This window comes from Methylobacter sp. (assembly GCF_036845245.1).
GTDB lineage: Bacteria > Pseudomonadota > Gammaproteobacteria > Methylococcales > Methylomonadaceae > Methylobacter_A.
Genome location: NZ_DAIUEH010000020.1, coordinates 1 through 57,671, shown reverse-complemented (window position 1 = coordinate 57,671; position 57,671 = coordinate 1). Strand labels below are relative to the sequence as shown.

Annotated in this window: 51 protein-coding genes and 2 pseudogenes (1 of these 53 running past the window's edge); 38 read left to right on the top strand and 15 right to left on the bottom strand. The window is 46.3% G+C overall.

The features are described from left to right. The 7 genes from fabF to V7051_RS10490 all read left to right on the top strand — a co-directional run. A protein-coding gene (gene fabF, locus V7051_RS10520) for a beta-ketoacyl-ACP synthase II (protein WP_333874894.1) crosses the window boundary here: on the top strand, nt 1-1,116 show its 3' portion. Its footprint begins 129 nt before the window's first position; the window shows 1,116 of its 1,245 coding nt (coding positions 130-1,245); its start codon lies beyond the left edge, outside the window; its stop codon occupies nt 1,114-1,116. A gap of 85 nt (nt 1,117-1,201) precedes the next feature. Next, nucleotides 1,202-2,041, top strand: a complete 840-nt coding sequence (pabC, locus tag V7051_RS10515; RefSeq protein ID WP_333874895.1) for an aminodeoxychorismate lyase — start codon at nt 1,202-1,204, stop codon at nt 2,039-2,041. Next, entirely contained in the window at nt 2,031-3,029 is a 999-nt protein-coding gene (gene mltG, locus V7051_RS10510) for an endolytic transglycosylase MltG (RefSeq protein WP_333874896.1), read from the top strand. Before pabC ends, mltG begins: the two co-directional genes overlap by 11 nt. Further along, nucleotides 3,026-3,697: a dTMP kinase gene (tmk, locus tag V7051_RS10505; RefSeq protein WP_333874897.1), complete on the top strand. Its 672-nt coding sequence runs from the start codon at nt 3,026-3,028 to the stop codon at nt 3,695-3,697. The genes mltG and tmk overlap by 4 nt, the downstream gene beginning before the upstream one ends. Next, the gene (locus tag V7051_RS10500; RefSeq protein WP_333874898.1) at nt 3,694-4,701 is read left to right on the top strand and encodes a DNA polymerase III subunit delta'; all 1,008 of its coding nucleotides are present in this window, start codon (nt 3,694-3,696) and stop codon (nt 4,699-4,701) included. The genes tmk and V7051_RS10500 overlap by 4 nt, the downstream gene beginning before the upstream one ends. Nucleotides 4,702-4,703: 2 nt before the next feature. Then, the gene (locus V7051_RS10495) at nt 4,704-5,054 is read left to right on the top strand and encodes a PilZ domain-containing protein (protein ID WP_333874899.1); all 351 of its coding nucleotides are present in this window, start codon (nt 4,704-4,706) and stop codon (nt 5,052-5,054) included. 81 nt (nt 5,055-5,135) lie between these two features. Further along, nucleotides 5,136-5,909: a TatD family hydrolase gene (locus V7051_RS10490; protein ID WP_333874900.1), complete on the top strand. Its 774-nt coding sequence runs from the start codon at nt 5,136-5,138 to the stop codon at nt 5,907-5,909. A gap of 88 nt (nt 5,910-5,997) precedes the next feature. On the opposite strand, the gene V7051_RS10485 is transcribed toward V7051_RS10490, so the two are convergent. Together V7051_RS10485 and V7051_RS10480 are read right to left on the bottom strand one after the other, a co-directional pair. After that, entirely contained in the window at nt 5,998-6,363 is a 366-nt protein-coding gene (locus V7051_RS10485; RefSeq protein ID WP_333874901.1) for a response regulator, read from the bottom strand. A gap of 19 nt (nt 6,364-6,382) precedes the next feature. Further along, nucleotides 6,383-6,655 carry a hypothetical protein gene (locus tag V7051_RS10480; RefSeq protein ID WP_333874902.1) on the bottom strand — a complete coding sequence of 91 codons (273 nt, stop codon included), beginning with the start codon at nt 6,653-6,655 and terminating at the stop codon, nt 6,383-6,385. Nucleotides 6,656-7,023: 368 nt separating this feature from the next. Here V7051_RS10480 and V7051_RS10475 point away from each other — a divergent pair, with 368 nt between their 5' ends. Then, the gene (locus V7051_RS10475; protein ID WP_333874903.1) at nt 7,024-7,380 is read left to right on the top strand and encodes a helix-turn-helix domain-containing protein; all 357 of its coding nucleotides are present in this window, start codon (nt 7,024-7,026) and stop codon (nt 7,378-7,380) included. A 174-nt stretch (nt 7,381-7,554) separates the two neighbouring features. Here the strand turns inward: V7051_RS10475 and V7051_RS10470 are convergent, their stop codons facing one another. The 6 genes from V7051_RS10470 to V7051_RS10445 form a co-directional block, all read right to left on the bottom strand. Then, nucleotides 7,555-11,016 carry a hypothetical protein gene (locus tag V7051_RS10470; RefSeq protein ID WP_333874904.1) on the bottom strand — a complete coding sequence of 1,154 codons (3,462 nt, stop codon included), beginning with the start codon at nt 11,014-11,016 and terminating at the stop codon, nt 7,555-7,557. Nucleotides 11,017-11,125: 109 nt separating this feature from the next. Continuing rightward, the gene (locus V7051_RS10465) at nt 11,126-12,082 is read right to left on the bottom strand and encodes a DHH family phosphoesterase (protein ID WP_333874905.1); all 957 of its coding nucleotides are present in this window, start codon (nt 12,080-12,082) and stop codon (nt 11,126-11,128) included. A 3-nt stretch (nt 12,083-12,085) separates the two neighbouring features. Further along, complete coding sequence (gene cysC / locus V7051_RS10460) at nt 12,086-12,706, bottom strand: adenylyl-sulfate kinase (RefSeq protein ID WP_333874906.1); 621 nt, start codon at nt 12,704-12,706, stop codon at nt 12,086-12,088. A 22-nt stretch (nt 12,707-12,728) separates the two neighbouring features. Continuing rightward, entirely contained in the window at nt 12,729-12,938 is a 210-nt protein-coding gene (locus tag V7051_RS10455; RefSeq protein WP_333874907.1) for a dodecin, read from the bottom strand. A 5-nt stretch (nt 12,939-12,943) separates the two neighbouring features. Next, nucleotides 12,944-13,615, bottom strand: coding sequence for an N-acetylmuramate alpha-1-phosphate uridylyltransferase MurU (murU, locus tag V7051_RS10450; protein WP_333874908.1), 672 nt, complete (start codon nt 13,613-13,615; stop codon nt 12,944-12,946). Then, nucleotides 13,612-14,721: an aminoglycoside phosphotransferase family protein gene (locus tag V7051_RS10445; RefSeq protein WP_333874909.1), complete on the bottom strand. Its 1,110-nt coding sequence runs from the start codon at nt 14,719-14,721 to the stop codon at nt 13,612-13,614. The genes murU and V7051_RS10445 overlap by 4 nt, the downstream gene beginning before the upstream one ends. Before the next feature lie 105 nt (nt 14,722-14,826). On the opposite strand from V7051_RS10445, the gene V7051_RS10440 reads away from it, so the two are divergent. Genes V7051_RS10440 through V7051_RS10430 form a run of 3 tightly spaced genes read left to right on the top strand, consistent with a single transcriptional unit; the run spans nt 14,827 to nt 19,616 of the window. Continuing rightward, complete coding sequence (locus V7051_RS10440) at nt 14,827-17,778, top strand: LPS-assembly protein LptD (protein ID WP_333874910.1); 2,952 nt, start codon at nt 14,827-14,829, stop codon at nt 17,776-17,778. Nucleotides 17,779-17,788: 10 nt separating this feature from the next. Further along, nucleotides 17,789-19,075 carry a peptidylprolyl isomerase gene (locus tag V7051_RS10435; protein WP_333874911.1) on the top strand — a complete coding sequence of 429 codons (1,287 nt, stop codon included), beginning with the start codon at nt 17,789-17,791 and terminating at the stop codon, nt 19,073-19,075. Nucleotides 19,076-19,109: 34 nt separating this feature from the next. Continuing rightward, nucleotides 19,110-19,616, top strand: coding sequence for a DbpA RNA binding domain-containing protein (locus tag V7051_RS10430; RefSeq protein ID WP_333874912.1), 507 nt, complete (start codon nt 19,110-19,112; stop codon nt 19,614-19,616). A gap of 23 nt (nt 19,617-19,639) precedes the next feature. Here the strand turns inward: V7051_RS10430 and V7051_RS10425 are convergent, their stop codons facing one another. Further along, nucleotides 19,640-20,272: an MBL fold metallo-hydrolase gene (locus V7051_RS10425; RefSeq protein WP_333874913.1), complete on the bottom strand. Its 633-nt coding sequence runs from the start codon at nt 20,270-20,272 to the stop codon at nt 19,640-19,642. Nucleotides 20,273-20,378: 106 nt separating this feature from the next. Between V7051_RS10425 and rnd the strand changes: the two genes are divergently transcribed. The 13 genes from rnd (at nt 20,379) to V7051_RS10365 (ending at nt 30,324) form a co-directional block, all read left to right on the top strand. After that, on the top strand, nt 20,379-21,545 hold the full coding sequence (gene rnd / locus V7051_RS10420) for a ribonuclease D (protein WP_333874914.1): 1,167 nt from the start codon (nt 20,379-20,381) through the stop codon (nt 21,543-21,545). A gap of 316 nt (nt 21,546-21,861) precedes the next feature. Further along, nucleotides 21,862-22,140 (top strand): hypothetical protein, encoded by a 279-nt coding sequence (locus tag V7051_RS10415; protein ID WP_333874915.1) that lies wholly within the window; start codon nt 21,862-21,864, stop codon nt 22,138-22,140. Nucleotides 22,141-22,205: 65 nt separating this feature from the next. Further along, entirely contained in the window at nt 22,206-22,439 is a 234-nt protein-coding gene (locus V7051_RS10410) for an OmpA family protein (protein WP_333874916.1), read from the top strand. Between the two features lie 251 nt (nt 22,440-22,690). Further along, complete coding sequence (locus V7051_RS10405) at nt 22,691-23,254, top strand: SRPBCC family protein (protein WP_333874917.1); 564 nt, start codon at nt 22,691-22,693, stop codon at nt 23,252-23,254. A gap of 10 nt (nt 23,255-23,264) precedes the next feature. Then, nucleotides 23,265-24,374 carry a YncE family protein gene (locus tag V7051_RS10400; RefSeq protein ID WP_333874918.1) on the top strand — a complete coding sequence of 370 codons (1,110 nt, stop codon included), beginning with the start codon at nt 23,265-23,267 and terminating at the stop codon, nt 24,372-24,374. A gap of 109 nt (nt 24,375-24,483) precedes the next feature. Continuing rightward, nucleotides 24,484-25,872 (top strand): aminodeoxychorismate synthase component I, encoded by a 1,389-nt coding sequence (gene pabB, locus V7051_RS10395; protein WP_333874919.1) that lies wholly within the window; start codon nt 24,484-24,486, stop codon nt 25,870-25,872. After that, nucleotides 25,872-26,462 carry an amino acid kinase family protein gene (locus V7051_RS10390; protein ID WP_333874920.1) on the top strand — a complete coding sequence of 197 codons (591 nt, stop codon included), beginning with the start codon at nt 25,872-25,874 and terminating at the stop codon, nt 26,460-26,462. Before pabB ends, V7051_RS10390 begins: the two co-directional genes overlap by 1 nt. 125 nt (nt 26,463-26,587) lie before the next feature. Continuing rightward, nucleotides 26,588-27,532 (top strand): bile acid:sodium symporter family protein, encoded by a 945-nt coding sequence (locus V7051_RS10385; protein WP_333874921.1) that lies wholly within the window; start codon nt 26,588-26,590, stop codon nt 27,530-27,532. Between the two features lie 144 nt (nt 27,533-27,676). Next, a complete protein-coding gene (locus tag V7051_RS24670) occupies nt 27,677-27,793 on the top strand; it encodes a hypothetical protein (protein WP_442919728.1) in 117 nt (38 codons plus the stop codon). Next, a complete protein-coding gene (locus V7051_RS10380; protein ID WP_333874922.1) occupies nt 27,759-28,160 on the top strand; it encodes a type II toxin-antitoxin system HicB family antitoxin in 402 nt (133 codons plus the stop codon). Before V7051_RS24670 ends, V7051_RS10380 begins: the two co-directional genes overlap by 35 nt. A gap of 230 nt (nt 28,161-28,390) precedes the next feature. Next, a complete protein-coding gene (locus V7051_RS10375) occupies nt 28,391-29,338 on the top strand; it encodes a putative phage abortive infection protein (protein WP_333874923.1) in 948 nt (315 codons plus the stop codon). 322 nt (nt 29,339-29,660) lie between these two features. After that, nucleotides 29,661-29,996 carry a type II toxin-antitoxin system RelE/ParE family toxin gene (locus tag V7051_RS10370; protein ID WP_333874924.1) on the top strand — a complete coding sequence of 112 codons (336 nt, stop codon included), beginning with the start codon at nt 29,661-29,663 and terminating at the stop codon, nt 29,994-29,996. Between the two features lie 7 nt (nt 29,997-30,003). Beyond that, nucleotides 30,004-30,324 carry a helix-turn-helix domain-containing transcriptional regulator gene (locus V7051_RS10365; protein WP_333874925.1) on the top strand — a complete coding sequence of 107 codons (321 nt, stop codon included), beginning with the start codon at nt 30,004-30,006 and terminating at the stop codon, nt 30,322-30,324. A 55-nt stretch (nt 30,325-30,379) separates the two neighbouring features. Here V7051_RS10365 and uvrA read toward each other — a convergent pair whose 3' ends face one another. Further along, entirely contained in the window at nt 30,380-33,196 is a 2,817-nt protein-coding gene (gene uvrA / locus V7051_RS10360; protein WP_333874926.1) for an excinuclease ABC subunit UvrA, read from the bottom strand. 88 nt (nt 33,197-33,284) lie between these two features. Here uvrA and V7051_RS10355 point away from each other — a divergent pair, with 88 nt between their 5' ends. The 9 genes from V7051_RS10355 (at nt 33,285) to V7051_RS10315 (ending at nt 45,474) form a co-directional block, all read left to right on the top strand. Beyond that, nucleotides 33,285-33,614, top strand: coding sequence for a hypothetical protein (locus V7051_RS10355; protein ID WP_333874927.1), 330 nt, complete (start codon nt 33,285-33,287; stop codon nt 33,612-33,614). 130 nt (nt 33,615-33,744) lie between these two features. Beyond that, nucleotides 33,745-36,603 (top strand): SNF2-related protein, encoded by a 2,859-nt coding sequence (locus tag V7051_RS10350; protein WP_333874928.1) that lies wholly within the window; start codon nt 33,745-33,747, stop codon nt 36,601-36,603. Continuing rightward, nucleotides 36,600-37,871 (top strand): RNA-binding domain-containing protein, encoded by a 1,272-nt coding sequence (locus tag V7051_RS10345; protein WP_333874929.1) that lies wholly within the window; start codon nt 36,600-36,602, stop codon nt 37,869-37,871. The genes V7051_RS10350 and V7051_RS10345 overlap by 4 nt, the downstream gene beginning before the upstream one ends. A gap of 10 nt (nt 37,872-37,881) precedes the next feature. Then, on the top strand, nt 37,882-38,175 hold the full coding sequence (locus V7051_RS10340) for a hypothetical protein (protein ID WP_333874930.1): 294 nt from the start codon (nt 37,882-37,884) through the stop codon (nt 38,173-38,175). A 34-nt stretch (nt 38,176-38,209) separates the two neighbouring features. Next, nucleotides 38,210-38,842: a hypothetical protein gene (locus V7051_RS10335; protein ID WP_333874931.1), complete on the top strand. Its 633-nt coding sequence runs from the start codon at nt 38,210-38,212 to the stop codon at nt 38,840-38,842. Nucleotides 38,843-38,855: 13 nt separating this feature from the next. Beyond that, nucleotides 38,856-40,562 carry a site-specific DNA-methyltransferase gene (locus V7051_RS10330; RefSeq protein WP_333874932.1) on the top strand — a complete coding sequence of 569 codons (1,707 nt, stop codon included), beginning with the start codon at nt 38,856-38,858 and terminating at the stop codon, nt 40,560-40,562. 18 nt (nt 40,563-40,580) lie between these two features. Further along, a complete protein-coding gene (locus tag V7051_RS10325; protein WP_333874933.1) occupies nt 40,581-43,379 on the top strand; it encodes a DEAD/DEAH box helicase in 2,799 nt (932 codons plus the stop codon). A 225-nt stretch (nt 43,380-43,604) separates the two neighbouring features. Beyond that, entirely contained in the window at nt 43,605-44,966 is a 1,362-nt protein-coding gene (locus tag V7051_RS10320; RefSeq protein ID WP_333874944.1) for an MFS transporter, read from the top strand. A gap of 25 nt (nt 44,967-44,991) precedes the next feature. After that, entirely contained in the window at nt 44,992-45,474 is a 483-nt protein-coding gene (locus tag V7051_RS10315; RefSeq protein WP_333874934.1) for a single-stranded DNA-binding protein, read from the top strand. 349 nt (nt 45,475-45,823) lie between these two features. Here the strand turns inward: V7051_RS10315 and V7051_RS10310 are convergent. Both V7051_RS10310 and V7051_RS10305 read right to left on the bottom strand, forming a co-directional pair. After that, a protein-coding gene (locus V7051_RS10310; RefSeq protein WP_333874935.1) for an IS630 family transposase occupies nt 45,824-46,953 on the bottom strand; the annotation gives its coding sequence in 2 pieces (ribosomal slippage) (nt 45,824-46,527 and nt 46,527-46,953; 1,131 coding nt in all). Nucleotides 46,954-47,061: 108 nt separating this feature from the next. Beyond that, entirely contained in the window at nt 47,062-47,748 is a 687-nt protein-coding gene (locus V7051_RS10305) for a LexA family transcriptional regulator (RefSeq protein ID WP_333874936.1), read from the bottom strand. A 608-nt stretch (nt 47,749-48,356) separates the two neighbouring features. On the opposite strand from V7051_RS10305, the gene V7051_RS10300 reads away from it, so the two are divergent. The 5 genes and pseudogenes from V7051_RS10300 to V7051_RS10275 all read left to right on the top strand — a co-directional run. After that, nucleotides 48,357-49,550 (top strand): tyrosine-type recombinase/integrase, encoded by a 1,194-nt coding sequence (locus tag V7051_RS10300; RefSeq protein WP_333874937.1) that lies wholly within the window; start codon nt 48,357-48,359, stop codon nt 49,548-49,550. Continuing rightward, nucleotides 49,547-51,079 (top strand): site-specific integrase, encoded by a 1,533-nt coding sequence (locus tag V7051_RS10295; protein WP_333874938.1) that lies wholly within the window; start codon nt 49,547-49,549, stop codon nt 51,077-51,079. The genes V7051_RS10300 and V7051_RS10295 overlap by 4 nt, the downstream gene beginning before the upstream one ends. Next, entirely contained in the window at nt 51,072-53,099 is a 2,028-nt protein-coding gene (locus V7051_RS10290; protein ID WP_333874939.1) for a hypothetical protein, read from the top strand. Before V7051_RS10295 ends, V7051_RS10290 begins: the two co-directional genes overlap by 8 nt. Next, entirely contained in the window at nt 53,092-53,499 is a 408-nt protein-coding gene (locus V7051_RS10285; protein ID WP_333874940.1) for a hypothetical protein, read from the top strand. Before V7051_RS10290 ends, V7051_RS10285 begins: the two co-directional genes overlap by 8 nt. A 325-nt stretch (nt 53,500-53,824) precedes the next feature. Further along, nucleotides 53,825-54,613, top strand: a pseudogene (locus V7051_RS10275) (IS3 family transposase); the annotation flags it as partial. A gap of 458 nt (nt 54,614-55,071) precedes the next feature. On the opposite strand, the gene V7051_RS10270 reads toward V7051_RS10275, so the two are convergent. The 3 genes and pseudogenes from V7051_RS10270 to V7051_RS10260 all read right to left on the bottom strand — a co-directional run. Next, the gene (locus V7051_RS10270; protein WP_333874941.1) at nt 55,072-55,680 is read right to left on the bottom strand and encodes an ATP-binding protein; all 609 of its coding nucleotides are present in this window, start codon (nt 55,678-55,680) and stop codon (nt 55,072-55,074) included. Then, entirely contained in the window at nt 55,670-57,193 is a 1,524-nt protein-coding gene (istA, locus tag V7051_RS10265; RefSeq protein WP_333874942.1) for an IS21 family transposase, read from the bottom strand. The genes V7051_RS10270 and istA overlap by 11 nt, the downstream gene beginning before the upstream one ends. Nucleotides 57,194-57,300: 107 nt before the next feature. After that, nucleotides 57,301-57,486, bottom strand: a pseudogene (locus V7051_RS10260) (IS256 family transposase); the annotation flags it as partial. Nucleotides 57,487-57,671 lie beyond the last annotated feature (185 nt).

The following is a 57,671-nucleotide window of genomic DNA, read 5'->3' as shown; positions in this document are numbered from 1 at the left end:
TCTTCTTTTGCAACCACATTTGGCGGCGTTATAAGAAATTTCGATATTAGCCAGTATATTCCCGAAAAAGATGCCAAACGTATGGATGGTTTTATTCATTATGGTATTGCCGCAGGTTGTCAGGCTATTGAAGATTCAGGTATTGAAGTAACCGAGGCTAATGCCGAACGTATCGGTGTTGCTATCGGATCGGGTATAGGTGGTATTACCGGTATTGAAGAATGTTACGCGCTTTATGATAAGAGCGGTCCACGCCGTATCTCTCCATTCTTTGTCCCTGGTAATATTATCAACATGATTTCAGGCAACCTTTCAATCAAATATGGATTAAAAGGTCCAAATTATGCCATTGTTACAGCGTGTTCAACAGGCACGCATAATATTGGCGATGCAGCACGATTAATTAAGTATGGCGATGCTGATGTAATGATTGCGGGTGGCGCTGAACGCTGTACCACATCACCGACGGCAATGGGCGGTTTTGCTTCGGCAAAAGCTTTGTCCCGCCGCAATGATAATCCGCAAGCCGCCAGTCGTCCTTGGGATAAAGACCGTGACGGCTTCGTACTAAGCGATGGCGCAGGTGTTGTGGTTCTAGAAGAACTGGAGCATGCTAAAGCGCGCGGTGCAAAAATTTATGCTGAATTGGTAGGCTTTGGCATGAGCGGTGACGCTTATCACATGACTACACCTTCAGTCGGTGGCGAAGGCGCTGCACGTTGCATGAAGAATGCGCTACGTGATGCCGGTTTAAATGTCGATGCTGTCGATTATATTAATGCACACGGCACATCAACGCCGGCTGGCGATGTGGGCGAAACTCAGGCGATGAAAGCGGCATTGGGCGACCACGCCTATAAAGTTGCCGTCAGCTCGACAAAGTCTATGATCGGTCATTTATTAGGTGCTGCGGGCGGTATTGAAGCAGTGCTGACCGCATTGAGTATCAAAAACCAAATCGCGCCACCGACCATCAATCTGGAAAATCAAGATCCGGAATGTGATTTGGATTTTGTGCCGAATACTGCAAGAAATATGAAGATCGATGTGGCTATGTCCAATTCGTTTGGTTTTGGTGGTACTAACGGCTCGTTAGTTTTTAAACGCTATGAGTAATTAGCCTTGTAGGTGGGCAATGCTTTTTTGCCCACCTTTGCCATAACGCCATTTATCCTGCATGGGTACTATCCGGCTAGAAAAAATGATTCTCATCAATGGTGAAAGCAGGGAGCATATTGAAATAGCTGATCGTGGTTTCCAGTACGGAGATGGATTATTCGAAACCATCGAAGTCAGAAACGGACAAGCTGTTTTTCTTGAGCGCCATTTGGAACGGCTCAATGCAGGCTGCCAACGGCTTTTCATACCTTTTCAGGATACAGAATTACTACGTTTTGAAGCTGGAGAGCTTTGCCGCCGATGGGCTTTGGGTATTCACTCCCGTCAGGCTGTGCTTAAAATCATAATCACACGCGGTTCGGGTGGCCGAGGTTATCGCCAACCCGATGTGATTCGACCTACCCGCGTATTAAGTCTTCATCCTTATCCCGATTATCCTGAAATATACCGAGAGCAGGGCATAGTTGCCCGTATTTGCGCAACCCGTTTAGGCTTGAATTCCACCCTGGCAGGTATTAAACACCTGAACCGGCTTGAGCAAGTCATGGCCAGAGCTGAATGGAATAACTCCGCGATTCAGGAAGGACTTATGCTCGATGTCAATGATCATGTCATTGAAGGAACAATGACTAATCTGTTCTATATTAAAAATAATAGCCTTTATACCGCAGTGCTGGCTCAATCAGGTGTGGCCGGTATTATGCGCGGCATGATAATGAGGATTTCAGCTGACCATGGCCTTTCGATAATTGAACATGTGTTTACGACAGATGAGCTGTTTTCGGCTGATGAAGTATTCGTCTGTAATTCAATTATTGGCATTTGGCCGGTCAAGCAAATCGATACTACGCACTTTTCAGTGGGTCCTATAACCAAAAGTATCCAAACGCAGATGGACAGGTTGATCAATAATGAAAAATAGAATCATTGGTTTAATCTTGTTGATCTTAATGTTTGTCGGCGGCTGGATGTGTATAGACTATCAAAATGCATTTCATAGTCCTGCGCTGGTTAATAAGACCGTTTATATAGAAATTGAAAAAGGCGACTCGCTTGACCTCATTAGCGATAAGCTTGTAGCCCAAAAATTATCTGTTAAGCCGTTCTGGTTTAAAGTCATCGCTTTTCAGGAAAATGCACTCAAAAAAATCAAAACAGGCGAGTACGAGTTAACTTCCGGTTTAACTATACCTCAAATATTAGCGTTATTCGTACAGGGAAAAACCAAGCAGCACATCATTACTTTTCCTGAAGGCTGGAGTTTTAAGGAAATACTGCATGAAATTGAGCAAGATCCTAATCTTGAGCATACTTTAAACGGTGTCGATTTTGGCAGTATCATGGCCAAATTCAAGTCTGACATGCCGTCGCCTGAAGGTTTGTTTTTTCCCGATACTTATTTTTTTGAAAAACATACCTCCGATGTGTCTTTATTAAAAAGAGCCTACGACAGAATGCAGCAGGTTTTGCAACAGGAATGGCACAATAAAACGGAAGGGCTGCCATTTAAAACACCCTATGAAGCCCTGATTCTTGCTTCGATCGTAGAAAAAGAAACCGCGGCAGTTACTGAAAGACCGGTCATAGCGGGTGTGTTTATTCGCAGGCTGGAACAGAATATGTTGTTGCAAACTGATCCTACCGTTATTTACGGCATGGGTGAAAGTTATCAGGGCGATATTAAATCTAAAGATTTGACCACAACTACACCGTACAATACCTATGTTATTAGCGGTTTGCCGCCAACGCCGATTGCGATGCCCGGACGCGATGCATTATATGCCGTTCTGCATCCCGATAAGGGTGACAGCCTTTATTTTGTGGCTCGTGGTGACGGAACGCATGTATTTTCTGCAACCTTAAAAGACCATATAACAGCTGTCGACAAATTTCAAAGGAACAAAAAATGATCCGAGGGAAGTTTATTACACTGGAAGGTGGGGAAGGCGTCGGTAAAACCACTAACTTGGCCTTTATAAAAGACTACTTAGAGCAACATAACATCACTGTCGTTGTTACGCGCGAGCCCGGCGGCACCAAGCTTGCTGAAAAAATACGTCAATTATTGTTGGACAACAAAAGCGAGGCTATTTCAGAACAGGCCGAGTTATTGATGATGTTTGCAGCCAGAGCCCAGCATATCAAACACGTTATTGAACCGGCTTTGGCGCAAGGGAAATGGGTGCTTTGCGATCGGTTCACCGATGCCACCTACGCCTATCAGGGCGGAGGGCGGAACATGAAAATCAGTACCATAAAATGGCTTGAGAACTTGGTGCAAGGCACATTAAGGCCTGATTTAACCCTGTTATTGGATGCGCCGGTTGAGATAGGCATAGAGCGTGTCAGAAAGCGCGGGGCTTTTGATCGTTTCGAGTCGGAAAAAGTCAGCTTTTTTGAAAGCGTCAGGCGGGCTTATTTATTACAGGCCGAACTGTATCCCGAGCGCATCAAGCTAATAAAAGCCAACCAGCCGTTAATTGATGTGCAAAGAGCTATTACAGATGTTATTCGGAGTTTGTTTGGTTTGTGCGCCTTGAATTGCCCTACGTCTTCCCGCCACGGCACCACAAAATGACTGTGCCAAACCGGTTGTTACCCTGGCACCAGCAAAGCTGGGATCATCTGTGCGGTTACATTGTGCAAAAACGCATTCCTCAAGCCTTGCTCATCACCGGCAATAAAGGTCTGGGGAAACAACAGCTGGCCAATCAGTTCGCGGTTGCCCTGTTTTGTGCTACACCGCAGACCAATGGTATGGCTTGCGGTCTTTGCAGCAGCTGCCTGCTGGTTAATGCCGAAACTCATCCCGATTTTATCCAGGTGCGGCCCGAAGAACCCGGCAAAGGTATTAATATCGGGCAGATACGCAGCCTGGTTACCCGGTTGACCTTAAAACCGCAGTTTGATACTTATCGCGTTGTTATCATTAATCCGGCCGACAATATGAATAATGCGGCGGCTAATGCATTCTTAAAATGCCTTGAAGAGCCGACAGAGCGTACTGTTATCATATTGATCAGCGAAAAACCGGCCAAATTACCGGCGACTATCATTAGCCGCTGCCAGAAATTGGCCTTAGCTTCGCCGGATAAAGAAACGGTAATCGATTGGCTGGCCAAGACATTGCAGTGCGATGCCGCAACGAATAAAACATTGTACTGCAACGTTTCTTTAGCGCAGGGGGCGCCTTTATTGGCACTGGATTATGCCAATGACGGCACACTCAAGTTACATAATGAATGTTTCAATGCGTGGTTGGCGATAGCAAAGCAGCTTAAATCTCCTGTGATTATTGCCGAAGACTGGCACAAGCTACCCGCATCGCCGTTAATATTCTGGATTACATCCTGGATTATCGACTTGATTAAGTGTTTTTATCAAACCAAGGTCGAGAATTTATATAACCCGGACTTAAATCAACAATTGCAAGAACTGTCCCAGCGGCTAGAATTAAAAGGTCTTTATAGATTGTATGATCTATTATTGGCAAGCCGGCAACGGCTAGATACGCAAATAAACAAGCAGCTCTTGTTTGAAGAAATTCTAATACAATGGCACGAACTTAACCGGAGTAAATGACCATGGCAGATGCAGGGCCCGGACAAGGCATATTGTCCCTTTCGATTAAAGATAAAAACGCTTTGTATGCAGCCTATATGCCTTTTGTGATTAACGGCGGGCTGTTCATTCCCACTAATCGTGAGTATGAAATGGGGCAGGAAGTTTTTATGCTGCTCAATTTAATGGACGAAACCGAGCGCTTACCGATAGCCGGTAAAATAATCTGGATAACTCCACCCGGTTCGGAAGGTTATAGAGCCAGTGGCGTTGGCGTACAATTTAGCGACCAAGATGGCGGCATGTCGCGTAACAAAATAGAAAACTATCTGGCCGGTTCTTTAGAAAATGATCGTTCGACGCATACTATGTGAATCATCATCCGTAAGGGCGAGTCAAAATTGCCCTTAGTCACCCCGTACTTGCCCTTTCTTTTTTAAACTTGACAACAAACCATGCTAATAGACTCTCACTGCCATCTGGATCGCATCGATTTGGCGCCGTATCAAAATGATTTTTCCTGTTTCATGCGCGAAGCGGCAAACAGCCAAATCGAACACCTGTTATGTATTTCGATAGATTTGGAATCCTATCCGGCAATGCTGGCTTTGGTAACGCCTTATCCGCAAATATCCGTGACCGTGGGTGTACATCCTAATGTTCAGGATGGTCAAGATCCCAGTGTCGAAGAGCTGATCGCTTTAGGCCAACCCGACAAAGTCATCGGCATAGGCGAGACCGGCCTGGATTATTTTCGCAGCGAAGGTGATTTAGGCTGGCAACATCAACGTTTCAGGAATCATATTAACGCGGCGAAAGCGTTGAAAAAGCCGTTGATTATCCATACCCGTGAAGCTAAATTCGATACTCTACGTATACTGGAAGAAGAGGGAGCTGGAGAAGTGGGGGGGATTATCCACTGTTTCACCGAAGATTGGGAATTTGCCAAAGCAGCGTTGGATTTGAATTTTTATATTTCCTTCTCCGGTATCGTCACCTTTAATAGTGCTAAGGAAATCCAGGAAGTTGCTAAAAAAGTACCCGAAGACCGATTCCTTATCGAAACCGACTCACCCTATCTAGCGCCAGTACCCTTTCGTGGCAGGCCGAACTATCCAATCTATGTGCGCTATGTTGCAGAACAATTGGCACAGTTGCGCGGCACGACGATGAATAAAATTGCAGAGTTATCGACTGAAAACTTTTATCGATTATTTAAGCTGGCATAGTCTTAAATTATCTTTGGCCGGATAAGACCTTCAAGCGCTTCTTTGGAATTCAGCTGGCATTCGTCTTGTTGCTATCGCCCGAACCGGTCTATTTCGACCTGAAAATTGATAGCTCATTGATTTTAGCGAATAGATCATCGGGAAGGTATGGTTTTAGTGCAAAATCATCCATTCCCGCATTAAGGCATGCTTTTTTGTAATTATTGTTGGTCGAGCATGCCACGATCGGAAAATAATTTGTGGTTCTTCTGATGATTTTTGTTGCCTCAATTCCATTCATCTTTGGCATTTCGACATCCATTAAGCAAAAACCATATTTGCCGTTATTTTTCTGAGCGAATTCAACAGCCTCTATACCATTTGATGCCATATCGAAGTCATAACCCCAGCTACTCATTAGCTCACTATAAAGCATTTGAATGATTTGATTATCTTCCGCAATTAATATATTCACTTTGTAAAAGGCAGTTCAATTAACGATCAATTTGGCGGCGACAACAAACCTGGAGGCTTCCTATTACACCCAGGCTGTCAAGCCATTCGTCTTTTTGCCGAAGACGCTCAGTATCCAGATTATTGAGCAAGGCAACATCCAGCTGAAAACCATTTTCAGACTCCGAAAAATTTTGTCTGGACCAGACGGAGTCTTTCTCCAGAAAACAATGACCGGCTTTACACTGGCAAAGAACCTTATTTTTAAGTTGTCTCACTTCGTAAGCCTTGGCTTGTGTCATTTCGGTGGGCAAAAGTGTTTCCTGCTTTTTATTACGCAGCTACATTTTTGCTATATGTCAGGATAAAAAAGATTAAAAGTCGGTAGATCAGCAGCGGATGTAAATCACTCCGCACAGTAAGTTTACTATAAGTAAACAAAAATTGTCAACAGATAGCAGCTAATAGGCAGAAGAGTAGGTTGATAGTAAACATTATGGTTTGGTCTTGAATATTTCTATAGCTCATATTTATGTAAATAAAACAATAACAAGCGTTTTATCAAGATGATATCTACAAGTTCGAAGACGTGTTTTTAAATAGAGATTTCTTACAATATACAGGAAAGCATCAGCCAATAGTGTCGTAGACCGCAAGGTAATCTGCCAGTAAACTTTTTTGCATGGAAACAACAGATATTTATTTTCGCATTAAACAGGCCCGGGAATATTCAGGACTGACACAATCCTCATTAGCCATCCTGGTAGGCGTTAAACGCTCTTCTGCCAATCAATGGGAATCACCTGCTCTTCGTAAAGAGCCTTCTACTGGAAATCTTATTAAAATTGCAGAAATTACCGGCGTTAGCTTTGAATGGCTGGCAACCGGGCGCGGTGAAATGGTATGGGGAAGCAGAATAAAAGAATCGGCTCCCGAATATGACTTACTGGCACCACGGGAAATCCTGCTATTGAAACTGTTTAAGAACCTGCCTGAACGCAAACAAAAGGCATTGATTGAGTTCCTTAGCGGTATTTAAAAGACGGACACAAAAGTTGAGTGGATTGTTAAAAGCCGTTTGGAAGCGCGCCGTGAAAGCGACAGAATTATTCCTACATTTTAACTAGGCGGCTTTAGTTGTATTGCTCGGGCTTACCTGTAAATTGGCCGGAAACGCCGGTTCTCGCTGTTGCTCGAACCGGCCTGGTCGGGTCTACTGATGATGCACCCAATCCGCTCCTAAAGTCCCTTGCAGCTGTTGCAGATAAGCCGGATCGTTGATTTCGGTCAGCATGTGTTCAGCTGATTCGAGTTTTTGGCTTAACTCTGCGTGACTGGCCGAATCATTATGTTCCGTTTTACTCAATTGCTGTTGGATATAAGCCTTGTGTTGTTGCCAAAGCTCATTGTCGCGTTGCTGCTTGATTTCAAGGCGCTGCTGATACCAGTCGCTTTGCAGTAAATAGTCGAGGGTGAACATCGCGCGAATCGCCGGATCGCTGATGGTTTTGCCTTCATACTGACCGTCGACCATAATATGCAGCAATGCTTTCAATGGAGGGCAGGCGTCATCAATGGAGCCGTCCTGAATATACAATTGCGCTACCCGTTGCTGAGCTTCATAGACATTGTCGATGCCGTCGACATAGCTGGCGAGATCCTGCGTTTCCGGCTTCAACATGGCTTCGTCGAATACCGCAGTCGGATAATCGAACATCTTGCCGAAATTAGTATGCACAAAGCGTTCGGTAATGCGGTATCCCAGCCGGCTTTGAAATACGGTACGGCCCTCGTATTCGAAATCTTCCAGTTTTTCCAATTGTCCTTTTGCGATTAAATACTCCGGATCGCGTTCGGCGACCGGCAACCGCGACCAGATCTCAGGAATCAGCAAACTGATATCATGGTCGATTCGGCGCTTGGAACCAATGTAACCGGCGGCCGTGGAAAAGCCGTCGTAGCCGCACAGGATAAAAGAAACCAACGCGGTATTCAGGTCGGCGGTGGCCGATACCGCATTGAATGGGCCTTTGGTCAATGCGCCTTCGGAACCGGCACCGGTTGTGGACGGCGACTTTCCGGTCAGGCTGCAAATAAAATCCATAAACAGCTCGGGCAGTTCCTGGTAATGGATCGGATTATAGATAGCCAGCGGTCTGATGCCCGATTCCAGGTCGGCAGGGTTGTTACGTCGTCCTGTCAATACTGCGTTAACCGGGAAATAGACCGTTTGAGCAGCGTCAAGATTTCGCGCCAAGCGGGTCGACAGTTCCGCGATATAACGCATTTTTGGGTTGGAGATATCGGGGCGAAGTTGCAGATAACGGACGTTGAGGCTGGGCTTTCCGTCAACCAGACGAGGATGCGCCGATGAGACGAAATATTCGCTGTCTTTGCCGTTAACCGCCTGAAGGATGACGTTTTGCATCGGTTCGCTGAATTCGTCGAAATGAATAACGTCTTCGATGAACTCGCGGGCGTCTTGCGCGGTCAGCGGCTGGAAATTGGAGATAAAATTGTCCGTACGTGAAAAATCCAGTTCGGTTTGTAAATCGGTGCCTCGATGAACGGCATCGTCAGGACGTTGAAAGAAGCTTTGCTCGCAATTATCAACCAGTTTGACGCTGGGGTTTTTATAATCGGGATTAAGTCCCGTTAAATAACGCACCGGCACGACAGTCGATGCGGAGATGTCGTCTTCCAGCTGGACTTTGGCTGAGGCGATAAAATCCTGACGCAGTTTGAACACCCGCCACGCGCCTTTTTCATCAAAACCTACGCGCAGATAGCTGGCAATCAGTTTTCGGCCCTGAAATTTCAGTTCGTTGCCGGGGTGACTGTTGACCATATCGACGGAAAAATGCTTCCTCCAGTCAGAGCCCCATTCCTCTTTATAAAAACGTTTGATCATCAGCGCCACGGCCAATATATGCCGGGGGATGGTTGCCAGCCACTGGTTATGGGCATCCGAATATTGGGTTACAGACGGGGTCAGTAGTTTGATGACCGAGCCCAGGGTGCGCTCATTGCTGAGCAAGCGGCGTTGGTCGACGCCATGCAGGGCGGGGTCGAGAAACCGGGTCGAATAATCGCGTTCGAATATCTCGGTGACGATATCCATGTCTTTTTCGAAATCATCGACAAAAACAGCGCCGGAAATAATAGCTCCGGACATCGATTTGGAAATTTCCGATTTACCGCCGCCGGATACGGTGCTTGGTTTATGGCAGAAAGTGCCTTCCTGGTGGGTGCCGATCAAACGCCAGCTGGGCGCATGAGGGTGGCGTTCCATATGGATTTTAAAGCCGTTCGGATAGACATAGGTATGGTTAAACAACAGTTTAAGCGTTTGCGTTTGTTTGTTATGCGTCCAGCTGATTTGTTGTTGCTGAATGTTGAACTTTGCCGTATTAGGGATATAAATGATGTCAGGAAAATTTCGGTCGACCGCGTAACCTTGCTCTTTAACTTCCAGTACAGAGGCCAGCCGCCGACAGACTGTATCGAAAGAATAATGTTCGTTGATATAAGAAGAGGCGTGTGGCAAAAAGATTTCGCCCAGAATAACTCTCGGGAAAGCCAGTGCGCCTCCTGAATGTTCTTCTTCAGCACCGCCATACAGGTTGGCTGAATAGCTGATATGGGATTTGATTTCTTTTTTGCTGTAGCCGAAATAGTTGTCGGCAATAATGGTGACAATGACGCCTTTCATGTTGCGGCACACCAGTTTAAAAGGCTGGCCGTTATTGTAGAGTTCGTCTTCTTGTTGCCAGCACATGCCGTCTTTGCGCTGGCGCTCGGTCGCTTCGTCAAAATGCGGCAGGCCGAGATCTTTTTTCCGGCAATGAACCAGATGCGAAGCGAGAATAATGCAGCCGGTATGACCGGTCCAATGGTCAATGTCCAATGCGGCATCGTTTTCGGGCAGGAACGGGTCGCCTGCATTGCCGAAAATGGACTCGACGAAATCCAGGTTGGCAACCAGTCCGCCGGGCGCAAAAAAACGGACTTCCATCGTTTTGGCAGGCATCGTGGCGGAAACTTCGGGGCATACAATAGGTCTCATCAGTGATGAAACCCAGAGTTTCGCTGTGTTGGCCTGCGCGCTGGTAAAAGGCAGGGACAAAAGGTCGTCGGGAGGCGTCAGGGCTGCGCGTAGCAGGGCGGCGTAAGCCGGTACCGGTACTTCGTTTTTGTCAGCCGGAACCGGAAGGCCGCCGGCGGCAATATGAAACACGCCTTTGGTCGTGCGCCTGTCGTTTTTCGGGTTATGCAGCACGCCTTGTTGAATCCGGTAAGAGTCGACATAAGGCGAATGAAATTCGTTGTGCTGGAAAGGCAGGGACAATTCTCTGGCCAGTCCTTTTTGTTCCAAAGTAAAGGTTTCTCCCGGCAAGCTGACTGTTTCGTTTATGCCGTTTTCAGCCAAGTAACTGTTAAGAAAATCCTGAATGCGTTGGTCTGCCGGGCAACGGTATTTGGCCAGTGCTAACAGGCGACGTTGTTGGGAATAGTTTTTTAACAAACCGCCGGCAATTTTGAGGTATTGCGGGTCGTTTTCGACTTCACAGGTTGGTTGCCCCAGCGCTGCAAGTTGCAGGTTGATGTGTTGTAATTCATCCAGTCGTTTTGGCGTGTATGCGTCTGGCTGGGGTTGATGGTTAAGTGAATTCATGCGTGTTGGTTCCTGCAATTTTGAGTGACGACTAGGCTGGGGCTTAGTTTAATTTAATTTAAAACGGAAATGTTCAGGCAAACCGTTTTCTCGCATTGTACCAGCTACTTTATGAATAAAAATCCTCAAATTTATTGATAAAACTATTTAGCTTATCGCCGGGCAGATGATTGATGCCTGCGGCCGTCTTGCGTCCGCCGCCGGTTGGAAAGGCGGAGCACAGTTCATCTGCGCCGGTTTTATTGGATAACGGCGCCCTGACGCCAACCTGGTAATCGTTGTCTTTATTGTGGGTGATTACGGCATGGGCTCGGTCCGGATTAAGGTTGGCCAGGAAATTCCCGAATACGCCGTTAACCCGCCTCGCCCAAATGGTATCGGGCAAGATGAACACGGCGACGGCATGGCTTTGGTATTCCGGGGTAATACGCTGGGCATTTGCCATGTCTTCTTGATAGCCTTGTTCCAGTTGCGTAAACATGTCATGGTTATCGTTGATAAAATCAAAAGGGGATTGGAACCCAGTCATTTCCCGATACAGTTTGTCGGGGGCAAAATGCAGGTCATCAATGCAGCTGCCGTAGCCGTTATAATTGATGTAGATGCCCAGGTTTTTTAGTGTTTCCAGCTCTGTTTGGCTTAACTTCAGCGTAGCGGCCAGTTGTTCGGCGCTGTGGTTTAAATTATCGCCAAAGGCAGCGGTTATTGCCCATAACGGATATTTTCCATTTAGGTACTGATTAACGAGCAGGCTGGTGCAGACCGCACTGTCGGTATTAATCAACGTTTTTAGATGGGGATGTTTGGGAATATCGCCGGGCTGGTGATGATCGACATAAAAAATATGAGCGCCCTGATTTAAAAACTGATTAACCCGAGCACTGTTTTTTTGCAGCGAAATATCCAGCACCGTGATCCGGTCGCCTGAGTTTACGTCAAATTTATCCAGTAATTGTATATCGCGTTTAATGCCGGTAATGAGCGTCGCTGCCAACGGTCGATTCAGGCGCAGTTGGATCAGAGCGCAAATGCCGTCGGCATCACCGTTAAAGACATCGAAATGCATGGCTTATCCTGTTGTAGGCAAGATGTTTCTGGCGTGTAATAGCGATATAACCAGCTGAGCGCTTTCTTCGAGTGTCAGTTGGCTGGTGTCGATTTTTAAATCCGGGTTTTCCGGTTCTTCGTAAGGTGAGGAGATGCCGGTAAAATCTTTGATTTCACCTAGCCGCGCTTTTTTATACAGGCCTTTGACATCCCGTTGTTCGCAAACGGTTAACGGGCAAAAACAGTAAATTTCAATAAAATCGCCATGCGGCATCAGGCTTCTTGCCGTAACGCGTTCCGCTTTAAACGGTGAGATAAATGCGGTAAGTGTAATTAAGCCGGCTTCAAGCAGTAGTTTTGCGGTTTCGCTGATGCGGCGGATGTTTTCCTTGCGGTCTTGATCGCTAAATCCCAGGTCGCTACATAAGCCGTGACGTACATTATCGCCGTCCAGAACAAAAGTATTCAAACCGCTTCGATGCAATTGTTCTTCTACGGCATGGGCCAATGTTGATTTGCCGGAACCGGATAAACCGGTAAACCAGAGGACTACCGATTTATGCGCATTTTTTTGTTCCCGGCGTTGCCGGGTAACGGTGGCGCGGTGCCATACGGTATTCGCGCTTTTGTCCGGCTTCTTCATCAGCGATTGCATGGCAATGCGTTTATTCAGTCAGTGCAAAACCTATTTTAACGGTGACTTGCCAGTGTGCGATTTTGCCGTTTTCTATATGACCGCGGGTTTCTATGACCTCAAACCAGCGCATGTTGTCGGTGGTTTCTGCTGCTTTACTGATCGCGTTTTCGATAGCTGCTTGCATGCCGACGGTTGATGAACCGGTCAGTTCTATTTTTTTATAAACATGGTCAGTCATGATCTTTACCTCTGTTGAGTGTAATAATAATCCAGTTCCAGCAAGCGTTCCGGTGTGCCTATGTCCATCCAGAAGCCGTCCATTTTTTGCCCTGAAACCCGGCCGGCTGCTATGGCCTGACGTAATAAAGGGCCGAGTTTGCTAGGGCCTTTAGGCATGTCGCTGAACAATTCAGGGCGATACAGTCCGATGCCGCTAAAGGTGAATTGTTCAGTGCTATTAGAAAGGACTAGCCCGAACTTATTCAGGCCGAAGTCGCCCTGTGCATTATGCACCGGATTATCGACCAGAACCAGATGAGCCAAATCGACAGTCCGTTTTTTGAGTTCGGCAAAAGGAAAGTCTGTGGCTATGTCGCCATTGACCACTAAAAACGCCTCGTCACCTAATAAATGCAGCGCGTTAATAATGCCGCCCGCCGTTTCCAGCGCTTGTTCGCCTTCGGGGGAATAGCTTATGTTGGCGCCAAGCCGGTGACCGTTGCCCAGCCGTTCCTCTATTTGCAATCCCAGATGGGCATGATTAATGACTATATCGCTAAAGCCTGCCTCAACCAGTTGTTTAATCGTATATTCAATCAGGGGTTTACCGGCAGCCGGAAGCAAGGGTTTGGGCGTATGGTCGGTTAACGGACGCATTCTTTCTCCGCGTCCGGCCGCTAAAATCATCGCCTTCATGCTATTAGGTCAGGCATCGAGTATTTGCGATGCGCAGGCAGTACATCATCGTGCAGGAAGTCATTGAATTCGGCAAGCTCAGGATAAGCTGCGCAAACGGTAGTGACATAATTCAGGGTGCGCGGTATATCGTCAAGATAGTTGGACTTACCGTCTCTTAAATGCAAGCGGGAAAATATACCGATGGCTTTTAGATGACGCTGTAGTCCCATCAGGTCAAACCAGCGTGTAAATTGGGCCGGGGTGCAATGAATCAGTCCAGCCTGCCGGAGTCGCTCAAAATAGCCATTCCGCCATCGCTCAACTCGTTGCTCAGGCCAGGCTATATAGCAATCGCGCAATAACGAGACCAGATCGTAGGTGATCGGGCCGATCACGGCATCCTGGAAATCGATAACGCCGGGTGAGTCGCTGTCTAAAACCATCAGGTTGCGGGAATGATAGTCCCGATGAACGCAGGTGCGAGGCTGTTCTAAAGCTGATGCCGTGAGTATGGCGCGGACTGGTTCCCAAATAGAGGGGGGCATTTGAATGTCCAGTAACTGGCCTAAAAACCATTCGTCAAAAATAGCCAGTTCTCTGTGCAGTAGAAGTTCGTCATAACAGGGCAATCCGGCGTTTTCTATAGATGTTCGAGTTTGCAAATTGAACAAGCTGTTGAATGCGCTTTGATATAAATCGGCGGCAGTGTCTTCATTAAGCTGATCCAGAAAACATTGGTTACCGAAATCCTCCAGCAGTAAAAATCCGTCAGCCAGGTTTTGTTGAAAAATTGTCGGGACGTTGACGTGAGACTGCGTTAACAACTTGGCTATTTTAATGAAAGGCTCAATGTTTTCTTTGGTCGGCGGGGCATCCATGACAATAAATTGCTGCTCGGCAACGACTCCCCGCGTTGCTCTCGGCAACGGCTCCCTGCGTTGCTCTACCTCCTGCGTCCGTGCAGCCGTACCTCCTGCATCAATGCAGCCCTCTGAAGTCAGGACTCTAAAGTAACGTCGAAAACTGGCATCGCTGGAAGCGGGGGCGCATGCGGTAACGGTGAGTAATAAATCGTTTTCGAGCCAGTCGAACATCAATATCGTTCTTAAGTCTTCAGGCATCATGATGTTTAGGATAGATTAGTATAATGTAGGGGTAGTGAGGTAAAATTAGCGTCCGGCATTTTATTCGATTTATGATCCACTACGCTACTAAACTTGATATTACCTATGCGCCGCCGTTTATTACTGCTTTTTTTACCTTCTATTTATGCGCCTATCAGCATTGCCAACGAAGCACTCTGGAATTGTGTACAAAACAAAGATAGCAATGAGTGGGTTTGTGTCGGTGAAAAAGAGCCTTTGAAAAAAGACAGTGCGGAAAAGATACCTGCCAGCACTGAATCCCTCGGTAATGCTCCGGTTCCGCAGAGCCCTGCTAAAGACGCGCAGTCGGCTCCTGCAAAAGCCGTTGAGAATGCTCAACCGATACCCACAAAGGCCGTGGAAAATGCTCAGCCGGTTGTAACAGAGCCTGAGCGCAGTCCCATTGAGACTGTCGAGTCCCCGTCTGCTCCTGTTGAAAAAACCAAGGCGGCGCTCGATTCACCCAAGCTTCCGGTTAACACTAAGACTGATAAAGGTACTCGGCAAGTTAAAGTGGAGTCTGAGTCTGCCGCTCAGTCAGCAACCGAATCCGGTAATAAAGAATTACTTCAAACTGAAGCTAATCTTCCAGGCTGGACCTGCGATACCAAGGGAGCCGATAAAAACTGGGATTGTAAGTTGGTCGGCGCCGATCCTAAGGGACAGGCCCGGACTATTGAAACAGCTGAATCAGGTGCGAGTTTCCTTACTCCGGCGTTCGATCATAATGAAGAGCTGACCTTTAGCAATCTTAAATCGCAACTGAAATACGATCCCTGGCAAAACTGCGTAGCGCCTAATGGCAAAAAGCCCGGCTTTGTGCCTAGAAAAGATTTGAGAGATGAAGCTCCTCTGGATATCGATTCCGATTACGCAGAAATATACGAGAATGAACTCTACAGTTATACCGGTAATGTTGAAATGACCCATGCTGATCAACGGTCAATCTCTAATAAAGCAAGTTATGACACGGTATCGGAGACCTTGGATTTACAAGGTAGTGTCTATTACAGCGAAGATGAATTAGCGTTGCACAGTGACTCAGCATCCCTTAACTTGGCGTCGGATCAGGCCCGTCTCCGGGAAGCCTTGTTTATTTCTCCGGCTACGCCGCTCAGAGGCCGGGCGAAAACGATTTATCGGGATAGCAATACCCTGTCTCGATATAAAGACGTTGCTTACACCAGTTGCCGTCCCGGCAATCAGGATTGGGTTGTGCATGCGAGTGAGCTGAAAATGAATAAAGTCAGCGGTCAAGGCTCTGCTAAAAATACCTGGCTTGAGTTTAAAGGTACGCCTGTATTCTATTCGCCTTATCTTTCTTTTCCGATAGATAACAGACGGCTTTCAGGTTTTCTTGCGCCTTCATTTGGTAATACTCAACGAGGCGGAGTCAGTCTGTCAACGCCTTATTATTGGAATATAGCCCCCAATTATGATGCAACTATACGTCCACGCTATCTTTCAAAAAGAGGCCCTATTCTGGGCGGGGATTTCAAATATCTGACAGAGATAACCAAGGGCTCGGCAGATGTGGAATTTATGCCGCATGACAGTCTTCTTGATAAGTCCCGTTATTTGCTGGGGCTTAAGAATACGACCCAATTAACTCCCCATATCTATTCAAATCTGGATGTGACTAAGGTGTCGGATAAAGATTATTTTGCCGATTTGGGTAATGCACTCAGCATGACTACTTACAGTAGTTTTCTTTTAAGCCAGGCTAATATTGGTTATGCAAACACAGGGGTTTCTTTACGAGGCCATGCTGATAGTTATCAATCGATAGATAAAGCGATATTAGATACCGGGATGCCGTATCGAAGGTTGCCGCAGGTTGATCTTAATTTGAATCACGCATTCCAATTTATGCCGTTGAATACGGCGATGGATGCTGAATATGTGTATTTCCAGCATGATGCATTAGTCAATGGACAGCGTACCAATGTTAAACCTTCAGTGAGTTTTCCATTGCAAACCGCCAGCGCATTTTTAACGCCCAAGCTTTCCTTGCAATCTACCCAGTATTCGCTAAGTAATCCAAAAAACGGTACAGCATCATTAGCCTCAAGCAGCATATCAAGAACCTTGCCGATATTCTCTGCCGATACCGGCTTGTATATGGAAAAGGAAATGGATTTTTCCAGTCGGTCTTATCTGCATACTCTTGAGCCCAGATTGTTTTATTTATATATACCCAGGACGGATCAGAGCAATATTCCTATATTTGATACCTCGTTCTATGATGTTTCATTTAACAGTCTCTTTTTGGAAAACCGCTTTAGCGGCCTGGATAGGGTCGGGGATGCTAATCAGTTAACGGCAGCCTTAACGACGCGCTTGGTTGATGCTAAATCCGGCAAAGAAAGGCTAAAACTGAGTGTAGGTGAGATAGTTTATTTTAAGGATAGAAAAGTAGTCTTGCCGGGCTATGAGGAACCATTGCCGGGTTATTTTCCGGATACCGATAGATTCTCAAATCTGGTAACTGAACTTAACGCCGGGCTGACGGATCATTTAGCGTTAAGTTCAGGGGCACAATGGAATCCCCATTTGAATCGGGTCGTCAGGCATAGCGCTACACTGCATTATGTTAATGGACCTGGCGAAATCATTAATTTTGGCTATCGCTATAGAAAAAACACAATTATCCCGGATACATCAGGGAAGAGGCTTTATGACATTATTCAAAGTGATGTTTCCGCTCACTGGCCGGTTTATAACGATTGGTCTGTGGTTGGTCGTTGGACGTATTCATTGCTGAATAATTCAACGCAAGAAAGCTTTTTAGGTGTAGAAAAAGAAAATTGTTGCTGGCGTTTTCGTGTTATCGGACGACGTTGGGTTAATAGCTTAACTTTTATTCAAACGCCAGCTACTCAGAATACCCTCGCTATCGATCCTACAGCGACAGGTGTAAGTCAGGTAGGCGTATTTTTTCAGGTAGAACTTAAAGGATTGACCGGTATTGGAGAAAAACTGGATCAGTTCTTTGAAAAGCAAATTTATGGTTATCGGGCACCCACAGATGATTAAACAAGAAAACATGAAAATAACTATTGTTGCAGTACTGCTGTTTAATTTATTGTTCGGCAGCTTTTTAGTACATGCCGAGGTTCTTGATACTATTGTCGCTGTGGTTGAAGATGACGTAATTCTTGAGCGTGAACTACAAAAAGAAGTAGCGGCCATTGAACAAAGAATACAGCAAAGTAACGCAGCGATTCCGCCCGCTTATATATTGCGCAAGCAGGTATTGGAGAAAATGATTGTCGATAAGCTTCAGCGGCAGTTGGCGGAAAAAGCCGGAATTACTGTCAATGAAGAACAGCTCAACAGCTCGGCTGCCGATATAGCCCGAAGAAATAATATGGATGTGGAACAATTCAGGGCGGAGTTGGAAGGGCAGGGCATTAGCTATCAAAGCTTTCTGGATAATATGCGTAATGAAATCATTATTAACCAATTACGCGGCAGAGAGATAGGCGGACGCATTAAAGTGACTGACCGGGAAGTTGAACACTACATGGAAACCCAGGATAAAATCGGCGAAGAATCTACGCAGTATCATCTGGGGCATATATTAATCGCGGTTAAAGAAGGCGCGTCATCGACAGAAATACAAAAAGCGATGAGCAAAGCCGATGATCTTGTCAAGAAACTGCGAGTAGGGCAAGACTTTTCCCAAGCAGCGATAAGCGATTCGGATGATGCAAACGCCTTAAAAGGCGGTGATCTGGGCTGGCGCACCATGAGTGAAATACCCACCTTGTTTGTTAATGAAATCAGGCTAATGAAGCAGGGCGATATATCGGACCCCATACGCAGTCCGAGCGGTTTTCATATTATTAAAATGATAGAACTGAAAGGTACCGATAATCATATGATTATCAAAACAAAGGTTCGTCATATTTTAATAAAAACCAATGAATTGGTTGATGATGCCGAGGCAAGGAAACGTTTATTGGCATTAAAAGTCCGTATTGCCGATGGCGATGATTTTGCCGCATTGGCGCGGGCGCATTCAGATGATAAAGGTTCTGCATTAAAAGGCGGTTCGCTTGATTGGGTAAGTCCTGGCGATTTAGTTAAGCCATTTGAAGAAGCAATGACGAAACTCGGTGTTAATGAAGTGAGTGAGCCTGTACAAACGCAGTTTGGCTGGCACATTATTCAGGTTTTAGGCCGGGAAAATAAGGACGATAGCAGTGAGTTTAAAAAGAACCTGGTCAGAGAGGCTATTCGCAAGCGGAAAATCGAAGAAGAAACCGAGCTTTGGGTTCGCAGGCTGCGCGATGAAGCTTTTGTAGAAATTTATCAGGATAGACTTTGAAACAGTGCGTTGCACTTAATTATTCGAGATCGAAATGATCAACAATAATAAATATGATGGTATGGATACAAGAGATACGACTCCGAGGATGGGTGAGGTAGAGCAACGCAGGGAGCAATTACCTAAAGCATCTAAAATAGGCGCTTTAGGTAATACAGGGACAATTGTCGATGGAAAGCCGTCGGAAACAGTGATAACCCAACCAAGCATTAAAATGGTGCGCTATCGGTTGGACGTAGGAAGTCAGCATCAGGTTACGTCGGAAGAGCTTAAAAAAGTATTGATTGAAGAGTCCGGCGTCGACAAAAACAATATCAACAATATTAATATTCAACGTGATTACACACTTGTCGAGTTGCCCGATGAAATGCCGCAAGACATATTTCTGCACTTAAAATCGGTAGAGATTAAACAGCGCAAGCTGGATATAAAACGGGTAAAAGCACGTAACAAAAAACGTAGCAACAACTATAGTCGACGTGGAAGACAACGTACGCCTCCATCTAACAAAGGGAGTTCTAATCAAGCCGGCGGCAGTTAACCTGATTGAGCAGGAGATAAGGATTAAACTCCAACAAAGGGATTAGTACGCATTTCCTCTCCAAAAGTGGACATTGGGCCGTGGCCGGGAATAAAGGAAAACTGTTCGCCCAAAGGCCATAGATTATTTTTGATCGAATGAATCAATGTATTGAAATCTCCTTTTGGTAAGTCGGTTCGGCCGATTGAACCTTTAAATAGTACATCGCCGACTACGGCCAGTTTGGTGTTGCGGTGAACAAAAACCACATGTCCCGGTGTATGACCCGGGCAATGAAAAATATCCAGCACTTCTTCGCCAACCTTAACGATATCGCCCTGACTTAACCAGCGTGATGGTGTAAATGAATCGCAGGCCGGGAAACGAAAAGTCCTGCATTGTTCAGGAATGGCATCAATCCAGAATTGGTCGTCTTGATGAGGTCCTATAACAGGGATGGAAAGCAGAGCCGCCAGTTCCGCAGTAGCGCCGATATGATCAAGGTGGCCGTGGGTGATGAGGATGGATTCGGGTGATGCATTTTCCCTGTCGATGGTTTTAAGAATCGTGTCAATATCACCGCCGGGGTCGACGATAGCGGCTTTGTTGGTATGTTCGCAAATTAATAATGAACAGTTCTGCTGATAAGCGGTAACGGGAATAATACAAAATCGCATAGGTAAGTGAAGACAAAATGTAAATTCTATCATCAAACTCAAAAACCACCATTAACCGTAAAGCGGATGGGCTTTACGGTGTGTTAATGACTGCTCGTTTAACTATATGACAAATATACAATATATAAATACCCCTGATCAGCTGACTCAGTTGTGTGAACAGATAAAGAAAGAATCCTGGATAGCTCTTGATACAGAGTTTTTACGGGAAAAAACGTATTACCCAAAGTTTTGCCTGCTGCAAATAGCAACGCCGGAATGGGTGGCATGTATCGACCCTATAGCATTACCCTCTTTGGATATTCTATTTGAAGTTATATACAGCCCATTAATTGTAAAAGTATTTCATTCCTGCAGGCAGGATTTGGAAATTTTTTATCAATTAACCGGGAAATTGCCGGAGCCGCTTTTTGATACCCAAATCGCTGCACCCTTACTGGGTTTTCAGGAGAATCCGGGCTATGCAATGCTGGTTTCCAGCCTGCTAAACATCAATTTAAACAAGGCGCATACCCGAGCGGATTGGAGCAAGCGGCCCCTGATCGATGCGGAAATTCAATATGCTGCGGATGACGTGATTTATTTATGCAAGATCTATCAAATGATGTTGCAGAAGCTAGCCGAACTCGGACGGGCTGAATGGTTGGAGCGTGATTTTGCCGAACTGGCAAATCCCGATCTTTATCAGGTAAAGCCTGAAAAAGCCTGGTTGAAAATTAAAGGTAAAAACAAATTGACGGGCAGGCAATTATCTATTGTTCAGGCTATAGCCGAATGGCGGGAAAAAACTGCGCAATCTGAAGATCGCCCCAAAAGCTGGTTGTTGCGTGATGAGTTGCTGTTCGATATAGCCAAGCTGCAACCGGAAACAGTGAGTGAATTAGCCAACGTTCGCGGCATTAATGAACGTGCGGTTAATCGTTATGGCGCAGAACTTTGTCAGCTGATCACTGCTGCCAAAAATCGCCCGCCGATACCGTTGAATGAAAAGGGGCGGCCGGCTAAAAAAAGTCAGCAACAGGAAGCGATACTGGATATTTTAACCGCACTGGTCAGAATTCGTGCCGAAGAAAACTCATTAAACCCAATGATTCTTGCGACACGTAAAGATTTGGAAGAGCTGTTGTTCAATGACGATGATGAGTGTCCGCTGTTGCATGGCTGGCGTTTTAAAATGGCTGGCAAGGAACTGGTCGGCCTGTTAAAAGGAGAGTTCTTGCTCGGAATTGAATCGGACAAGTTGGCAATTCTTGACAATAAGTCCTTGGCATAGTATTCCCAGCAACGACTTTATCACACCCAATTATGCATGGGACCGTTTTAGTGAGGATAGCCTTCTTTAGTCACCATTTGCCAGGTTACTGGACTCCTTATGGGCCGTTGGATGACGGCGAATAGTAAGCCCCATTAATTAATTGTTGCGTTCATTCGCCGGAAAGCGGCGTTTGATTAAGCATGGAAAAAGGATAAAGTTATGAACAAACAATGTATTTACGTGCCATTTGCCGTATTAGTTGCCAGCCTTGCGGCTTGCACTGCGACACCACAGAAAGACATTTCCGGGCTAAATTCGGGAATTAACATTGCAAATGCGGCCATTAGCAGCAGGCTATTATGCATGGGAGATGGCTGAGAAAAAACTGGAAGAAGCCAATAAATCTTTAGCTCAATGGAAAAGTGACTATTACTGGTATATCAATGACCAGCAAAAAGCCATTGATGCCGCTCAGGCAGCAGCTCAGCACCGCCATGAATCGGAAAAGGAGATGTGTCAGTGGTTAACGCAAGTTCACAGTCAAAACCATCTTCAGGACGGACCGGTTTCGGCTCAGCATACTGCCGTGTTTTTCGCGGATGGTAGCTTATAAATCCGAGGAACATGAAATTGCTATCTTAGGTACATACCTGAAAGCTCATCCAGAGGTTACCGTTGATGTCATTGCTTCTACCGATACGGGGCAGCATGGCAAGCAATCAAAGCTTATCGGACAGAAGGGCTGCTTTTGTCAGAAATATGCTGATCAAGCATGGCGCCGGTGTCGAGCAATTAAATGTCAAAGCGATGGGTGCCGCGGCAGGACCAGTCAACACCCGCAATCAGAACCATCGGGTAGTATCCATGGTTACCGTTCATCCCGCTTATTCCGATTGTCCTGATTTGAAATAATCATCATCAAAGCTTCCCTGTAGTCTCGCAATGACTACAGGGAAGCCTATTCCAGCATTTATCCCTAATAAAAACTATCAGTTGCAGCCGCCAGTTAAGAGTAAAAAATAACAGTGCGGTAATTAAAACTGACAACTATTGTAAGCTCTGTCTTCTAATATCGTGTTTTAACACGCTAAGCTGATGCTTGCAGCGCTTGGTTGTCATATAATGCGCGTTTTAGTTTTTATGATTCCATAAGGAAAGTTAATATGAAGAAAATCATTTTGTTTGTTTCAGTTTTGCTGTTCTTTTTTACTTCAATAGCCAATGCTCATGGCCCAGTGCGTCAAAAAGCCGAAGAGAAAATCACCATCGACGCGCCTGCGGCAAAAGTTTGGGACCTTATTAAGAACTATGGCGATATGTCGTGGCATCCAAGCATTATGAGCACCACAGTTAAAGGCGATAACACCAAAGGTGCGGTCCGCGTTTTGACTTTAAAAGACGGCGGCACGATTACCGAAGAGTTAAAAAAGTATGACGAAGCTAAAATGTCTTATGCTTACAAAATCACTGAAATGAGTTCATCCAAAACCATCACTCATGCCGGTGCTGAAGAAAAAGTTCCTGCGTTACCCGTAAATGATTACGCAGCAAGCATCGAGTTAGCCGATAAAGGCGGTAAGACAGAAGTTACTTGGAAAGCCGGTTACTACCGCGCTTACATGAACAACAATCCACCGGAAGAAATGAACGAAGAAGCCGCCAATACAGCAGTCAAAGCCGTATTGGAAACAGGTTTGATTAACCTGAAAAAACTGGCTGAAAAGTAAGGTTTAGCCAGTGTTCCAAGTGAACTTCCGCCGCACCAGCTCCCGGCTGGTTTGCGGCATACATACCATCCTTGGCGATCGCCACGCCAGCTCCCTGCTGGCTAGTGGCATACACGCCATCCTTGGCGATAAGGCTGTAGCGATTTTCATCGCTACAGCCTTTTTATCTACACCGCTTGCAGCCCAGCCTTTTGCTCACAGGGACGTAAGCAAGGGGCGTGAGCTGGGAGCGGCAAGCTTTGCCTACATCAGTAACCAATTGGCCGATAGCGTGTCTGTTATCGATACTGCAACGGGCAGCGTAGTCGATACCATTGCTGTTCCCGGCAAACCGGCCGGGGTTGCGGTCGCACCTGACGGCAAGCATTGTTATGTCAGTACGCCGGAGGCCAAAGGCTTTGCCGTTATCGATACACAAAAACGCGAAGTCATCGCCAATGTTGCTGTCAATGACGGCACACTGGGCATTGCCGTGAGCCCGGATAGCAAGCGGATTTATGTGGCGGACTGGTATAAAAATACCGTTTCTGCGATTGATGCAGACAGTCTACAGATCATTAAAACGATAGCTGTCGGCGAGTCGCCATCCGGTTTGGTTGTCAGCCCTGATAACCGCTGGCTATATGTCGCCAACCGGATCAGTAATTCAGTTTCCCAGATCGATTTGAAGACGTTGACCGTTAAGAAAACCGCGCAGGTTGGCAAACACCCGTTTGGGCTCACCATTGATGCCAGGGGCGAACGCCTCTATGTCGCCAACGTACAAAGCGATGATGTAACGGTTGTCGAAACAGCAAGGATGAAACCGATTGCTACGGTAAAAGTCAACATGTTGCCTTATGCAACAGCGCTGGCGCTTAACGATAGCCGCCTGTTGGTGACTAATCAGGAGGATGGTTCGGTTTCGGTTATCGATACCGAAATCCTAAAGGAAATCGCCTTGATTAAAGTGGGCGATAAACCCGAAGGCATCAGCACCCATCCTGACGACCGGCATGTCTACGTGGCTAACTGGTTTGACGGCAATGTTTCGGTCATTGATGCCAGAACCCTGAAAGTAATTGATACCATTCAAACCGGCGAAGGCAGCCGTGCATTTGGGCAATTTATAGGCAAATAATTTTTTGTAGAGGAGAGAGGGCTGACAAGTCCTTCTTCCTCAGCCTGATTATTTGAACAATCAATCCGATACAACACGCGCTACAATTCCCAATTAAATTACCCTTTAAATGCCGTTACCGAATCAACTTATCGTTTCTGTTCCTTATTTTACAGACAGTGCGGAACTCTTTTCCGTTTGTGCAGACAAGGCTTGGGCCGTTTTCCTGGATAGCGGCTTTCCCGGCAGTAATCAGGGGCGATACGATATTATCGCGGCTGAACCGGTGTGTACCTTGGTTACACATGGCGACATGACCGAGATTACCTGTAACGGCAGAACCATAAAATCGACTGAAAACCCGTTTGACCTGGTTAAACAACAGCTTCATTCATTCCCAAATGTTAATCTGGAAGCGGGTTTTGAGGATTTACCTTTTAATGGCGGAGCCATCGGCTATTTTTCTTATGATTTAGCCCGTCGGCTGGAAGCGCTGCCGACTATAGCCGAAGATGCAGAACATATTGCCGAAATGGCGATAGGGATTTATCAGTGGGCAGTCATCGTCGATCACCACCTTCAAAAAAGTTATTTGGTAGGAAATTGCGACCAACAAAAATGGCAAGCTCTAATCAAACAGTTCAGCCAATTACCGGTAACCCCGAGCTACCATGCGTTTAAGGTTGTCAGCGATATTGAATCCAACATGGACAAGGATGCCTATGTTCATGCCTTCAGCCGTATCAAACATTATTTGAAGGAAGGCGATTGCTATCAGGTGAATCTGACCCAGCGCTTCGTAGCCGACTGCGAAGGCGATCCGTGGACAGCATATCAAGTCTTGCGTAAATTAAATCCGGCCCCGTTCAGCTGTTATCTGAATTTACCTGAAGTGCATATATTAAGTTCATCCCCTGAGCGTTTTTTAAAGCTCACCGATAGAGCCGTCGAGACCAAACCTATCAAAGGAACGCGGCCAAGAAAACCCGATTACGCGGAAGACCAACAACAAATAAAAGACCTGGAAGCCAGTACCAAAGACCGGGCGGAAAATCTGATGATAGTGGATTTACTCCGCAACGACATCAGTAAAACCTGCAAGAACGGTTCAGTCAAAGTGCCGGTGCTATTCGATGTGGAAAGTTACGCCACTGTACATCATCTGGTCAGTACCGTAACCGGCATTCTGGCAGATGATCAGCATGCACTGGATTTGTTAAAAAGCTGCTTTCCGGGCGGGTCGATTACCGGTGCACCGAAGATCAGGTCGATGGAAATCATAGAGGAACTCGAACCCAATCGGCGCGGCGTTTATTGCGGGGCTATCGGCTACATCGGCTTCAATGGCAATATGGATACCAATATCGCAATCAGGACGTTGGTGCATTCGGAAAACACCATTCGTTTCTGGGCTGGCGGCGGTATCGTCAATGATTCGGTAGCAGAAGACGAATATCAGGAAAGTTTTGACAAGGCGGCGGCCATGCTCGATTTGTTGCAGCGGTTTACTGTCAGGTAATGGCCATCGACGGCATCATTATTATCAAACTGGGCGGTAGTTTGTCCCGTTCGGATACCCTTGTTGACTGCCTGAATGCGGTGGAAAAAAACCATCAGGGCAGGGCAGTGGTTATTGTCCCCGGCGGCGGCGGGTTTGCCGATCAGGTCAGGCTGGCGCAACAACACTGGCAATTTGACGATACCACCGCACATCACATGGCTCTCTTAGCCATGCAGCAAATAGCCTTGATGTTAAAGGGACTTAAACCCGATTTTGCTATCGCCGATACTGTCGCGGCGATTCACGATCAATTAAACCGGAAAAAAACCGTCATTTGGTCGCCGGATATTATTGAACTTGATAACGCAGGTATTGAGGCAAGCTGGGATATAACTTCGGATAGCCTCGCGGCATGGCTGGCCAAGACACTTTCGGCAACCGAACTGATCCTGATAAAGTCAGCCGTTATTGATAGCAGTCTTAGCCCGCGTCAACTCGCTGAACAACACATAGTCGATAAAGCCTTTTGTGATTTTGTCGCAGAAGCCGCCTTTAAAGTACACATCATTAATGCCCAAAACTATGGTGTCGGAATAACCTCAACATAAGCCGATTCCGGAAGGGATTCGCTACGTGCTCTGACGGGGCATGTCAGGTTATGCAAATCCGTTCCAGACAGATTTGTGCCGGAATCCGGAGCACGGGATGTGACAAGTCAATTAAAAGGATCTCCATGTTAAAAGCCTGCGTAAAAATAGCCGAGTGGTTTCCGTTATGGATAGTAATAGGTTGCTTGTGGGCATGGTGGCAACCCGAAGCATGGCTTTGGTTCCAGCCTTATATTACCATCGGACTGGGCGTGATCATGCTGGGAATGGGCCTGACCCTGCGGCTGGCCGATTTTTCGGAAGTATTCCGTATGCCGAAGATTATTGCCATCGGTGTTTTGGCGCAGTTTGTCATCATGCCGCTGTCGGCTTATTTTTGGGCAAAAGTGCTGGATTTGGAGACGAGCTTGGCGATAGGGCTGATCCTGGTCGGCGCCTGTCCCGGCGGCACCGCATCCAATGTGATTACTTACCTGGCTCGAGCCAATGTGGCCTTGAGCGTCCTGTTGACGATGTGTTCCACCTTCGCTGCCGTCGTGATGACGCCCTTGCTGACTCAATGGTTGGCGGGCACTTACTTGCCGGTCGATGGCTGGGGCTTGTTTCGTTCGATGGTTGTCGTGGTATTGATCCCCTTAATAGCCGGATTATTAATCAACACCGCGCTGGATCGTCTCAAGCAGCATAAACGTCACGCCGTGCGCGGCATCATCCATATGGTCGGTCCTATTGTCAGTGTTGCAGTGATTGTGCTGGTAGTGAGCAGTATTGTGGCAGGCAATAAAGCGGCGATTGGACTGGTAGGGCCAAAACTATTCTGTGCGGTTTTTTTATTTCACGCCACCGGCTTTGCGTTAGGTTACGTCGTGATGAAATGGCTGGGCTACGGCAAGGTAGAATGCCGCACCGTATCCATAGAAGTAGGCATGCAAAATAGCGGATTGGGCGCATCGTTGGCTAAAACGCATTTTGCCGATATGGCGATGGCTCCTGTTCCGGCTGCAATTTCGGCGGTATTTCATTGCTTGATCGGTAGTGCATTGGCGGGGATTTGGGGTAGAAGAAGGTAACTGTAAGCAATTGATCAGAAGTTTTTCAACATTTTTAGTTCACCACGAAGACACGAAGAAATAAAACTTCGTGTCCTTCGTGTCTTCGTGGTGAATAATTAAGGCGACCACATCAAATTCAAGCATCCGGATAAGCAAGGTCATGTGGTCGTGCCGCATCCACGTAAAGACGTGGCGTTAGGTATATTAAGAAATATTTACCGCAAGCCGGTTGGGAGTGGGAATAATGTTATATTCAGCTTATGTGCATTTGGGGGATGATAAACACGCGCATGGCGTGACCATTCCCGATTTTCCGGGTTGTTTCTCGGCGGCGGATGATTGGGATTCGTTGCCGGCTAACATTCAAGAGGCTATTGAATTGTATTGCGAAGGGGAAGATATGGAAATTCCCGTACCGACACCTCTGGAACAGTTAGTATCTCGCCCGGGATATGAAGGCGGAGCATGGCTGCTGGTGGATGTCGATGTTTCACGGTTATCAACCAAACCGGTACGAATCAATATTTCCTTGCCGGAAAATTTGGTGCAAGACATTGATCGTTATGCCAAGTCGCATCACTTGACCCGTTCCGGTTTTTTGGCGCGTGCGGCGTTGGCGGAAATACAAAAGGGAAATGTGTCGTAATTTATGTTTGTTGATTAATATACAAGGTCGGGCACGCTGCATATGCCCGACATTCCCGTGTTTCAATAGGGTGGCGGATTTCGGATTTGCCTACTGTCGATTCATCATCGGATGCCTTAATATCGGACAACGAAAAGAAGTTGCCCAACCTTGTATGAGTGTTTGCAAGACCTGACTCTGTGCTTTTTGAGTTGTCTTAATCGGATACATTAGCTCCTTAGAATCATCATATGAACAAGATTTCAGCAATAAATAAAAAATTATATCGAGCATTTCTAAGTCTGATTGGACTGACGAAGGATAAAACATCTAGAAATCTATTTCGGTTATTTCAGGTAGCTGCTTATGCAGCATCAATTGTATTCTTGATAAATCTAACGTCTCTTTGGGGCAAAGATCCAGGCTTTGGGACGTTTGGTGACTTCTTTGGAGGGGTGCTTAATCCAATTCTGACCTTCCTAACATTTATGGGATTATTGATAACAATAGTCTTACAGCAAAAAGAGCTTGCGCTTACAAGGCAAGAGCTACATACGTCTGCTTTAGCTCTTTCTCAGCAAGCAGAAACTCAGGAAAAACAACGATTTGAAGATACATTCTTTGCGTTGTTGGAACAACATAATCGATTGCTCGATAAGATCGTTGAAAATAGCGTCAGTTATGACTCGAATGGAACTCCTGGAAATACGGAGAGTATTGTAGAAAGTTTGCGGACACAGCTTATTGGTGGGATTTATTTCTCTCTCTACGAAAATAATCTAGACCTGCGAGACTCCAAAGCTAAATTGGTCACCTTCAAACCAATATTAAATCAATATTTCCGTGTGCTTTATCAGATTTTGAAGTTTATAGCTTCTAATTGTCCAGCTAGTGCAGTGAAAGGCAAATTCCATGAGTTATTTTTAACTGCGGCAGAATGCTCACAAGAGGAAAAGCTATACGCAAATATTGTTCGTTCATTTCTATCTGAGGATATTTATTATTTGCTCGCAATTAATTGTTTTTGCGAGGATCAAAATGACCATTTTATTGAATATAAACTATTGGTAGAAAGATATTCATTTTTTGAGCACATGCCCATTATTAATGTGCCTAAGACTTACAATGCCAACATTATTCAAGAAATTGTGAAGCATTATTCTAAGAGAGCCTTCGGAAAAAATACTGGAGTTGGATAGAGGTCGGACATGCTTTTTATGCCCAACTTTCTCATGTTTCAATAGGGCGGCGGATTTTATTATCGTTCCCACGCTCCGGCGTGGGAACGCAGAATGGGGCGCTCCAATGTCCTGTTCCACTAAACAATCCTGTAAAACACGGTTATGTGACCTTACCTGAGCGTTAACGTTATTCGAGTGCCTATAATTATGTGAAGTAATAGATGTGGACGTATGATAAAGACGACGCCGGAGCGTCTGAGACGGCATTCCCACGCCGGAGCGTGGGAATGATAAATCTTCAACGGGTTTGTTTTGAAATAATGGAAACGTATATGTTACTATGAGTTATCAAATCAGAGAATTGTTGCTGTCCGATGGAAAAAGCCCCTATGCGGAATGGTTCGCTTCGCTGGATGCTTTGGCCGCTGCCAAGGTTCGGGTAGCTGCCGCTCGTATGGAGCAGGGCAACCTGTCCAACGTGGAGTGGTTTCGGGGCATTGGCGAATACAAAATCGACTGGGGCCCAGGTTATCGCATCTATCTGGCGAAGGATGGTTTGAAGATCATCATATTGCTGGGTGGTGGGAGCAAGAAGCGGCAGCAGCAAGACATTGATCAGGCTGTCGCCCTCTGGGAAGACTATAAACGGCGCAAGTTACAAACGCCAAAAAGGTAGGTGAACTATGGCACTGACTCGTGATTTCAAAGAAACTGTTGCCGCACGTGTGCAGACAGACCCGGCTTTTGCGCAAGCACTATTGGATGAGGCTGTGGCTCTGTTTTTCAATGGTGAGCCGGATACAGCCAAATTGATCCTGCGTGACCTGGTGAATGCCACTATGGGTTTTGAATCACTGGCGAAAGACATTCACAAACCGGCCAAGAGCTTGCACAGGATGCTTTCCAAGTCCGGCAATCCGACGATGAATAACATCTCTGCGATTTTTGTCGCTATTAAGCATGCGCTTAAGGTGGAAATTCATACCTCCGTGGTCAATGTTTGATTTCATCGTTTCCACGCTCGGGCATGGAAACGATAAATAGGTATGGCCGGTCTCACTATTCAAAGAACCGCTTCAAATACACCCCCGTATGCGAAGCCTCATTCTCGGAAACCTGCTTAGGCGTACCCTCAGCAACCAACGTACCACCACCATCGCCGCCTTCCGGCCCCATGTCGATGATCCAATCCGCAGTTTTGATCACGTCCAGGTTATGTTCGATGACGATCACGGTATTGCCGTGATCGCGCAGGGTATGCAGCACGGTCAGCAATTGCTTGATGTCGTGGAAATGCAGGCCGGTGGTCGGCTCATCCAGTATGTACAAGGTTTTGCCGGTATCGCGTTTGGACAATTCTTTGGCGAGTTTGACCCGTTGCGCTTCGCCGCCGGACAGGGTGGTCGCGTTCTGTCCCAGAGTGATATAGCTTAAGCCGACTTCGACCAAAGTCTGTAGTTTACGGGCCAGCACCGGCACCGGGCTGAAAAACTCGGCCGCATCTTCCACGGTCATGTCCAGCACCTGATTGATGGTTTTGCCTTTATAGCGTATCTCCAGCGTTTCGCGGTTATAGCGTTTGCCGCCGCAACTGTCGCAATGGACGAAAATATCCGGCAAAAAATGCATTTCAACTTTGATTACGCCATCGCCTCTGCAGGCTTCGCAGCGACCGCCTTTGACGTTAAAGCTGAACCGGCCTGGGGAATAACCGCGTGATCTTGCTTCAGGTGTCGCCGAAAATAATTCGCGTATCGGCGTGAATAAACCGGTATAGGTCGCCGGATTCGATCTGGGTGTGCGGCCGATCGGGCTTTGGTCTATATCGACGACTTTATCGAAATGCTCCAGGCCTTCGATCGCATCGCAGGGCGCTGGAATAACTCCGGCACGGTTGATTAATCGTGCCGCATGGCAGTACAAAGTATCGTTTACCAGCGTCGATTTACCGGAACCGGAGACGCCGGTGATACAGGTCAGCAAGCCGATTGGGAATGAAATGTCGACATTTTTCAGGTTATTGCCGTGCGCATTACGGATTATTATCTGCTTGTCTTTATCGACAGGCGTTAGTTTTTCCGGAATGGTAATGCCGATTTTTCCCGATAAATACTGCCCGGTTAACGAGTCCGGGTTGTTGATAATATCTTGCAGCGTGCCTTGCGCAATGATCTGCCCGCCATGCACGCCGGCGCCGGGGCCTATATCGACAATATGCTGCGCCGAACGGATCGCATCTTCGTCATGCTCGACTACGATAACGGTATTGCCCAAATCGCGCAGACGGAACAAGGTGTTCAGCAAGCGCTGGTTGTCGCGTTGATGCAGGCCTATCGACGGTTCATCCAGCACATACATCACGCCGACCAAGCCTGCGCCGATTTGGCTGGCAAGCCGGATGCGTTGCGCTTCGCCGCCGGACAGCGTGTCCGCGCTACGATCCAGCGTTAAATAATCGAGGCCGACATTGACCAGGAATTCCAAGCGTTCCTGAATTTCCTTGATGATTTTTACCGCAACTTCGCCGCGTCTACCGGTCAAGTGAAGATGCGCAAAAAAGTCTAATGATTTACGGATCGGGAAGCGGGTCAGGTGGTGTAGCGGCAAATCTTCAATAAATACGTTTCTGGCCGACACATTAAGCCTTGCGCCCTCGCAAACGTTACAGGGTTTTTGGGATAAATATTTAGCCAACTCGTCGCGCACCATTTGTGAGTCGGTTTCATGGTAACGCCGATCCATATTGGCGATGATGCCTTCAAAGCTATGCCGCCGCTTTTTGACCGATCCGGTTCCGGCCATGAATTTGAATTCAATAGCTTCGCGACCGCTACCGTAAAGAATAATGTCCTGGATTTCTTTGGACAATTCCGAATACGGCACTTCCGGGTCGAAGTGATAGTGATTGGCCAACGAACAGATGATTTGATAATAATAGGCATTGCGACGGTCCCAGCCGCGAATCGCGCCGCCGGCAAGACTGATGTCGGGGTTATGGATAATCAGCTCGGGATCGAAATGCTGGCGCACACCCAAACCGTCGCAACTGCTGCACGCACCTTTGGGGTTGTTGAACGAGAAGATGCGCGGCTCCAGTTCGGACAGCGAGTAGCCGCAATGAGGGCAGGCGTAGCGCTCGGAAAACATCAGCTCCGTCGCATCGTCAATGCAGGCGGCGATTGCGATGCCGTCGGCAATACGCAGAGCGGTCTCGAAAGATTCGGATAAGCGCAAGGCGATGTCGTCGCGAATCTTGAAACGGTCGACGATGACTTCGATGGTATGTTTCTTTTTTAAATCCAGTACCGGCGGCTCGTCCAGGTCGTACACCGTGCCGTCGATCCGGGCTCGGATGAAGCCTTGGGCGCGCAGGTCGTCTAGCAACTGGATATGCTCGCCCTTTCGGTCGTTGACGACCGGCGCCAGCAGCATCCAGCGCTGATCCTGAGGCTGCGACAGCACATGATCGACCATCTGGCTGACGGTTTGCGCTTCCAGTGAAACCTGATGTTCAGGGCAACGCGGCGTACCGGCGCGGGCATAGAGCAGCCGTAAATAATCGTAGATTTCGGTGATGGTGCCGACGGTGGAGCGCGGATTGTGCGAAGTGGATTTTTGTTCGATTGAAATAGCCGGGGACAAGCCTTCGATATGATCGACATCAGGCTTTTCCATCATCGACAAAAACTGGCGAGCATAGGTGGAAAGCGATTCTACATAGCGCCGCTGGCCTTCCGCGTAAATGGTGTCGAAGGCCAACGAGGATTTGCCCGAACCGGACAGCCCGGTGATGATGATAAGTTGATCTCTGGGCAGGTCAAGGTCGATATTTTTCAGGTTATGCGTTCTAGCGCCACGAATGCTGATCGTATCCATTAAATAATTCCGGCAATATAAACAACCGTATAATATACGAGCAAAGCCTTATTAACACAAACGGCGCAAGCCAAGTCGACTTTAAATCATGATCATCAATGCATTAAATTCATTCGTTTTTAAATATATCCGGTTTATCGAGATGCTCGGCGTGTTGATGCGGATTTTCAGTTTTTCGCTAGTCAGTTGGATGGGGCCGGAAAGCCCGTTTATGTTCGTCTGGGCCTTTAACACCACGGATGCAGTGATACTTTCCTGGTGTTCGATACTTAAGAAAGACAGCGCCTATACCTTGCTGAACGTGTTCTGGATTATGGTCGGCGTTGTCGGCATGTTCCGGGCCAGCCACTTTTCAATCATTGAGCTTAAATCCGCCTGGCAGGATTTTCTAACGCAAATTATAGCGCTGTTTAGTTAAACAGCCCATCAAGCACAAATGAGCAAGTTCAATAAATAAAGCTTGTTATAATGGACGCTATTAAATTCATAGCGAAAGACCTGCGAGGTTTTTAAAACCTCACAGGTCTTCTTCAACAAAGGGAGGGTTGATGTATACAGCCTATCAAACCGGTTACTTTGCGCATTGGTTATCATTGGAGGGTAAGGCTGAAAAATCTCTGACTCAAACTATTGCAAGTGCCAAAGTTGACATGAATCCGCATCAAGTTGAGGCCGCACTGTTCGCATTGGCATCCCCTCTTTCTAACGGCGTTATCCTCGCCGACGAAGTGGGCTTGGGTAAAACTATCGAAGCCAGTTTAGTGCTTGCTCAAAAATGGGCGGAACGTAAGCGCAAGCTGCTGTTGATTGTTCCTGCCACTTTACGCAAGCAGTGGAGTCAAGAGCTGGAAGAAAAATTCTCCCTGCCTTCCAGTATTCTCGAAGCCAAAAATTTTAACGCGCTACTCAAATCAGGAGTGAACAATCCTTTTGATAGCGAGGGAAAATCAGTGGTGATATGTTCCTACGAATTTGCGGCCCGCAAAGATCTTGAATTAGCAAGAGTTCTTTGGGATATGGTAGTGCTGGATGAAGCGCACAAACTGCGCAATATCTACAAGACCGACGGAGCGAAGACAGCTAAAAAGTTGGAGTTCGCTCTAAAAGGTCGTTCTAAAGTTATGTTATCTGCGACCCCCTTGCAGAATAACCTGCAAGAACTTTACGGACTGACATCCATTATCGACCCGCATTTCTTTGGCGATCTTGAATCATTCAAAGCTCGCTACTGCCGCCCCAAACTGGATGAGGCCGAGTTTGCCCTGTTGCGTTCACGGTTAAAAAAAATTTGCAGTCGTACCCTGCGCAGGCAGGTTCAACAGGAAGGCGGGATCAAATTTACCAAGCGCTACTCATTGACGGAAGATTTCCGGCCCGGACAGGAAGAGTTAAATCTTTACAGCGAAGTATCGAGCTATCTACAGCAAGATGATTTGTTAGCGATTAAGCCGGGTGCCCGTCATTTGGTGACTTTAGTTATCCGTAAAATTCTGGCTTCTTCCGCCTACGCTATTCAAGGCACATTGGCAACGATGATTGATAGGCTGGAAAAAAAACTGCCATTAATCGATGCACTGCAAGATTACGAAGCAATGGATGATCTGGTAGATACTAATGATATTTCAGATGATGACCTTACTGATGCCAAAGCCCTGCAAGCGGAAATCGATAAGCTTAAGAATTTTAAACAACTTGCCGGCGCTATTACCCAGAACTCAAAGTTTGATGCCTTGTTAAGGGTTTTAGGCAAAGCGTTCGATTTTACGGAGCGACTGGGCGGGGCACGTAAAGCCGTTATTTTTACCGAGTCTGTACGTACCCAAGCGTGGCTCTGCGAGCATTTGAGCGAGCGAGGTTACCGTGATCAACTGGTATTGCTTAACGGCAGTAACAGCGATGCAGCCTCAAAGCAAATCTATCAGGCTTGGCTGAAAAAGCATCATGGCTCATCGCGAGTTTCAGGTTCCAAAAGTTCTGATATGAAAGCCGCATTGGTTGATAAATTTCGTGATGATGCCGGCATCATGATTTGCACCGAAGCCGGAGCCGAAGGTATTAACTTGCAGTTCTGCTCATTAATCATTAATTACGACTTACCTTGGAACCCGCAACGCGTAGAGCAGCGGATTGGTCGCGTACACCGTTATGGGCAGAAACACGATGTCGTCGTCGTCAATTTTATTAACAAAGGCAACCGCGCCGATGAGCGCGTGTTTGAGCTGTTAAGCCAGAAGTTTAAATTGTTTGAAGGTGTATTCGGGGCCTCGGACGAGATTCTGGGTTCTATTGAGTCAGGCATGGATATTGAACGACGTATCCACGACATCTACCAGAAATGCAGGAATGACGAACAGATTGAGGAGGAGTTTAACCGGCTGCAAGCCGAGTTTCAGACTGACTTGGAAGCACGTTCACAAGATACTCGCCGCTCATTGCTTGAAAACTTTGATGTCGATGTTGTTAAGCGGCTTAATTTACGTCGCGATAAAACTTTACAACATCTTAGCGATTACCAGCAACGATTGCTGCAACTGGCCCGTATGTCGGTACCGGAAGCGCAATTTAACGAGCATCGTTTTTTTTATACCTCGCCGGATAGCAATGAGGGCATTTGGTATGACGTTAATTGGCAAAACGCCGACGATTTCGACGCTCAATTCTTCCGCCCCAATGAAGGTTTAGGCAAGGACTTAATCGACCATGCAAAAGCTGAATTAGCAGCACTAAATTCTACCGCTACTCCCGTAAAACTGGTCTTTGAATATAATGCTCAAGGCAACGGGCAATATTCTGATTTAAAAGCATTGATCGGCCAATCCGGCGAGCTCGTGTTGGAAAAAATGATTCTAAAAACAGCGAATCAAACCATCGAGCATTTATTGCCGGCGGCCTGCACCACAACAGGTGAAATACTACATCCCGATACCATTGATCGACTGCTGGAATTGCCGGTTCAAGATAATGCTTGCGAGGTAAGAGAAAACTCGCAGGTCTTAACAGCATTACTCGATAACCAACTCAAGGCGCTTGAAGCTGACTGCGTGAATGCCGCGGCAAAAGATAACGAACATTACTACGACGAAGAAACCGAGAAACTGGACCGCTGGGCGGAAGATCGGCGCATCGCTTTGGATATTCGTATTAAACAGCTCGATCAGGAGATCAAGGAAGCGCGTAAAGCATCCAGACAACTGCCCACGCTTAAGGAGAAAATGGATGCGAAAAAAGTCCTCAAACAACGGGAGCGTGAACGCGACAATCTAATGCTCGACTACCACGAAGAGAAGAAAAAAATCGAAGCCGAGGAAGACCGATTATTAGCCGAGATTGAAGCAGCCCTGGAAATGAGTCAACACAGAGAACGTCTATTTGCCATCCGTTGGCAATTAGTGGGGAAAACATCATGATCAATACCACCGAACTGGTTCGTGAACTGATCTATCAAATCCGCTTGGGAGAAGATTCAAGCTATGAGTTCAAGAGTCTGGTTATTAAAGGGAAGAAGGTCGAAAGCCCCCAACGTGACAGCATTGCCGATGAATTGGCGGCATTTGCCAACAGCAGCGGCGGAATTCTGGTACTGGGCGTCAATGACAAAACCCGTGCAGTCGAAGGTATTGCACAAGAGCACCTGGATACGGTTGAGCAATGGTTGACAAACCTGGCTCAAGCCGTCAATCCGCCGGTACTGATTGAAACCCGGCTGGTTGAGATTCCCGATCATCAGGGCAATCCCAAACCCTTGGTATGGGTGAAAATCCCCAAAAGCCTGTTCGTGCATCGCAGTCCGAACGGTTATTACCATCGTGTCGGATCAACCAAACGCGAAATGCCGCCGGAATTATTGGCCCGAATGTTCCAACAGCGCAGTATGGTGCGCTTGATCCGTTTCGATGAACAAATTGTGCCGAATGCCGCACTCGACGCTATCGATCACGCGCTGAAAATACGTTTCCTGCGTGGCGACCTGCCGGAACGGATGCAGTTGAAAAAACTTTATCTGGTTGCTGACAATGAAGAGCAGCAAGCCCGCCTGACCGTAACCGGCGTATTGCTCCTGACTGCCCGGCCGACTGATTTCCTGTCTTCGGCTTATGTGCAATGTGTCGCTTACAGCGGCACTGATCGCAATGCCGAATATCAGCTGGATGCCCAGGATTGCGATGGCCCGGTCGATAGCCAGATTCAACAGGCTTTCAACTTCGTTAAACGCAACATGAAGGTAGAGGCGGTCAAACGTCCGGGGCGCATCGATATTCCTCAATTCGATCTGGGGGCGGTGTACGAAGCCATCGTCAACGCCGTGGCGCACCGGGATTACGCGATGCACGGCAGTCGTATCCGTTTGCATTTATTCAGTGATCGCCTGGAATTGAGCACGCCGGGCGGCCTGCCCAACAGCCTCACGGTAGACAGCATCGATGCCAACAGCATCACCCGCAATGAAACGCTGGTTAACCTGCTGAGCCGTTACTTTCCTGCCGATCCGGCCAGCAAACGGCAGAATATGATTGAACGGCGCGGCGAAGGCGTACCGACCATTCTTGCGGCCAGCGAGCGGCTATCAACCCGCCGTCCGCTTTATGAACAGACTGATAACACAGAACTGAAATTGACTATCTATGCCGCCAGCCGTGAAATGAACGGATTAGTGGTACAGTTTGATGTTGGATAAGGTAAACGTAATGGCAGAAACACCCATGAATGCACTTATCCTAAAACCAATTTTTAACCCCGGAGTCTTTATGAACGCCATTGAACTAGATGCAATTGTCCATGATGGCAAAGTCATTGTCAGTATTCCCGAAGCTTATCGCGAGCAATGGAATGACAAAGCGGTACGTGTGATTATCCTGGCTTCGGATGAATCTGCCGCTAAGCCTAAGACATCGCTACTGTCTACATTAAAACAAATCAAAATTTCAGGGTCGACAGATTTTTCGGAAAAATCCGGGGAAGAAGACCTACGAGGTTTTTAAAACCTCGTAGGTCTTGATAATCCAAGAAAAATTTATGCAAAAAATGACTCCACTCACGCCTAGTTATTACTACCATATCTATAATCGGGGCAATAACCGCGGGCCGATTTTTTTTAGCGACGACAATTACCGCTATTTCCTCAAAGGTTACGCTGAATATATAGCTCCATATATAGCTCCCGTTGCGGATACGTGTGCGTATTGTTTGTTACCGAACCATTTTCATATTCTTGTTCAAATCAATGAACAAAAGGAAGAAGTCACTCAGCCGCCATCGCAACAGTTCGCCAATTTTTTCAATAGTTATACCAAAAGCATCAACAAAGCCTACCAGCGTACCGGCAGTTTGTTTGAAAAACGCTTTGGCCGCATCCTGATTGAATCTAACGAACAGTTGCTATGGCTGGTCGTGTATATTCACCGCAACCCGCAAAAGCATGGCTTGGTGACGGATTTCAGGAATTACCGCTATTCATCCTATCAAACCCTTTTGAAGGCTGGTAATGCCTCGGCAGCAAATGCTCAAAGAATTGCTACAAAAATTAAGACTGACTCCGTATTGTCATGGTTTGGTGGAGTATCACCCTTTGTACATGCCCATGAATTTGGCCCTGAAAAAGACCTACGAGGTTTTCAAAACCTCGTAGGTCTTGATGACCCTGTGTAATCGGATAAACATAATGAGCAAAAAACAAAAACTGGAATTGACCTGGATTGGTAAAGATAAACGTCCTCGTCTGGAGCCGCGTATTCTGCTTGAGGACAAGTCACTGTCTTATCGCGCCACGGAAAAAGACCTGCGAGGTTCAGAAGAAGACCTACCCTCAGAAGACCTACGAGGTTTTGAAAACCTCGTAGGTCTTAGTCATCTCGACAATCTGCTGATTCACGGCGACAACCTGCTGGCGTTGAAGGCGTTGGAACAGCAGTATGCAGGCAAAGTGAAGTGCGTGTTTATCGATCCGCCGTACAACACCGGCAGCGCGTTTACCCATTATGACGATGGCGTGGAGCATTCGCTGTGGTTGTCGTTGATGCGGGATCGTCTGGAAGCGATTCGGACGCTGTTAGCCGAGGATGGTTCGCTGTGGATTACCATTGATGACAATGAAGCGCATTATTTGAAGGTGTTGTGTGATGAGATTTTCGGTAGACAGAACTTTATCTCAAATACGATATGGCAAAAAAAATATGCTCCATCGAATGATGCTAAGTCTCTAAGTGAAGATCACGACCACATTTTAATTTATGCAAAAAACAAATCTCTATGGATACCAAACCGATTAAAGCGAGACTTAAGTTCAAATAACTCTTATAAAAATCCAGATAATGACCCGAGAGGGCTTTGGCGTGCGGATAACTACAAATGTAATAAAAATTCTACAGAACGTCCCAATTTATATTATTCAATTATTCAACCGACCACTGGCGAAGAAATATGGCCTCTTAAAACAGCGGTGTGGCGATACAACGTAGAAACCCATAAACGCCATATTGCAGAAAATCTAATTTGGTGGGGTAAAGATGGCAAAAATGGTACACCCGCATTTAAACGATTTCTATCAACTGTTGATGAAGCGTCGATGCCACAATCCGTATGGCTATGGCAAGATGTTGGTCATAATCAAGATGCCAAAAGAGAGGTACAAAAACTTAATCCTGACTCACCATTCTCAACACCTAAACCAGAGAAATTAATTGAAAGAATATTAACAATCGCCAGCAATCCCAACGACCTCGTCCTCGACTCCTTCGCCGGTTCCGGTACCACCGGCGCAGTCGCCCACAAAATGGGTCGCCGCTGGATTATGGTTGAGCTGGGTAACCACTGCGAAACCCATATCGTGCCGCGCCTGAAGAAAGTCATAACTGGCGAAGACCAAGGCGGCATAAGCAAAGCCGTCAACTGGCAAGGCGGCGGCGGTTTCCGCTATTTCCGATTGGCTCCTTCTCTGCTGAAAAAAGATACTTGGGGCAACTGGATTATCAACAAAGCCTACAATGCCGAAATGCTCAGTGAGGCCATGTGCAAACACATGGGTTTTCAGTATGCTCCCAGCCAAGCGCATTTTTGGATGCACGGCCACAGCACCGAAACCGATTTTATCTACGTCACTACCGGCAGTCTGAGTCACGATCAGCTTAAAGTTATTAGCGACGAGGTAGGCAGCAATCGCACCTTGCTGATTTGCTGCAAGGCGTTTATGGCTGAAACAAGCGCATTTGCCAATCTGACGCTAAAAAAGATTCCGCAAGTGATATTGCACAAATGCGAGTGGGATCACGACGATTACAGTTTCAGCCTGAATGTATTAGCGGATGATGACGATAGTGAGACCTACGAGGTTTTAAAAACCTCGCAGGTCTTAGATAACGAAGAAGAATAAACCAGGAAAAGGACAGCCATGAGCACTCCAATCAACGGGCAAAAAATCGCCAATCAGCTCGCCGCCCGCCTCTCGCTCCGCAGCCCGCAACGCGAATCGCTGGATATTCTGGTTGACTTACTGGAACAGTTAAACTTAAGCCAAGACCCGGATTTGCAGCATTGGTTGTCGGTGATTGGGCAGCAACATCCGTCAGTTAAAGATTTTGAGCGCACTTTCCCTTCGCTTTGTTTCGCGCTGGCAACCGGGGTCGGCAAGACGCGGCTAATGGGCGCAATGATTGCTTGGCTTTATCTGACCGGGCGTAGTCGCCATTTTTTGGTGCTGGCTCCTAACCTGACCATTTACGAGAAGCTTAAGCAGGATTTCACTCTGGGCAATCCGAAATATGTTTTTGCCGGTATTCCTGAAATTTCACAAACTCCACCGGTCATTATTACCGGCGAAGATTACGAAAGCGGGCGCGGTGTAAGACTGGATTATGCGGTACCGATGACGCTTACCGCCGATCTGTTCGCTTATGAAAGTGCGCCGCATATCAATATCTTCAATATCGCCAAAATTAATGCCCGCGATACCAAAAAAGGCGCCGTCAAATCTTCAGTTGCCAAAGTGCGCCGATTGCAGGAGTACATTGGCGACTCTTATTTCGATTATCTGGCTGAGTTACCGGATTTGGTCGTCTTAATGGACGAGGCGCACCGCTATTATGCCAGCGCCGGTGCTAAAGCCATTAACGATCTTAAACCGGTGCTGGGCATTGAACTGACAGCAACGCCTAAAACGACCGGCGCCAAACCGCGCGATTTTGCCAACATAATTTATCATTATCCGTTAGCCAGTGCGTTGAATGACGGCTTTGTCAAAATACCGGCGGTTGCAACGCGCAAGGATTTTCGTGCCGATCAGTACAGTTCTAAGGAGCTGGAAAAGATAAAACTGGAAGACGGTATCCATCATCATGAATACGTGAAAGTAGAGTTGCAGGCTTATGCCAGCACGCACCAAGCAAAGCTGGTCAAGCCTTTTATGCTGGTGGTGGCGCAGGATACCAGTCATGCCGGAGCCATCAAAACACTGATTGAAACCGAGCTATTTGAGGGACGTTATCAGGGTAAAGTCATTGAGGTTCATTCAAATCAATCAGGCGAGGAGTCGGACGAAGCTATGCAGCGCTTGCTGGCCGTGGAGCATGATGAAAATACTGAGATTGTGATTCATGTCAACAAGCTGAAAGAAGGCTGGGACGTGACCAATCTTTACACCATTGTGCCGTTGCGTGCTTCAGCCTCGGAGATTCTGACCGAACAAACCATAGGCCGCGGTCTGCGCTTGCCTTATGGAAAGCGTACCGGTGTTGAAGCGGTTGATCGGCTTACCATTATCGCGCATGACCGTTTTCAGGAAATTGTCGACCGCGCCAATGATGCAGAGTCGATTATCCAAAAAACGATTTTTATCGGTGGTGACGATGCCGATATACCTGACAAAAAACCGCAGATAATCACTGCGCCATCTTGTTTGGATATGCTCACTACCGGCAAAATGGCGACGCAGGATGATCGCGACATCGGAGCAGACCTACGAGGTTTTAAAAATCTCGTAGGTCTTGGTAATGAACAACGAATCAAAGTTGCTGAAATCGTCTTAAAGGTGGTCGAAGAACAAGCCGCCAAATTGGCGTCAAGCAAAGAGCTGAGCAAGGAAGACGTTCAAGCCTCTGTTGTACGTCGCGTTCAGCAAGTTGTGCGAGACAATCCGCCGATGCAGAGCCAACTAGACCTACGAGGTTTTGAAAACCTCGTAGGTCTTCCAATTTCCGATGAGGAGGTTGCCGATATTGTTTACGCAGTCACCGGAAAATTGATTGAACTGACACTGGATGTGCCGAAAATTGTGGTGTTGCCGACCCGCGAGGTTAATTACGGGTTTCAGGATTTTGATTTGCAACGACTGGAAAAAGTAAACTTCCAGCCGGTCAGCCAGGAAATTCTGTTGCAACATTTGGACAATAACCAAACAACCAGTATCCATTGGGCAGGGCAGGATGCACATGAAGAACAGTTGGATAACTATTTGGTGCGGTATCTGTGGGACAAGGATGAAATTGATTACGATGAACATGCCGAGTTGTTATACAAGCTGACCGGTCAATTGATTACTCATTTGCGCTCATATTTAAGTAACGAGAGCCAAGTCGAAAACATCTTGATCTACTGGCAAAAACAGTTGGGCGAATTTATTTGGGCTCAAATGCGTGAACACCAATGGACGACACCGACTGACTACATCGGCAAGGTCATTCAAGGCTTCGATGTACTTAAACCTGCAACCTTTACGCTTGCTGCCGGTGAGCAACCGCGTGACTTTCGCGCACCTATTACGGACAAACGTGCAATACGCCAGATGGTATTCAAGGGCTTTGGCAAATGTTGTTACCCTTATCAGAAGTTTGATTCAGTTGAAGGGGAATGGCGATTGGCGCAACTGCTGGAGGACGATGGGGACGTGCTTAAATGGATGAAACCGGCATCGGGACAATTTCGTATCGAATATCAGAACGGCCAAAACTATGAACCGGATTTTGTGGTGGAATGTGCTGCTTACTATTTGCTTATTGAGCCAAAGCGCGCCGATCAAATTGATACTGCTGAAGTTCAGCTAAAAGCCCGCGCCGCTAGTCGCTGGTGTGGATATGCTAATGAGCACGCTAAAAATAACGACAATAAGCTATGGTTTTATTTGCTTGTTCCTCATGATGCAATTATGTTGGGGAGAACGCTTTCTAGCTTTAAATCCGAGCATTCATGGACATAACTCCAACGTTTAGTAATCAGCTGTCCAAGCACAAATGAGCTAATGCGGTAAATAAAGCTTGTTATAATGGACGCCATTAAAATAACGAGATAAACCACTGAGTTAGTCCGGCATTTGCAGTTGCTTGTAATGCCCGTGCTCAACTGATTTTATTTTTCTTGATAATTCTGGTTCAAAAAGGAGACGTTGGTTTTGGCAACAACACAGCAGGACATTACGAGTTCGATGACTTCATCGGAAAAACGCGCCACTTGGTCTTTGGCCGGCATTTATGCTTTGCGGATGCTGGGGCTATTTATGATTTTGCCGGTGTTATCTTTATTCGCCGAACAGCTGGAAGGCTCAACGCCTGCGCTGATCGGTCTGGCGATGAGCATTTACGGCTTACCGCAGGTGCTGTTGCAAATTCCTTTCGGTTTGTTATCTGACCGCTTCGGCCGTAAAAAAATCATTATTATCGGCTTGGTGATGTTTTTTATCGGCAGCGTGATTGCGGCACTGTCAACGACTATTTACGGGGTTTTGATCGGCAGGGCATTTCAGGGCGCCGGTGCGGTTTCGGCCGTTATCATGGCCTTGGTGGCTGATTTGACTCAGGAAGTTCATCGTACCAAAGCCATGGCGATTATCGGGATCAGCATCGGCGGATCGTTTGGCCTTGGCATCATCGCCGGGCCTATAATTTCAGGATTCGGCGGCGTACAGAGTGTTTTTGGGGTAACGGCGGTACTCACCCTGCTGGCTATTTTGGCGATTATTTATATCGTTCCGAATCCCCAGCAATCCAAATTGCATCGGGATGCGGAGTTCGTTCCGAAAGAATCCATGCAGGTGCTGAAAAATCCGGATTTGTTGCGCCTGAATTACGGTATTTTTACCTTGCACCTGGTTTTAATGGCTATTTTTGTCGTGGTGCCTTCATTGATGAGGAATGCCGGATTAGCGGCAGGTCATGAATGGCAGGTTTACTTGCCGGTTTTCGTTATTTCGATGGCTTTTGCGGTGCCGTTCGTCATTCTGGCCGAAAAGAAACGCAAAATGAAACAGGTGTTCCTAGGCGCAATTGCAGTTGTGATGACTGCCGAACTGGGATTATCGGCAGTTCATCAAAACCTAGTCGGGATTATCGGTTTCTTGTGGCTGTTTTTTTGTGGCTTTAACCTGTTGGAAGCGACACTGCCTTCTTTAATATCGAAGACCGCGCCTGCCGATTTGAAAGGCACGGCGATGGGTGCTTACTCAAGCTCGCAGTTCATGGGGCTGTTTATGGGCGGACTGGTCGGCGGCTGGTTTAACGGGAAATTCGGAGTCACGGCAGTGTTTTTATTCTGCGCCGCTGCTGCATTCAGCTGGTTGGTGGTGTCCTTATGGATGAAACCTCCCCGCTATGTCGCAAACCTGCTTATTTCACTGGAAAAACTCAATGAACAAGGCGCAAACGAATTTGTTGCCGAAATGCTTAAAATCAGCGGGGTGGAAGACATCAACCTGCATTATGAAGAGGGTTTGGTTTATCTTAAGGTTGATAACCAAAAACTTGATAAAGACCAATTACAAGGTTTGATCACTCAGTACGTCAATGCATAATCGCGTAAATGATGAGGAGAAATAGATGCTTAATAAAGTAATGTTAATAGGAAGATTGGGCGCTGACCCTGAGGTTCGTTACATGCCGAGCGGCGGCGCCGTTACGACATTGAGCCTCGCAACTTCCAGGCGCTGGAAAGACAAGCAAACCGGCGAACGCCGCGAAGAAACCGAATGGCATCGAGTGGTAATGTTCAATCGCTTGGCTGAAATCGCCGGTGAATATTTGAAGAAGGGCAGTCAGGCGTATATTGAAGGCCATATTCGTACGCGGAAATGGCAAGCTCAAGACGGTCAGGATCGCTACACCACTGAAATCGTTGCAGACTCGATGAACATGTTGGACAGCCGTAGCGGCGGCACTTCCGAGTTTGGCGGCGAGCAGCCTCAGGGCGGCGGATATTCCAAGCCTGCCGGCCAGTCTCAGCAACCGGCACCGCAAAGCAGTTCCGGTTCCATGCCGCCACCGCCAAATTATGACGACTTCGATGATGATATCCCGTTCTAGAGGACACCTTGTAGCTATTATGTAAAGAATATAATTAAGCTTCTGTTATAAGAGGCTTTTTTATGGAAATAGAAAAAAATTTGTAAAGTTTATATTTGATCTTTTCAGGATATGTAATACCTCGTAATTTTTGTAAATTTTATTAGTACTTGTGGGTTCGTAAAATATTTGTCTTGTATGGAATAAGGTGGGACGAACTGAGATTGAAGAATTACAAGAGGAACAAAGATTTTTTGATTTGGATCGGACAAAAATGAATTTTGCACATTATTTTTAGAAATATTTAATTTAGCACGATATTTGCCAATAACCTAAAGTGGTCAAATTGAGCTCTAGTACTCAGTCAATTTTATAATGTCGGGTATAGCTTCTTCAATTTCACCCGCGCATGCTCATTAGTAAATCGCCATTCCATGGGACGCCCGCTCGCATTTCTATGTTTTTGCCACGTTGCGATTTCAGTTTTTAATTCGTCTTGGTCTGGAATGCGTCGATCCAGACATTGCCTAGATAAAATGCTTAATTCGATTTCTGCCATGTTCAGCCAACTGCCGTGCTTTGGCGTGTAGTGGATGTCCAGTTTATCTAATAATCTCCGCGCTTCCTCAGGCGGAAAAGCCTTATAAAGTGATGCGCCGGTATGGGTATTTAAGTTGTCCATTACTAATGAAATACGCTCCGCACGAGGATGTATGACATCGACCAAGTGCCGTATTTGCTGCGCCCAGTCTATCGCCGTTCGTTGATTTGTCACCGCGACATGCCGCCTTCCTTCTAGCGGTTCAAAAAACATGAATAGAGAGCTAACGCCATTGCGTTCATATTCCGTATCGTATTTTTCCACCGATCCAGGTTTGGCCGGTATCGGCTGACGTGTTTCTTTGAGGTGCTGCTTGCTACTTTCATCCATACAGATCAAGGGATGCGTTTCATCATACGATCGTTGATAAACCTCCAGTATGTTTTCCATGGCGCAGACAAATTCAGCATTCGCTTTAGCCGGAATACACCATTCTTTATTCTGCCAAGGCTTTAACTCATTTTTTTTAACGCCTGACGAATCGTTTCGTGGGCTACGCTTTCAACGTACCCCAGTTCCACCATGCGTTGTCCAAGCAGGCGTAAGGTCCAGCGACTACGGCCCTCAGGCGCATCACCACACAGTAAAGCGACCAGATGGGCTTCGTTTTCACCGTCAATCTTTCGCTTTCTGGCCCGAACCGGAGCCGCCCGATTTAATGCGGACTCTAAACCTTCCCGAACCAAGCGTTCTCTGACGCGCTCAACGGTGCGTGTTGAAAGGCCAAAGGTTTCGCCGATTTGTTTATCCTGCCATTTTTCACCTAATTCACCGAGGTCCGCTTTCAGCAATATTTCCGCATGAAGTCTTTTATGCGCAGCCACTTTGCCCTTATGAATTAAACTCTTCAAATAGGTAGGTTCATCTTCCGTTAGACGCACCAGGTATTTCTTTGCCAACTGTCAGTCTCATTTAATATACAAACTGGCTATATGAGGACAAACACCCGACATATCAAGAATGACTGAGTACTAGCTTTATGCTATTGAAAGCACAATAGCATACTTTCAGAAACGCTTGCCGGCCCAGACGACGCGACCTATGATGGCGTGGTCTTCAGTATTGAAATCGTCGATGGTGAAGGCTTCATAAGCTGGGTTATCAGAAATCACCTTGAGTTTGCGCCCCATTAAGCGTTGGATGCGCTTGATAAGCAGGCCACTGCTCAGTTTAAGACAGTAAATACCGTCCTCTATTATATTAGTGGGAGAACAATCAATCATGACCACATCCCGCTTGTGCAAGGTGGGTTCCATAGAATCACCTATGACATGAATCAAGCAGCAATTTTCCGGGCTTAAGCCAATTTCAGTCCGAAACCAGCTTTGTTTAAAAGCTAATCTATCAATGATTTGCTCATTGTCATTAAGCAAGCCGTGTCCGGTGCTAGCATATACATCATATAAAGGTATATAACAAAAATCATCAATATCAGGAGAAGAAGAGACAGCCACAGTCTCGCCTTTCCACATCGAGCCTTTGCCCGATGCCAGCCATTCCAAAGACACGCCCATTATGTCAGCGATAACCATTAATCGTTTGCGCGATGGATCACTTTCGCCATTCCGCCACTTTCGTACTACAGATTCAGAAACTTCGCACTTTCGAGCGAGCTCTGAATTACCACCAGCAATATCTATCAACTGCGTGATGCGCACTGCAAACAAATCGGAATCCAGTTCAGAAATCAACATGTCAACTCCGAACTAACCTCAAACTTTGGGCAATAAAAATATTTAATATCGCACTTTTGTAATATCATGATTTATTTATATAAATTAAAATTAACAACGCCATTTAACGGATTATTATACGAATATCGGACTTATTTTCACTTTAGTGCTTTATTATGTCACGTTCGTGCGATACAATTTTGCACATGGACACGTTGAACACCTTAAAAAATCCTGAACTGAATGCTGACTCTCTGCCGACATCATGGCCGCTTTGCGCAAGGCCGGATAGAGTTTGCGAAAGCTACCCAAAATCAAGGGCTGGCGTTCGGCACTCTAAAAGCAGCAATCAAAGTGCTATACCCAAACGGCTAATTTCTGACGCGCTAGGCATCACAAGTCCTACGAAATATGATCAAGCCGCTACGGCGACAATAGACTGCCTAATAGAGGGACTCCAGCCCCACTATCTGATTGGACAGTCTAGCTAGTTTAACAAACCCTTACAATGTAAAAAGTTAACAATGAATTAAATATGAGAATTGTCAAAGATACGCAACCGTTAGAGTAATTTACCCGTGTTAAGCGTTATAAAAACATTTGTTATGGAGTCTGGGGAGCGATATTGTATGTTAGTGAATAATAGTTCCGGTTTGCCGTTGTTCTATCCCAACTTATTCATTACTACTCAAGTGCGTAATAGATCGTTGTCTTACTCGACGATGGAAGCAACTTTAAGTGGGATTTCAGTTCTGTTACGGTACATGGAAGAGCGTGGTGAGAGCCTTGAAGAACGCTTTCAAAAGGTTGCGTTATTTAAGGAACATGAGCTTGATGCCATCAGAGATTTTTGTCAGATCAAATTCCGCTCTCAATCTAATGAAAACAGTAACGGAATGTTTAATCTTTCAGAGTTGCGGGAGTTTGATGAGAAGGTTAGCTCTCAAACCGAGTACGTAAGACTTACGATTGTCGCTCAATACACTAAGTGGTTAGCTGAGCAATTTATCGCTAATAGCAAGGATAAGTTAACAGTATTTCAAATCGGTAAAATAGAGAAAGGAATCAAAGCCAGAAGACCCGTAAAAAAGAACCGTAATGCGGAGCAGCATGAGAAAGGTTTGGATGATGAACAACTTGACTTGCTTTTTGAGATACTCAGGCCTGACTCACCTCTTAATCCTTTTGCAGATAAGTCGGTCAGAATCAGAAACCGACTGATCATTTTTATGCTTTATCACCTTGGTTTACGGGGCGGTGAACTCTTAAATATTCGAATTCGCGATATCGACTTCGGTAAAAATCAGTTAATTGTCGCCAGGAGGGCGGACGAAAAAGATGATCCTAGAACCTACCAGCCTTTGGTGAAAACACTGGATCGACGCCTCCCCATGAACGAATCATTGGTACAGGAAATACATCACTATGTCCTTAGTGTTAGAAAAAAAATCCCAAATTCGAAGAAGAATGATTTTCTGTTTGTGACGCATAAATCGGGGCGAACACAAGGTCAGCCACTTTCAAAATCAGGTTATAAAAAAATACTCGAGGTTGTCCGAAAAGCATCTCCATCATTGTTCAATCTGGCTGGACACCAATTACGTCACACCTGGAACGAAAAGTTTTCCGATCGAATGAATACTATGGATAAGCCTATAAGCCCAGAAGAACAAGAAAAAATGCGCTCATATCTAATGGGCTGGAAGGAAGGATCTGGAACCGCAGCGCACTATAACAAACGTTTTGTGAAAAAGAAGGCTAATGAAGCGGCGTTGAAACTACAGGAAGGAATGATTCGAGTGCCGAAAGGGGGTAAGCAATGAAAAGTAAAGATAAAAATCGAATTATTATGATCAGACAAGAATCCCTATCCAAAGCAGGCTATTTGTTTCATCCAAATAATGAATACTGGCAGTTAGACAAAAACACTAAGATCCCAGTAGGATCTGTTTATCGCTTGCTAGATGATCTCATAGCGGAAAACTATCTTAATGTATTAGTTTATTACGCGTCCAATCTGTCAGCCTCACATACAAGAAATATTAATGAACGTTTTTTACACATGCTCAAAACTACCGGTGTATCAATTATTACTGATAGCGCATTAATTAACTACAGAGCTGCACTTACAAAAAATACTGAGTGGTATTTGGGCACGATTCGTGGCTTTCTTAAGAAGTGGCATGAGCTTGGGTATGCAGGGATATCTGATAACGTCATCGATTTACTCGATGGCTGGACCATCAAAGGAAACATTAAAGGGGACGTCATAAAGAGGCTTGATCCTGTCAGTGGCCCTCTGAGTGACATTGAGCTTCAAGCATTTAATGAGGGCGCTGTACAGGCCTACGAAAAGAATGCCATATCTTTTACAGATATGGCATTAGGTTTGTCAATTAGTAATACTGGTCGACGCCCAATTCAGATATCTCATTTGCGATTAAAAGATGTTCTGAAGGGATCAAATAAAAAAGATGAATCAATCTACTTGCTGAATATGCCACGGGCCAAACAGCGAGCTACGGAATTTCGAGGCCAGTTTAAGCAATTTGCCATTACGCAAGAACTTTGGTCGATCCTGAGTGCACAAGCAGTGCATGCAGCTCAGTCTGTGGAGAAGGTGATTGGTTTTAAATTGCAGGAAATGGATCGATTGGAATTACCGCTGTTTCCGGATCTGGATGCGAGTTCAAAAATTAAATCGCCACAAAAGCTAAGGGATGCCCTGAAGACTGATCTATTACATATTCAGTCAGTGAAGATTTCAGAAACTTGTAAGTTCATAGCTGACGTGGCAGAAATACATTCTGAGCGTACAGGACAATTACTGAATATCTCATCCAATAGATTTCGCTATACGATAGGAACTCGAGCTGCAAGAGAAGGATTTGGAGAAATGGTTATTGCAGAATTGCTTGATCATTCAGATACACAAAACGCCGGCGTTTATATCAAAAATATACCTGAACATGTTGAGAAACTGGATCAGGCGGTTGGGCATTACCTTGCACCTTATGCGCAAGCTTTTGCGGGTGTGCTTGTGGACTCAGAATCACATGCTAAACGGGGTAATGATCTCAATAGCCGAGTTAAGGTGGATGGGGATGGTATAGGAACTTGTGGCAATTATGGGGTTTGCGGGGCAAATGTTCCAATTCCCTGTTATACGTGCATGCACTTCCAGCCGTGGCTGGATGGTCAGCATGAAATCGTTTACAACGAATTGATCGCAGAAAGGGAAAGGCTGTTTGGGGATATGCAAATAGCTGCTGTCAATGACCGTACCATTTTTGCCGTTGCTGACGTAATACAGCGATGTGCTACGCGTAGGGAAGAGTTAGCAAATGGCTGATATATTTAACTTTATACCAAAATATGAAAAAGATGCGGAAGGCAATTTATTGGATTTTATTAGCAAGTGCAAGACGGAACTTACTGTTTTTGGTGATGACTTGAATTGGGAAGCGTGGAAGTGGCCTAAAGCTGGACACTTTACCAAGTTTGGCGTTAACTCACGCACCAACGATGACACTAAAAAGCTGGATGACCATTTTATTGATTTTGCGAAGGCCTATTTTCGATATCAGCAAGGGCAAGAGCCAACTGGAACTAAAAATGAGCTGAAAGCGTTAAGGACGATTGAGGGCGCATTACTACAAAGCGGCGTCCCGGCAGGCATTCATAACCTTTCTATACCAATTTTGGATAATGCTGCACAGCTCACAAGAGACAACTATTCAAAAAAGGCTGCTTATCATGGTGGAAAGGAGTTAGAACGACTCGCCAAATTTGTTACTTCGAAAAAACTGATTGCAACGGATCTGAGCGGGTGGATAAGTCCTATACCAAATTCGAAGGATGGGAATCAAACAGGTAAAAAGGCCAAAGAACGGCGAGAAAAAAAGATGCCTTCAGAAGAAGCAGTAATGGCGCTGGCCGAAATTTTCGCTATTAATCCAACAAAACCTAAAGACATTTTTACATCTTCGACATTCGCAATGACGATGGGTGCGCCGTCTCGTATTTCTGAGGTGTTGGATCTGCCAGTGGATTGCGAGATAGAACAATTTGATTCTAAAGGTGTATTGCGCTATGGGTGGCGTTTCTACTCAGCAAAGGGCTTTGAGGGTGATATAAAATGGATTCCAACAGAAATGGTAGGTATTGCTAAGGAAGCGATCAAACGTCTAACGCAATTAACCGATGAATCGAGAAAGCTTGCAAAATGGATCGAAACGAATCCGGGTAAATTCTATCGGCATGAGAGTTGCCCTAAGGTAGGCAATGATCAACAACTTACAATGAAAGAAGCTTGTCAAGCATTAGGCTTAGCCAATGGCATAAAAAAACGATGTATAGCTTCATTACTCAACTGTGGCCTTGAGCAGAAAGATGGCATACATACTCTCGACAGTCTTTGGAAATATGTACTATCAAGGCAACCAAAGAATTTTCCCTGGTTGAATCGGGCGAAAAATATTAAGTACAGTAATGCGTTGTTCTGTATGCAAAGAAATATAATTCATGATCAACGTGGCATTAGTCCAGTAATTCTTTGGGTGCCCCGCACAAATACTTTTAACAATGACTTGTCACCGAGAAACAGCCTAAAATCAGACACACATCAGAGTATATTTGACAGATATGATTATCGTGGAGCAGATGGAAACCGAATTACGCTGAAATCTCATCAGGCGCGTCACTTGCTTGATACTATTGCACAACGTGGTGGACTGTCGCAGTTAGAAATTGCCAAATGGGCGGGGCGAGCTGACCAAAAGCAGAATCGTACCTATAATCATATGAGCGAGTATGAGATGGTGGCCAAAGCAGAGGCATTGGATACATCGTTAACGCTGTTCGGGTCTTCAGGTGAAATCGATAAGCACTTGCCAATCACCATCCAGGAATTCAATACCTTGGAAAAAGGTGCTGTTCATGTAACAGAGTTCGGCGTGTGTGTTCATGATTACACCATGACTCCTTGTGAAAAGTACAGGGACTGTCTAAATTGCCATGAGCAGGTATGCATAAAGGGCGAGACTGAAAAGCTTATAAAAATCAAAGCACGATTGAGTATAGTTGAACAACAATTTCAGGCTGCGGAAAATGCTATTAGTGATGGATCGGCAGGAGCAGATCGGTGGTACGAATATCATAAAAATACTAAGGAGCGTCTACTGGAGCTAGTCTCGATTTTGGAAAATCCAGGATTAGAGGATGGGGCTCAGATTAAACTGTGCAATGACAAATCATTCAGCCCGCTACGTAGGGCCATTGAGTCCAAGCGTTCAATGAATGGACCGGGGCATTCTGAAGATACGAAGCTCTTGGATGATATGGCAAAACTTTTGGGAGGCGGACTTGGCTAAGCACTTAACTCAGGCTGATGTAGAAGCAATTCTCAGTATCATTTATGCTTGGAAGGACCAAAAACTAACATGGGAAGGTATATGCGATGCATCTGCATCAGTTATAGGAAAAAAACCGACTCGGCAGTCTTTAAATGCAAATAAACTTATAAAGGAGGTTTACAAGTCAAAGAAGTTGACCCTTAAAGCTCATGGGCCAGTTACACCCAAGCCTAGTAGTTTAACTATGGCTGGGGATCGTATTGCAAGACTGCAAAGCGAAATAGAAAACCTGAAGCGTAAAAACTCAATATTATTAGAGCAGTTTGTTATATGGCAATACAATGCCTATAAACGTGGTATTAAGGAACATCAATTGAATGAGCCTCTGCCACGTATTGATCGTGAAAGAACCGAATAATAAGAGTATTAAGAAGTTAGTTTATTTACAAAACTGGCAAAGTTTGCATGCCGTTTAACAATTACAGGCGTCATACTGTTTGGTAGTTGCGCATGACACATCCATCGACCAGAGAACATACGACTCGTTCAAGTAAGTACAAATAAAGATCGATGATACTGAAGGTAAAATAAGTGCTCATCGGCAATCCAGCGTAGACATAAACCAGAATTCAAACCAAGAGAATCACGTTGATCCTGGCTTAAACGTGGCGATAGGATTGAAGTGGCTACACTAAACCGGACACACAATCTAAAATAATCTGAAATTAGAGAGTGTGTCAAAAATGGATCAAGAAAAACAAAATATAAAAATTTATAGCGCCGAATTTAGGGAATCCTCGGTCAAGCTGGCCCTGGAATCAGAAAAGGCAATTGCCCAGACCGCCAGAGATTTAGGGGTTAACGCCAATACGCTACATACCTGGATCAACAAATATAGCCAGCCAAAAGAACCCAACAAAACAGTTCGAACCGATGAGCATCTTTACGAAGAATTGAAGCAAACAGCGGCTGAAAAAAACGATGTCGAACTCACTGAAGTGATCAAGGCCTTGTTCAAAAAGAGCCGAAGAAACTATGGGACGCGCCGACTTAAGGAAGCCTTAATCAATAAGGAGCGGCAGGTCAGCCGCCGGCGTATTGGCCGGTTAATGGAGGCGGCAGGTTTGGCTTGTAAAACCAAGCGCAAATTCAAAGCCACGACGAATTCTAAGCATAACCAACCGATAGCGCCTAATCATCTGGATCGTCAGTTCACAATGAAACGACCCAATCAGGCTTATGTCGGTGACATCACTTATGTCCATACCCAGGTAGGCTGGTTATATTTAGCGGTGGTGATTGATCTTTTCTCCCGGCAAGTCGTGGGCTGGTCGATGGCCGACCATATGCGAACCCAATTGGTCAATGATGCCTTATTGATGGCCCTATGGAAACGCAAACCCGATAAAGGTTTATGGTGGCATACGGATCGAGGCAGCCAATATGCGTCGGAAAGTCATCGGGCCTTGTTAACGCAGTATGGAATTCAACAGAGCATGAGTCGGAAAGGAAATTGTTGGGATAACGGTGTGCCACGAAGGCGAATAGAAGGAATAATTCCTTCTTGCAGCTATGCTGCGTAAGAGATGAGGGTTGGCCGCTCGAAGTCTGGTTACAGGACTCGGCTTCAAACCACCACGAGCTGCAGTGATTAAAAGTCAGGGTAGTGAGCGTCGTTGGAAAAGGCATGGTTTAAGTGTCAGGTGAGAATCAAGAAGATGAACGAAAGTGGACAGTCGATGACATGTCGAAAAGCAATTCAACCAACGTCAAAATCGAGTAGAGTTATTGACTCGGGACAAATCCAGACAGTGCCTGTTTATGGGCTGGGTGGCGTTCGGTGTAGAGGCTGCATGATCTTGGTTCAGGCTCTTATGTGTGTCAATCACCATCCAAAAGTTTCCACCCATCAACATCGAAATTTTTCCAGGTTGACGCGTAGGGTTATTACTTTTCAATCGCCTTTTTCCGCTGTTTAAATCGATAGGAATCATTGCCGGTTTCGAGAATATCGCAGTGATGTTTTCTCATACAGTTGGCTGATCAGATGAAACAGCAAAGCGCCACCGGACTCAGGGAATGGTAGATAGCCGAGTTCATCAAGGATAACAGCATCGATCAGTATCAACTGCTTGGCTAAGTTTCCCGCCTTACCCAATTGCTTTTCCTTGTCCAGTTGATTGACCAGATCGACCGCGTTGTAGAAGCGAATGCGTTTTCCTTGATGGATAGCCGATACGGCCAAAGCGGTCGCTAAATGGGTTTTTCCGGTGCCCGTACCACCGACCAAAATTAGGTTATGCGCCTGATCCATAAAGCTGGCTGTCGCCAGTTGTTCAATACGGGATTGCTCCAACGGTGTTTCGCTCCAGTCAAAATGGATTAAGTCGCGATGATGAGGAAAGCGTGCGGCTTTGAGTTGATAATTTAAGCTACGCGCTTGACGATCCGCCTGTTCGGCGATAATCAACCGATCGAGCCAGACTTCGGGCATTACGGGTTTTTGTTGTGCAGAAGACTCCGCACGCCACTCGCTCCAAGCTGCGGCCATGCCGTAGAGATGCAGTGCTTTAAGCTGAGCATGACGATCAATGTTCATGTCGCAGACTCCGTAGGCGGTCATAACGGCTGCAATCGGCCATCGGTTCAAGTTGCAGGGTCGGCATCGATAGCTTAATGTTCTCCAAGGCTTTTGGACGTGCCGTTTCGGTTAAGCGCCGCATCTCGTTCAGCACCACGGCAGCGGCGACTACACCGGTTTGTAAGGTCAGGTCACACGCCACTTCCAAGGTGTCCAGGCCGCCATCTCCCAAGGTTCTGGCCATTAACAGTAGTTCAACAAAAGCTCGATCACCTTTGTCTTGCTTGAGAACCCGATCTCGAACCACACGAATAGAAACAGGCAACTCCCATTGTTGAAACGGCGCACCATGCCTTAAGGCTCCCGGCTTTTTCTCCAATACCGGTAGATAATGCCAAGGATCACAGATCAGTTGATCGCGACCCAAGCGGCGTGGGTGTTCGGCAACAATCTGACTGTCGGCAACGATCCGTAGCCGATCCGCCGTCACCCGTACAGAAACCACACGATTTGCCCACTCGGCAGGCACACTGTAACGGTTGTGATCAACCCTGATCAGGCACGTGCTTGAAACTCTCAGGGTTTTCTCCACATAGCCATCAAATACGGCGCTCACTGCTTTCAGCAGTGGTTGTTCTTCGGCAAAGCACTCAGCGATAGTACGGGTAGTTTGTTGAGGATGCCTTCGGCCAGCCAGCTCCAAACAGCGTATCGCCAGCCAGTCATTCAGCGCGGCAAAGTTTTCAAATTTGGCGATGGGGGTAAACAACCACTCGCGGATATTGCCGACTTGGTTTTCCACTTGGCCTTTTTCCCAGCCTGACTCGGGGGTGCAGGCGACAGGTTCAAACAGATAATGATTGGCCAAGGTTAAAAAACGGCGATTAAATCGACGCTCCTTGCCGACAAAAATGGCATCGACTACCGTTTTCAAGTTGTCGTAGACCATCCGTTTGGGAACGCCACCAAAAAATGCAAAGGCCCGGACATGGGCATCCAACACCATTTCCTGAGTTTCGCGCGGATAGGCGGCAACAAACATCTGCCGACTGTAAGTCAGCCGAAAATGAGCAACCTTGATGGTTTGCGACACGCCGCCTAGCACTACGACCTCATGGCTCCAATCAAACTGGCAAGTCTCTCCGGCGGGGAAAGCCAGCGGCACAAAGACTGGTGTCATGGCGGGACGGTGGCCAGCTTGCTGTTTCCAGCTCAGCACAAACCGTTGCACGGGACCATACGAGCCTTGATAACCTTCGACCTGCAGGCATTCAAACAACCGTTGTGCCGTCCGACGTTGGCGTTTCGGCAGTTTTGCATCAAGTTCCAGCCAATCGATTAATTGCGCTTGAAACTCGCCTAACTTGGGCGTGGGTTGATGCTGACGCTGATAATTTGGTTCCGCTTCAGCTTTTAACGCTTTGCGAACCGTAGGGCGAGAAAGTTTAAGACTGCGAGCAATTGAGCTAATGCTCTCGCCGCTCACAAAATGACGCCGTCTGATTTCGGCTACAAATTCCATCGATAACACCCAGGGTGACTCCGGTAAAAATACCGGATGATTGCACACTATCGGGGTGGCAACTTTTCAATGTTGATTTCCCCGATTCCCTGGTAAGTTTTGCATGGTGATTAACAGTTATAGCCATCTGGCGAGTGTTTCTCATAGCCTATGTGGCTATCCATTTCGGCATTCAGTGAGGCTTCCACTGTAATCTTTAACAGTTCTCGACGCAGTTTGGCCAAGTCGCTGGGGGATTTCAAGCCTCGCCCTAATTCTTGCATGGCTGAAATCAATTTTGGGTCTTTAATCAGGTCGCTCATTTTCTCCCCTTATGTCGCCGTATTGTACGGCTCTGAAAATAAACAGTTACACGAATTTATTTACCCCTCACTCAAAATTAAACTATCAATCCCCGCTGGAATTTGAACGGGAATTTTATAAGAAGACTGCTTAGTGCGTGTTTTAAAAGTGACAAAAACAGCTAAAATGCAAAAATAAGCATTTC

What these genes read in the sequence shown, in the direction of transcription:
- cysC (WP_333874906.1), bottom strand. Translation starts at nt 12,706, where the DNA reads ATGAAGAAGCCGGACAAAAGCGCGAATACCGTATGGCACCGCGCCACC.
- V7051_RS10390 (WP_333874920.1), top strand. Translation starts at nt 25,872, where the DNA reads ATGGCCATCGACGGCATCATTATTATCAAACTGGGCGGTAGTTTGTCC.
- V7051_RS10445 (WP_333874909.1), bottom strand. Translation starts at nt 14,721, where the DNA reads ATGATGCCTGAAGACTTAAGAACGATATTGATGTTCGACTGGCTCGAA.
- V7051_RS10305 (WP_333874936.1), bottom strand. Translation starts at nt 47,748, where the DNA reads ATGTTGATTTCTGAACTGGATTCCGATTTGTTTGCAGTGCGCATCACG.
- V7051_RS10295 (WP_333874938.1), top strand. Translation starts at nt 49,547, where the DNA reads ATGAAAAGTAAAGATAAAAATCGAATTATTATGATCAGACAAGAATCC.
- V7051_RS10340 (WP_333874930.1), top strand. Translation starts at nt 37,882, where the DNA reads ATGGCAGAAACACCCATGAATGCACTTATCCTAAAACCAATTTTTAAC.
- V7051_RS10330 (WP_333874932.1), top strand. Translation starts at nt 38,856, where the DNA reads ATGAGCAAAAAACAAAAACTGGAATTGACCTGGATTGGTAAAGATAAA.
- V7051_RS10290 (WP_333874939.1), top strand. Translation starts at nt 51,072, where the DNA reads ATGGCTGATATATTTAACTTTATACCAAAATATGAAAAAGATGCGGAA.
- V7051_RS10320 (WP_333874944.1), top strand. Translation starts at nt 43,605, where the DNA reads ATGACTTCATCGGAAAAACGCGCCACTTGGTCTTTGGCCGGCATTTAT.
- V7051_RS10370 (WP_333874924.1), top strand. Translation starts at nt 29,661, where the DNA reads ATGAGTTATCAAATCAGAGAATTGTTGCTGTCCGATGGAAAAAGCCCC.
- V7051_RS10385 (WP_333874921.1), top strand. Translation starts at nt 26,588, where the DNA reads ATGTTAAAAGCCTGCGTAAAAATAGCCGAGTGGTTTCCGTTATGGATA.
- V7051_RS10500 (WP_333874898.1), top strand. Translation starts at nt 3,694, where the DNA reads ATGACTGTGCCAAACCGGTTGTTACCCTGGCACCAGCAAAGCTGGGAT.
- V7051_RS10435 (WP_333874911.1), top strand. Translation starts at nt 17,789, where the DNA reads ATGAAAATAACTATTGTTGCAGTACTGCTGTTTAATTTATTGTTCGGC.
- pabC (WP_333874895.1), top strand. Translation starts at nt 1,202, where the DNA reads ATGATTCTCATCAATGGTGAAAGCAGGGAGCATATTGAAATAGCTGAT.
- V7051_RS10270 (WP_333874941.1), bottom strand. Translation starts at nt 55,680, where the DNA reads ATGAACATTGATCGTCATGCTCAGCTTAAAGCACTGCATCTCTACGGC.
- V7051_RS10490 (WP_333874900.1), top strand. Translation starts at nt 5,136, where the DNA reads ATGCTAATAGACTCTCACTGCCATCTGGATCGCATCGATTTGGCGCCG.
- pabB (WP_333874919.1), top strand. Translation starts at nt 24,484, where the DNA reads ATGCCGTTACCGAATCAACTTATCGTTTCTGTTCCTTATTTTACAGAC.
- murU (WP_333874908.1), bottom strand. Translation starts at nt 13,615, where the DNA reads ATGAAGGCGATGATTTTAGCGGCCGGACGCGGAGAAAGAATGCGTCCG.
- V7051_RS10470 (WP_333874904.1), bottom strand. Translation starts at nt 11,016, where the DNA reads ATGAATTCACTTAACCATCAACCCCAGCCAGACGCATACACGCCAAAA.
- V7051_RS10495 (WP_333874899.1), top strand. Translation starts at nt 4,704, where the DNA reads ATGGCAGATGCAGGGCCCGGACAAGGCATATTGTCCCTTTCGATTAAA.
- V7051_RS10355 (WP_333874927.1), top strand. Translation starts at nt 33,285, where the DNA reads ATGATCATCAATGCATTAAATTCATTCGTTTTTAAATATATCCGGTTT.
- V7051_RS10410 (WP_333874916.1), top strand. Translation starts at nt 22,206, where the DNA reads ATGTCATTGCTTCTACCGATACGGGGCAGCATGGCAAGCAATCAAAGC.
- V7051_RS10430 (WP_333874912.1), top strand. Translation starts at nt 19,110, where the DNA reads ATGATCAACAATAATAAATATGATGGTATGGATACAAGAGATACGACT.
- V7051_RS10325 (WP_333874933.1), top strand. Translation starts at nt 40,581, where the DNA reads ATGAGCACTCCAATCAACGGGCAAAAAATCGCCAATCAGCTCGCCGCC.
- uvrA (WP_333874926.1), bottom strand. Translation starts at nt 33,196, where the DNA reads ATGGATACGATCAGCATTCGTGGCGCTAGAACGCATAACCTGAAAAAT.
- V7051_RS10425 (WP_333874913.1), bottom strand. Translation starts at nt 20,272, where the DNA reads ATGCGATTTTGTATTATTCCCGTTACCGCTTATCAGCAGAACTGTTCA.
- V7051_RS10415 (WP_333874915.1), top strand. Translation starts at nt 21,862, where the DNA reads ATGCGGCCATTAGCAGCAGGCTATTATGCATGGGAGATGGCTGAGAAA.
- V7051_RS10365 (WP_333874925.1), top strand. Translation starts at nt 30,004, where the DNA reads ATGGCACTGACTCGTGATTTCAAAGAAACTGTTGCCGCACGTGTGCAG.
- V7051_RS10465 (WP_333874905.1), bottom strand. Translation starts at nt 12,082, where the DNA reads ATGCATTTCGATGTCTTTAACGGTGATGCCGACGGCATTTGCGCTCTG.
- rnd (WP_333874914.1), top strand. Translation starts at nt 20,379, where the DNA reads ATGACAAATATACAATATATAAATACCCCTGATCAGCTGACTCAGTTG.
- V7051_RS10455 (WP_333874907.1), bottom strand. Translation starts at nt 12,938, where the DNA reads ATGACTGACCATGTTTATAAAAAAATAGAACTGACCGGTTCATCAACC.
- V7051_RS10375 (WP_333874923.1), top strand. Translation starts at nt 28,391, where the DNA reads ATGAACAAGATTTCAGCAATAAATAAAAAATTATATCGAGCATTTCTA.
- mltG (WP_333874896.1), top strand. Translation starts at nt 2,031, where the DNA reads ATGAAAAATAGAATCATTGGTTTAATCTTGTTGATCTTAATGTTTGTC.
- V7051_RS10380 (WP_333874922.1), top strand. Translation starts at nt 27,759, where the DNA reads ATGTTATATTCAGCTTATGTGCATTTGGGGGATGATAAACACGCGCAT.
- V7051_RS10405 (WP_333874917.1), top strand. Translation starts at nt 22,691, where the DNA reads ATGAAGAAAATCATTTTGTTTGTTTCAGTTTTGCTGTTCTTTTTTACT.
- V7051_RS10345 (WP_333874929.1), top strand. Translation starts at nt 36,600, where the DNA reads ATGATCAATACCACCGAACTGGTTCGTGAACTGATCTATCAAATCCGC.
- V7051_RS10335 (WP_333874931.1), top strand. Translation starts at nt 38,210, where the DNA reads ATGCAAAAAATGACTCCACTCACGCCTAGTTATTACTACCATATCTAT.
- V7051_RS10475 (WP_333874903.1), top strand. Translation starts at nt 7,024, where the DNA reads ATGGAAACAACAGATATTTATTTTCGCATTAAACAGGCCCGGGAATAT.
- tmk (WP_333874897.1), top strand. Translation starts at nt 3,026, where the DNA reads ATGATCCGAGGGAAGTTTATTACACTGGAAGGTGGGGAAGGCGTCGGT.
- V7051_RS10440 (WP_333874910.1), top strand. Translation starts at nt 14,827, where the DNA reads ATGCGCCGCCGTTTATTACTGCTTTTTTTACCTTCTATTTATGCGCCT.
- V7051_RS10315 (WP_333874934.1), top strand. Translation starts at nt 44,992, where the DNA reads ATGCTTAATAAAGTAATGTTAATAGGAAGATTGGGCGCTGACCCTGAG.
- V7051_RS10300 (WP_333874937.1), top strand. Translation starts at nt 48,357, where the DNA reads ATGTTAGTGAATAATAGTTCCGGTTTGCCGTTGTTCTATCCCAACTTA.
- V7051_RS10350 (WP_333874928.1), top strand. Translation starts at nt 33,745, where the DNA reads ATGTATACAGCCTATCAAACCGGTTACTTTGCGCATTGGTTATCATTG.